Source organism: Azospirillum lipoferum, from assembly GCF_024170005.1.
In the GTDB taxonomy this organism is placed as follows: domain Bacteria; phylum Pseudomonadota; class Alphaproteobacteria; order Azospirillales; family Azospirillaceae; genus Azospirillum; species Azospirillum lipoferum.
Genome location: NZ_JALJXJ010000009.1, coordinates 230687 through 288357, shown reverse-complemented (window position 1 = coordinate 288357; position 57671 = coordinate 230687). Strand labels below are relative to the sequence as shown.

General features: G+C 69.7%; 43 protein-coding genes (2 of these 43 running past the window's edge). 15 read left to right on the top strand and 28 right to left on the bottom strand.

The window, feature by feature from the left end; translation table 11 throughout:
* The 4 genes from J2848_RS21170 to clpB form a co-directional block, all read right to left on the bottom strand.
* Positions 1 to 576 carry the 5' portion of an aminotransferase class IV gene (locus J2848_RS21170; RefSeq protein WP_149233201.1) on the bottom strand. It extends 231 nt beyond the left edge of the window, so the window shows 576 of its 807 coding nt (coding positions 1–576); it begins with the start codon at positions 574 to 576; its stop codon lies beyond the left edge, outside the window.
* On the bottom strand, positions 573 to 1937 hold the full coding sequence (gene pabB / locus J2848_RS21165; protein WP_149233200.1) for an aminodeoxychorismate synthase component I: 1365 nt from the start codon (positions 1935 to 1937) through the stop codon (positions 573 to 575). Before pabB ends, J2848_RS21170 begins: the two co-directional genes overlap by 4 nt.
* Before the next feature lie 23 nt (positions 1938 to 1960).
* Complete coding sequence (locus J2848_RS21160; protein WP_149233199.1) at positions 1961 to 2755, bottom strand: SDR family oxidoreductase; 795 nt, start codon at positions 2753 to 2755, stop codon at positions 1961 to 1963.
* Between the two features lie 126 nt (positions 2756 to 2881).
* On the bottom strand, positions 2882 to 5566 hold the full coding sequence (clpB, locus tag J2848_RS21155) for an ATP-dependent chaperone ClpB (protein WP_149233198.1): 2685 nt from the start codon (positions 5564 to 5566) through the stop codon (positions 2882 to 2884).
* Positions 5567 to 5897: 331 nt separating this feature from the next.
* Here clpB and J2848_RS21150 point away from each other — a divergent pair, with 331 nt between their 5' ends.
* The gene (locus J2848_RS21150) at positions 5898 to 6629 is read left to right on the top strand and encodes a carbonic anhydrase (RefSeq protein ID WP_149233197.1); all 732 of its coding nucleotides are present in this window, start codon (positions 5898 to 5900) and stop codon (positions 6627 to 6629) included.
* Here J2848_RS21150 and J2848_RS21145 read toward each other — a convergent pair.
* Entirely contained in the window at positions 6593 to 7501 is a 909-nt protein-coding gene (locus J2848_RS21145) for a hypothetical protein (RefSeq protein ID WP_211103241.1), read from the bottom strand. The two genes, J2848_RS21150 and J2848_RS21145, sit on opposite strands and share 37 nt — an antisense overlap.
* Positions 7502 to 7727: 226 nt before the next feature.
* On the opposite strand from J2848_RS21145, the gene J2848_RS21140 reads away from it, so the two are divergent.
* The 3 genes from J2848_RS21140 (at position 7728) to J2848_RS21130 (ending at position 12250) form a co-directional block, all read left to right on the top strand.
* Entirely contained in the window at positions 7728 to 8642 is a 915-nt protein-coding gene (locus tag J2848_RS21140; protein ID WP_149233196.1) for a LysR family transcriptional regulator, read from the top strand.
* Between the two features lie 185 nt (positions 8643 to 8827).
* Entirely contained in the window at positions 8828 to 11344 is a 2517-nt protein-coding gene (locus J2848_RS21135) for a cation:proton antiporter (protein WP_149233195.1), read from the top strand.
* A gap of 24 nt (positions 11345 to 11368) precedes the next feature.
* Positions 11369 to 12250 (top strand): DMT family transporter, encoded by an 882-nt coding sequence (locus tag J2848_RS21130; protein ID WP_149233194.1) that lies wholly within the window; start codon positions 11369 to 11371, stop codon positions 12248 to 12250.
* 28 nt (positions 12251 to 12278) lie between these two features.
* Here the strand turns inward: J2848_RS21130 and J2848_RS21125 are convergent, their stop codons facing one another.
* On the bottom strand, positions 12279 to 13190 hold the full coding sequence (locus tag J2848_RS21125; RefSeq protein WP_149233193.1) for an MBL fold metallo-hydrolase: 912 nt from the start codon (positions 13188 to 13190) through the stop codon (positions 12279 to 12281).
* Between the two features lie 29 nt (positions 13191 to 13219).
* Positions 13220 to 13864 carry a DsbA family protein gene (locus J2848_RS21120; protein WP_149233192.1) on the bottom strand — a complete coding sequence of 215 codons (645 nt, stop codon included), beginning with the start codon at positions 13862 to 13864 and terminating at the stop codon, positions 13220 to 13222.
* 137 nt (positions 13865 to 14001) lie between these two features.
* On the opposite strand from J2848_RS21120, the gene J2848_RS21115 reads away from it, so the two are divergent.
* The 3 genes from J2848_RS21115 to J2848_RS21105 all read left to right on the top strand — a co-directional run bounded on the left by J2848_RS21115 (position 14002) and on the right by J2848_RS21105 (position 20321).
* Complete coding sequence (locus J2848_RS21115; protein WP_149233191.1) at positions 14002 to 14910, top strand: LysR family transcriptional regulator; 909 nt, start codon at positions 14002 to 14004, stop codon at positions 14908 to 14910.
* A gap of 124 nt (positions 14911 to 15034) precedes the next feature.
* Positions 15035 to 16672 carry a GMC family oxidoreductase gene (locus J2848_RS21110; RefSeq protein WP_149233190.1) on the top strand — a complete coding sequence of 546 codons (1638 nt, stop codon included), beginning with the start codon at positions 15035 to 15037 and terminating at the stop codon, positions 16670 to 16672.
* A gap of 172 nt (positions 16673 to 16844) precedes the next feature.
* Complete coding sequence (locus tag J2848_RS21105) at positions 16845 to 20321, top strand: indolepyruvate ferredoxin oxidoreductase family protein (protein ID WP_246194050.1); 3477 nt, start codon at positions 16845 to 16847, stop codon at positions 20319 to 20321.
* A 20-nt stretch (positions 20322 to 20341) separates the two neighbouring features.
* Here J2848_RS21105 and J2848_RS21100 read toward each other — a convergent pair whose 3' ends face one another.
* Genes J2848_RS21100 through bcsA form a run of 6 tightly spaced genes read right to left on the bottom strand, consistent with a single transcriptional unit; the run spans position 20342 to position 30558 of the window.
* Positions 20342 to 22018, bottom strand: coding sequence for a tetratricopeptide repeat protein (locus J2848_RS21100; RefSeq protein ID WP_149233188.1), 1677 nt, complete (start codon positions 22016 to 22018; stop codon positions 20342 to 20344).
* 13 nt (positions 22019 to 22031) lie between these two features.
* A complete protein-coding gene (bcsN, locus tag J2848_RS21095) occupies positions 22032 to 22700 on the bottom strand; it encodes a cellulose biosynthesis protein BcsN (RefSeq protein ID WP_246194049.1) in 669 nt (222 codons plus the stop codon).
* A 10-nt stretch (positions 22701 to 22710) separates the two neighbouring features.
* Entirely contained in the window at positions 22711 to 24552 is a 1842-nt protein-coding gene (locus tag J2848_RS21090; protein ID WP_149233186.1) for a hypothetical protein, read from the bottom strand.
* Positions 24549 to 25640, bottom strand: coding sequence for a family 8 glycosyl hydrolase (locus J2848_RS21085; protein ID WP_149233185.1), 1092 nt, complete (start codon positions 25638 to 25640; stop codon positions 24549 to 24551). The genes J2848_RS21090 and J2848_RS21085 overlap by 4 nt, the downstream gene beginning before the upstream one ends.
* The gene (locus tag J2848_RS21080) at positions 25637 to 28273 is read right to left on the bottom strand and encodes a cellulose biosynthesis cyclic di-GMP-binding regulatory protein BcsB (RefSeq protein WP_246194048.1); all 2637 of its coding nucleotides are present in this window, start codon (positions 28271 to 28273) and stop codon (positions 25637 to 25639) included. Before J2848_RS21080 ends, J2848_RS21085 begins: the two co-directional genes overlap by 4 nt.
* Positions 28273 to 30558: a UDP-forming cellulose synthase catalytic subunit gene (gene bcsA / locus J2848_RS21075; RefSeq protein ID WP_149233184.1), complete on the bottom strand. Its 2286-nt coding sequence runs from the start codon at positions 30556 to 30558 to the stop codon at positions 28273 to 28275. Before bcsA ends, J2848_RS21080 begins: the two co-directional genes overlap by 1 nt.
* Before the next feature lie 397 nt (positions 30559 to 30955).
* On the opposite strand from bcsA, the gene J2848_RS21070 reads away from it, so the two are divergent.
* The 3 genes from J2848_RS21070 to J2848_RS21060 are packed head-to-tail and all read left to right on the top strand — an operon-like array spanning position 30956 to position 33053.
* Positions 30956 to 31843: an AEC family transporter gene (locus J2848_RS21070; RefSeq protein ID WP_246194046.1), complete on the top strand. Its 888-nt coding sequence runs from the start codon at positions 30956 to 30958 to the stop codon at positions 31841 to 31843.
* Positions 31844 to 31857: 14 nt separating this feature from the next.
* The gene (locus J2848_RS21065) at positions 31858 to 32349 is read left to right on the top strand and encodes an OsmC family protein (RefSeq protein WP_149233182.1); all 492 of its coding nucleotides are present in this window, start codon (positions 31858 to 31860) and stop codon (positions 32347 to 32349) included.
* The gene (locus tag J2848_RS21060; RefSeq protein WP_246194045.1) at positions 32346 to 33053 is read left to right on the top strand and encodes a nitroreductase; all 708 of its coding nucleotides are present in this window, start codon (positions 32346 to 32348) and stop codon (positions 33051 to 33053) included. Before J2848_RS21065 ends, J2848_RS21060 begins: the two co-directional genes overlap by 4 nt.
* A gap of 10 nt (positions 33054 to 33063) precedes the next feature.
* On the opposite strand, the gene J2848_RS21055 is transcribed toward J2848_RS21060, so the two are convergent.
* The 4 genes from J2848_RS21055 to J2848_RS21040 all read right to left on the bottom strand — a co-directional run bounded on the left by J2848_RS21055 (position 33064) and on the right by J2848_RS21040 (position 40670).
* Positions 33064 to 33462 (bottom strand): response regulator, encoded by a 399-nt coding sequence (locus tag J2848_RS21055; protein ID WP_149233181.1) that lies wholly within the window; start codon positions 33460 to 33462, stop codon positions 33064 to 33066.
* A gap of 37 nt (positions 33463 to 33499) precedes the next feature.
* A complete protein-coding gene (locus J2848_RS21050) occupies positions 33500 to 34822 on the bottom strand; it encodes a sensor histidine kinase (protein WP_149233180.1) in 1323 nt (440 codons plus the stop codon).
* A gap of 140 nt (positions 34823 to 34962) precedes the next feature.
* Positions 34963 to 37623 carry a PAS domain-containing hybrid sensor histidine kinase/response regulator gene (locus J2848_RS21045; RefSeq protein ID WP_149233179.1) on the bottom strand — a complete coding sequence of 887 codons (2661 nt, stop codon included), beginning with the start codon at positions 37621 to 37623 and terminating at the stop codon, positions 34963 to 34965.
* Positions 37620 to 40670, bottom strand: coding sequence for a chemotaxis protein CheB (locus J2848_RS21040; protein ID WP_246194044.1), 3051 nt, complete (start codon positions 40668 to 40670; stop codon positions 37620 to 37622). Before J2848_RS21040 ends, J2848_RS21045 begins: the two co-directional genes overlap by 4 nt.
* Positions 40671 to 41027: 357 nt before the next feature.
* Here J2848_RS21040 and J2848_RS21035 point away from each other — a divergent pair, with 357 nt between their 5' ends.
* Entirely contained in the window at positions 41028 to 43073 is a 2046-nt protein-coding gene (locus tag J2848_RS21035; protein ID WP_149233178.1) for an NAD(+) synthase, read from the top strand.
* 74 nt (positions 43074 to 43147) lie between these two features.
* Here the strand turns inward: J2848_RS21035 and J2848_RS21030 are convergent, their stop codons facing one another.
* From J2848_RS21030 to lptF, 5 genes are all read right to left on the bottom strand, one after another.
* Entirely contained in the window at positions 43148 to 43555 is a 408-nt protein-coding gene (locus J2848_RS21030; RefSeq protein WP_149233177.1) for a type II toxin-antitoxin system VapC family toxin, read from the bottom strand.
* Positions 43556 to 43561: 6 nt separating this feature from the next.
* Positions 43562 to 43798, bottom strand: coding sequence for an AbrB/MazE/SpoVT family DNA-binding domain-containing protein (locus tag J2848_RS21025; RefSeq protein ID WP_149233176.1), 237 nt, complete (start codon positions 43796 to 43798; stop codon positions 43562 to 43564).
* 310 nt (positions 43799 to 44108) lie between these two features.
* Complete coding sequence (locus tag J2848_RS35965; protein ID WP_149233175.1) at positions 44109 to 44654, bottom strand: flagellar biosynthesis regulator FlaF; 546 nt, start codon at positions 44652 to 44654, stop codon at positions 44109 to 44111.
* 87 nt (positions 44655 to 44741) lie between these two features.
* Entirely contained in the window at positions 44742 to 45752 is a 1011-nt protein-coding gene (locus tag J2848_RS21015) for a glycosyltransferase family 9 protein (protein ID WP_149233174.1), read from the bottom strand.
* Positions 45749 to 46900 (bottom strand): LPS export ABC transporter permease LptF, encoded by a 1152-nt coding sequence (lptF, locus tag J2848_RS21010; protein ID WP_149233173.1) that lies wholly within the window; start codon positions 46898 to 46900, stop codon positions 45749 to 45751. Before lptF ends, J2848_RS21015 begins: the two co-directional genes overlap by 4 nt.
* A gap of 177 nt (positions 46901 to 47077) precedes the next feature.
* Between lptF and J2848_RS21005 the strand changes: the two genes are divergently transcribed.
* Positions 47078 to 49243: an O-linked N-acetylglucosamine transferase, SPINDLY family protein gene (locus J2848_RS21005; RefSeq protein ID WP_246194043.1), complete on the top strand. Its 2166-nt coding sequence runs from the start codon at positions 47078 to 47080 to the stop codon at positions 49241 to 49243.
* An 82-nt stretch (positions 49244 to 49325) separates the two neighbouring features.
* Positions 49326 to 50687, top strand: coding sequence for a PQQ-dependent sugar dehydrogenase (locus tag J2848_RS21000; protein ID WP_376992957.1), 1362 nt, complete (start codon positions 49326 to 49328; stop codon positions 50685 to 50687).
* A gap of 54 nt (positions 50688 to 50741) precedes the next feature.
* Here the strand turns inward: J2848_RS21000 and J2848_RS20995 are convergent, their stop codons facing one another.
* Positions 50742 to 51344, bottom strand: coding sequence for a TetR/AcrR family transcriptional regulator (locus tag J2848_RS20995; RefSeq protein ID WP_149233171.1), 603 nt, complete (start codon positions 51342 to 51344; stop codon positions 50742 to 50744).
* A gap of 102 nt (positions 51345 to 51446) precedes the next feature.
* Here J2848_RS20995 and J2848_RS20990 point away from each other — a divergent pair, with 102 nt between their 5' ends.
* Positions 51447 to 51932, top strand: a complete 486-nt coding sequence (locus J2848_RS20990) for a hypothetical protein (RefSeq protein WP_149233170.1) — start codon at positions 51447 to 51449, stop codon at positions 51930 to 51932.
* Between the two features lie 95 nt (positions 51933 to 52027).
* Positions 52028 to 53140, top strand: coding sequence for a cysteine desulfurase family protein (locus J2848_RS20985; RefSeq protein ID WP_149233169.1), 1113 nt, complete (start codon positions 52028 to 52030; stop codon positions 53138 to 53140).
* Positions 53141 to 53144: 4 nt separating this feature from the next.
* Here the strand turns inward: J2848_RS20985 and J2848_RS20980 are convergent, their stop codons facing one another.
* From J2848_RS20980 to pxpB, 5 genes are all read right to left on the bottom strand, one after another.
* Positions 53145 to 53873 carry a porin gene (locus J2848_RS20980; RefSeq protein WP_149233323.1) on the bottom strand — a complete coding sequence of 243 codons (729 nt, stop codon included), beginning with the start codon at positions 53871 to 53873 and terminating at the stop codon, positions 53145 to 53147.
* Positions 53874 to 54109: 236 nt separating this feature from the next.
* A complete protein-coding gene (locus J2848_RS20975) occupies positions 54110 to 54877 on the bottom strand; it encodes a LamB/YcsF family protein (RefSeq protein WP_149233168.1) in 768 nt (255 codons plus the stop codon).
* Positions 54878 to 54919: 42 nt separating this feature from the next.
* Complete coding sequence (locus J2848_RS20970) at positions 54920 to 56494, bottom strand: methyl-accepting chemotaxis protein (RefSeq protein WP_149233167.1); 1575 nt, start codon at positions 56492 to 56494, stop codon at positions 54920 to 54922.
* Positions 56495 to 56538: 44 nt separating this feature from the next.
* Positions 56539 to 57561 carry a 5-oxoprolinase subunit C family protein gene (locus tag J2848_RS20965; RefSeq protein ID WP_149233166.1) on the bottom strand — a complete coding sequence of 341 codons (1023 nt, stop codon included), beginning with the start codon at positions 57559 to 57561 and terminating at the stop codon, positions 56539 to 56541.
* On the bottom strand, positions 57558 to 57671 hold the final stretch of the coding sequence (pxpB, locus tag J2848_RS20960) for a 5-oxoprolinase subunit PxpB (protein WP_149233165.1). Its footprint extends 654 nt past the window's final position; 114 of the gene's 768 nt are visible here — the last part of the coding sequence; its start codon lies beyond the right edge, outside the window; its stop codon occupies positions 57558 to 57560. The genes J2848_RS20965 and pxpB overlap by 4 nt, the downstream gene beginning before the upstream one ends.

The following is a 57671-nucleotide window of genomic DNA, read 5'->3' as shown; positions in this document are numbered from 1 at the left end:
CAGCAGGCGGCCGCCAATCGACAGGAACAGGTTGGCGACGCTCGATTCCGCCAGCCGGCCGGCGGCATTCAGCAGCAGCGCCTCGTCGGCGCCGCGCTCCGCCGCCTCCTGCCGGGCCAGGATGGAATCAAGGTAGTTCAGCGACTTCAGGCGCGACAGCGGCGAATGCTCGTTGCGGCGGGTGCAGCGGGCGATGATGGCGGCGACCGGCGCGGTCATGTGGGCGGCGGGGGCGGCGGTCATCAGCAGGGTCGGCTTGGCATCGGCCGGCGGCAGCACCCCGCGGGCGCCGGTTCCGCGCGACAGGGTCAGGCGCAGGACGCCGTCGGTAACGCCGGTCGCCTCGATCAGTGCCGCCATCGCCCCGGCCAGTTCCGCGGCGCCGTGGGGCAGCGGCAGGTGCAACAGTTCAACCCCAGCGGCCAGCCGGTCGAGATGGCGCGGCAGGTGGCGCAGCTTGCCATCCTTGATGCGGATCGTTTCGAACAGCCCGTCGCCGAGGGTGAAGCCGCGGTCGGCCGGGTCGATCCGTGCCTCAGCCGCCGGCAACAGCCGCCCGTTCAGCCAGATCGTCATTCCATTTCCCCCACCAGTTCTCCGGCCGCGCGCAGCTGGGCGCGGGCCTTGACCAGCATTTCCTCATGCTCGTCTGCCGGATCGGAATCGGCAACGATGCCGCCGCCGGCCTGGGCGACCACCGTGTCCGGCGTCACCGACAGGGTGCGGATGACGATGTTGCTGTCCATGGCGCCGTCGAAACCGATCCAGGCGACCGACCCGCAATAGGCGCCGCGGCGCGCCACCTCCAGCTCGTCGATGATCTGCATGGCGCGGATCTTCGGGGCCCCGGTGATCGACCCGCCGGGGCAGGCGGCGCGCAGCAGATCGACCGGCCCCAGCCCCGGCAGCAGACGCGCGGTGACGACCGAGACGAGGTGATGAACGGTGGCGAAGCTCTCCAGCCCGAACAGCACCGGCACCCTGACGCTGCCGATCTCCGACACCCGCGCCAGATCGTTGCGCAGCAGGTCGGTGATCATCAGGTTTTCCGCCCGGTCCTTGATGCTGGCGGACAGGTCCGCCGCCGCCCGCGCATCTGCCGCCGGATCGGCGTGACGCGGGCGGGTGCCCTTGATCGGCCGCGTCTCGATAGTGCGGTCGGCGCCGAGACGAATGAAGCGCTCCGGCGACGCCCCGGCCAGACGCAGCTTCGGACCGCAATTCAGGAAGGCGGCGAAGGGGGCCGGGCTGAGACGGCGCAGGCGTTCATACAGCGCGTAGGCGTCGATGACCCCACCGGTATCGGCGAGGAAGCGCTGGGTGAAGTTGGCCTGATAGATGTCGCCGGCCCGGATATACTCCAAGACCCGTCCGACCCGGTCGAGATAGTCGGGACGCGACAGTTCCGACCGCCAGCGCAGCGGTGCCGGCCCTGCCGATTGTTCCGGAGGCGGAACGGACAGCCGCGCCGCCATGCGGCGGGCGCGGTCCTCCGCCTCCGGCCGGGCGGCGATGACCCAGGCCCGGCTCTCCTGCCGGTCGAAGGCGGCGACGACATCGTAGAGGCCGAAGGCGAAGTCCGGCTGGCCGCCCGAATTGCCATGGCGGGAGCGTAGCCCCTCCAAAGCTGTTCCGGCTTCGTAACCAACGAAGCCGACCGCCCCTCCGGTGAAGGGAACCGGGCCGGCAGATGGAAGCAAATGGGCCGCCAGCGCTTGTTCCAGCGCGTCGAAGGGGCTGCCGCCCACCTCCCGGCCGTCGACCAGCGTCTGGCCGCCAATCGCTTCGACAGTTTGGAACGGTTCTGCAACGATATAGGAGTAGCGCCCGTTCCGCGGATTGGCCGCCGCGCTGTCGAGCAGCATCGCCCAGGGCTCGGCACTCCAGGGGCGGAACAGGGCGGCGGGATCGCCGCAGGAAATCGGAATCGTCAGCATGGCGGTGGCAGTCGGCCGGCGGCTTACATCAAGATGGTGGCGCCGCCATCGACGACCAAGACGTGACCGTTGACATAGGACGCCGCCGCCGAAGCGAGGAACACCGCCGCCCCGGCGATCTCCTCCGGCCGGCCCCAGCGCCGCATCGGGGTGCGGTTGGCAAAATAGGCCGAGCGCTCCGGATCGCCGGTGATCGCCGCATTCGTTTCGGTTGCGAAAAAGCCGGGCGCGATGGCGTTGCTGGTCAGCCCCTGCGAGCCATATTCGGCGGCCAGCGCCCGCACCATGCCGTTCAGCCCGGCCTTCGCCGCGGCATAGACGCTGTCGTTGGCCCGCGAGATCTGCCCGGCGACGGAAGTGACGGCGATTAGCCGGCCACGCCCGCGCGGCAGCATCAGCCGCGCCGCCTCCCGCGCCAGGATCAGGCCGGAGGCCAGATCGACGTCGAGCAGGCTGGTGATCTCGTTGTCGGTCAGATCGGCCAGCGGCTTGCGGTTGCGCTGCCCGACATTCTGGACCAGCACGTCGAGCCGGCCATGCTCACTGTCGATCCGCGCGAAGGCGTCACGCACCGCCGCCCGGTCCGACACGTCGAAGGCCAGCACCGACGCACTGCCGCCGGCTGCTTCAATCTCGGCCACCCGCGGTTCCAGTGTTGCGGCGTCGCGGCCGTTCAACAGCACATGCGCGCCCGACCCGGCCAGCGCCTGCGCGATCTCCAGCCCCAGGCCGCGCCCCGAGCCGGTGACCAGCGCCACCTGCCCGGCCAGCGAGAAATTCGACAGGTAGGCCAAGTGGGAAGGACTCGTCGCGGCCATGTCTGCCTCCCTGTCCATTGCGGCGTTGCAGCAGACATTTAGCAGAGGCGGTGGGCCAAGGGCAGCCCCGGAAATGGAAAAGGGGGCGCAAAGCCTGCGCCCCCTTCCCCATCACACCTCAAACGCTCAGTGGACCGACGCCTCGCGGCTGGCGGCGGAACTCGCCACCGGCGGCAGGGCGAAGCCGAGCGGCGGACGTTCCGGCGCCTTGAAGCCGTGCGCCCGGTCCTCCTCGACCACCACGCCGTCCAGCGCCAGCCGGCCGTCGACCACCGACAGGCTCATCGTGGTCCTGCCCTCCACCTCCTCGTCGAGCAGCCGCTCGGCGATGGGGTCCTCGACAAGGCCCTGGATGGCCCGCTTCAGCGGACGGGCGCCGAAGGCCGGATCCCAGCCCAGATCGCCCAGCCGTCGCTTGGCCGCCGCATCCGCCGCCAGGGTGACGCCGCGCTCGGCCAGCCGCTCGTTGACGCGGGACAACTGGATGTCGACGATCCGCGACATCTGGTCCCGGCCCAGCCGGCGGAAGATCAGGACATCGTCCAGCCGATTGAGGAACTCCGGCCGGAAGGCCTTGCGCACCGCGTCCATCACCTCCACCGTCACGCCGGCCATGTCCTCGTCATCGCCCAAGGCGCTCAGCGCCTCGGCCCCCAGGTTGGAGGTCATGATGAGGATGGCGTGGCGGAAGTCGGCGGTCCGGCCCTGCCCATCGGTCAGCCGCCCGTCGTCGAGCGCCTGCAACAGGACGTTCAGCACGTCGGGATGCGCCTTCTCCACCTCGTCCAGCAGCACGACCTGATAGGGCCGGCGCCGGATGCGTTCCGCCAGCGAGCCGCCGTCGTCATAGCCGACATAGCCCGGCGGCGAGCCGATCATGCGGCTGACCGCGTGCTTCTCCATATACTCCGACATGTCGAGGCGGGTGATCGCCGTCTCGTCGTCGAACAGGAAGGACGCCAGCGCCTTGGCCAGCTCGGTCTTGCCGACGCCGGTCGGACCGAGGAACAGGAAGGAGCCGGTCGGGCGGCTGGGGTCCTTCAGGCCGGCGCGGGCACGCCGCACCGCCTTGGACACCGCGCGCACCGCCTCCTTCTGGCCGACGACGCGCTCGGCCAGCTTGTCCTCCATGCCCTTCAGCCGCTGGCGTTCGCCCTCCAGCATCCGTTCGACCGGAATGCCGGTCCAGCGGGTGACGACGGCGCCGATGTCCTTGGCCGTCACCTCGTCACGCTCGGCGCTGGCGCGCGATTCGGCGTCGGCCAAACGCTTTTCCAGGTCGGGCACCACGCCATAGGCCAGCTCGCCGGCCTTGGCCCAGTCGCCGTCGCGCTGGGCGCGCTCCAGCCTGGTGCGGGCCTGGTCCAGCTCCTCCTTCAGGCGGCGGCCCTCGGTCCGGCGGGACTGCGAGGCGCGCCATTCCTCCTCCATCGAGGACTGGCGGGCTTCCGCCTCGGCCAACTCGCCCTCCAGGACGTGCAGGCGCTCCTGCGAGGCGGCGTCCGGCTCGGCCTTCAGCGCCTCGCGCTCGATCTTGAGCTGGGCGACGCGGCGGTCGACGGCGTCGAGCGCCTCCGGCTTGCTGTCGATCGCCATGCGCAGGCGGCTCGCCGCCTCGTCGACGAGGTCGATCGCCTTGTCCGGCAGCCGGCGGTCGCCGATGTAGCGCGCCGACAGGCTCACCGCCGCGACCACCGCCGCGTCGGCGATGCGCACGCCGTGGTGCACCTCATACTTGCCCTTGATGCCGCGCAGGATCGACACCGCGTCGTCGGCGGACGGCTCATCCACCGTCACCGGCTGGAAGCGGCGGGCGAGTGCGGCGTCCTTTTCGATGTACTTGCGGTACTCGTCCGGCGTGGTGGCGCCGACGCAGCGCAGTTCGCCGCGCGCCAGGGCGGGCTTCAGCATGTTGGCGGCGTCCATCGCCCCGTCGGTGCGGCCGGCGCCGATCAGCGTGTGCAGCTCGTCGATGAACAGGATGATGCGGCCGTTGGCCTCCTGCACCTCGCTCAGGACCGACTTCAGCCGCTCCTCGAACTCGCCGCGGAACTTGGCGCCAGCCAAGAGCGCGGTGAGGTCGAGCGCCAGGACGCGCCGGTCCTTCAGCCCTTCCGGCACGTCGCCGGAGGCCAGCCGCTGGGCCAGACCCTCGACCACGGCGGTCTTGCCGACGCCGGGGTCGCCGATCAGCACGGGGTTGTTCTTGGTGCGGCGGGCCAGAACCTGGATGGTGCGGCGGATCTCGTCGTCACGGCCGATGACCGGGTCGAGCCGGCCCTGCCGCGCCTCTTCCGTCAGGTCGCGGGTGTAGCGGGCCAGCGCCTCGCCGGCCGTCGTCTCGGTCTCCGCGTCGGCGGGATGGTCCTTGCGCTGGGCATCGGCGGCGGCGGCCAGCGCGTCGGCATCGACGCCGGCGCGGCGGAACAGCGCACGCAGCGGGCCGCTCTGGCGGGCGAGGCTCTCCAGCAGCCGTTCGGCGGTGACGAAGCGGTCGCCACCGGTGCGCGCCGAGGCGACGGCACCCTGCAGCACGGCGGCCAGGGCCGGCGACATGTAGAGCGGCTGCGGGCCTTCGCCGGCGCCGGCCTGGACCGGGGCGCGCGAGAGCTGTTCCTCGGTCGCGGATTTCAGCAGATCGGGGTCGCCGCCGGTGTCGCGCACCAGACGCGCCGCCACGCCGCTGCCCTCGTCGATCAGGGCCTTCAGCAGATGTTCGGGGAGAAGTTGTTGGTGCCGCTCGGCAAGGGCGGCGATCTGCGCGGCCTGAATGACGCTACGCGCGCGATCGGTGAATTGACCGAAGTCCATCCGGCACTCCGTTTCCATGGTCTCCCGCCCAGCCATCCGGCGCGGGACGGCGCGTCCGCGATCCGCAAAATGCGCGATCGCCCGGCGCCTGATGGGTAAATGGTTAACGGAATTGCGGCGATCAAGAGGGGGTACGGTCCAAACCCGCGGCTCGCCAAACCGGCGCAAGCCGGGCTGTGACAAGCGCCCCCCTTGCCCGATGCCTGCAATTTTTGGACGACCGCAGGGTCAGGAGCCATGCCAACACTGGCGGGCGTGGACGGGCCGCCGGGATCAACCGGCGCCGCCGATCGTCCGCAACGACCGGTGATCCCAAAGCGGAGGGTTAGGTATGTGTCTGTTGTGCGAAACGGCGGGCCTTGGGCTGTCGCGCCGGCATCTGCTCAAGACCGGTGCGGCGCTCGCCGGTACGGCCGGCGCCCTGGCATTGACGCCTACCACTGTTATGGCCAAGGAGGCGGCGGTGCCGCCATCCCCGCTGTCGCCTGACAAGGCCTTGCGGAAACTGGCCGCCGGCAACGCGCGCTATGCGGCGAACACCGCGCGCAACCGGGATTATTCGGTCGGCCGGGCGGCGCGGGCGGCGGCGCAGTTCCCCTTCGCCAGCATCGTCAGCTGCGCCGACTCACGGGTTTCCCCCGAAATCCTGTTCGATCAGGGGCCGGGAGAGCTGTTCGTCGTCCGCGTGGCCGGCAATTTCGTCAATGACGACGGACTCGCCAGCCTGGAGTATGGCGTCAAGGCGCTGAACATCCCGCTGATCCTGGTGCTCGGCCACACCGGCTGCGGCGCCATCGGCGCCACCATCAAGGCGATCCAGGACGGGACGCAGCTTCCCGGTCATCTGCCGGGACTGGTGAACGCGCTGAAGCCCGGAGTCGAAGCCGCAATCGCCCGCAAGCCCGCCGACCTGATGGCGGACGCGACGGTGGAGAATGTCCGGCACAATGTCCGGCGCCTCGCCGGGGCCGAACCGCTCATCGCCCCGCTGGCGGCCGATGGCTGGGTGAAGATCGTCGGCGGCCTCTACGACATCGCCACCGGCAAGGTGGCGCTGGTCTGAGCCGTCCCTATCGGAAGCGCGCCGGGCGGATGGGGAAGCGGCGGCGGAGACATGCCGTCTTCTGCCCGCTCCGCCCGGCGCGCCGCCGCCGCGATACCGTCGAGCTGGTGGCAGACCCAGCGTTCCACCAGTTCGGTGAAGTGCGGCGTCGGCAGCAGTCTGCGGCGGCGTTCGTCCTGGCGCACCAGCCCGCGCAGTTCCATCTCATTGATCAGGTTGCGGATGTGGGACCGCGACACCCCCAGCAGCCCGGCAAGCCCGCTGGCCGAAGCCTCCACCCAACCGCCCGCCGCATCGTCCGCCGCGCCTTGCGTCAGACTGCGCTCCACCAGCGTCAGGGCCAGATAGAGGCCGCTGTCATGCTCGTCGAGCCATGCCAGTTCGGGAAAAAGCAGCAGCGCCCGGTTGCGCGGATCAAGCAGGGCTTCGCATTCGCACAGCATCCGGTCGTAGAAATCGCGGTCGCAGCGCAGCCTCTCCCCCGCATCCTCGCCGCCGGCCAGCCGGCGATGGCAGGCGAGATGCAGGACCAGCCAGTCGCACAGGCCATCCAGGATGATCGGGCCGGGGACCAGATAGCGGATGCGCCCATCGCGCGGATCACGTTCGGTCTGGACGATGCCGAACCCGCGCAGCAAGGCGACGAAGGCGGCGGTCTGCCTGGTGCCGGGCAGGCGCTCCTGAAGACGGGTCAGCGTCGGCCGCTCCTCCGGCCTCCGGGCGGTTGCGTGCATCAACACGATCCAGGCGACGATCTCGGTCGGCGCCCGCTGGCCGAACAGCTTGATCATCAGCCGCTGTCCACGCAGCGGAGCGACCAGCCCGCCGCAGAACTCCGCGAGCACCGCGGGAAACTCCGGATGGCGCCGCATCCATTCCGGCCCCTCCCCCGGCATATGGATCGGCTCCAAAACCACAGGTCCCAAAATCACAGGCTGACCTCCGCGTTTGGGTTCCGGCTCACCGCTCTCCGCCAATCAGTCTAAACTATTTCGTGCACGATCAAATGGGCGGCAACTCGCCCACACCCATATTGACACACGATCCCTGTCACCCTCTTCATACCGTCACGATATGGACAATATGGGTTCCGGCGGGATGGACATACGGCAGCTTCGCTATTTCCTGGGCATCGTCGAGCATGGCTCGATCTCGCGCGCGGCGGACGCCCTGCGGGTGGCGCAGCCGGCGCTCAGCCTGCATCTGAAGCGGCTGGAGGAGGATTTCGGCTGCCAGCTCGTCCTACGCACGGCGCGCGGCGTGGTACCGACCGAAAGCGGGCGGCGGCTGGCGCAGCGGGCGGCGGCACTGATCGACCAGATGGACGGGCTGCGCGACGAGGTCCGCGCGGTGGAGGCGGTGCCGGCCGGTCCTGCCACCGTCGGCATCCCGACCTCGCTGGGGCCGGTGCTGACCGTGCCGCTGGCGCTGGCGGTGCGCCGCACCCACCCGCAAATCCGGCTGCGGGTGGTGGAGGGGCTGTCTGGCCACATGCTGGAATGGGTGCTGTCCGGGCAGCTCGACCTCGCCCTGGTGTTCGGCACCAAGGAGATGGGCGGGCTGGAGACCGAGCTGGTGGCGCGGGAAAAGCTGCATCTGGTCGGGCCGGCGGACGACCCGCTGCTGCACGGCCGGACCGCCATCCCCTTCGCCGAGGCGCTGGCCCTGCCGCTGATCCTGCCCGGCCGCCCGCATGGCGTGCGCGAGGAGGTGGAGCATGCCGCCCTGCTGGCGCGGGCGAGCGTCACCGTGGCGCTGGAGATCGATGCGCTGGAGCAGATCAAGGCGCTGGTGGCGGAAGGCTGCGGCTATACCGTCCTGTCCGACCGCGTGGCGCGCCATGGCGTGGCGGCGGAGCGGCTGACCGGCCTGCCCATCGTCGATCCGCAGATCGACCGGACCATCCTGCTGGCCCATGCCGCCGGCCGGCCGCTGTCGGCCGCCGCCCGCGCCACCCATGCCCTCCTGTCGGAGATCCTGGCCGGCCTGACGCGAGACGGCGGCTGGCGTTGAGGGGCGGAAAGCGGGCAGCCGGAATAAGTGGGTCCGGAATACGGCGAGCGGAATAGCTTTCCTGCTCGCGGCCGGCGCATCGCTGCGGACCATTTTTTGCCGCAGCACTGCGTGGTTCCCGGTCTTGCTCCCGCCACAGTGCGGCGATACCGTGCAGCCCACGCCGCAGCCGTCCCCGTGGAAACATGCACGACATCGTCATTCAAGTCCTCGGTGTTGCCGGGCTTCTCGCCCTCGTCAGTTTCCTGCCGCCGCTGGCCGCCCGCTTCCAGATGCCCTACACGGTGCTGCTGGCCGGGGTCGGCGTGGCGCTGGGTGCGGTGATCCAGACCTTCGCCGGCACGCCGGGCACGGGGCCGTTCCACGATTTCCTGACCTCGCTGGCGGAGCTGGACGTCTCGTCCGACGTGCTGCTGCACATCTTCCTGCCGATCCTGCTGTTCGAAACCGCGCTGGCGGTCGACGTGCGGCGGCTGTTCGACGATCTGGGGCCGATCCTGCTGATGGCGGTGGTGGCGGTGTTCGTCTGCACCTTCGCCGTCGGCTATGCGGTCAATCTGTTCACGCCGATGCCGCTGGTCGCCTGCCTGCTGCTGGGCGCCATCGTCGCCTCCACCGACCCGGCGGCGGTGATCGGCATCTTCCGCGACCTGGGCGCACCACGGCGGCTGACCACGCTGGTCGAAGGCGAAAGCCTGCTGAACGACGCCGCGGCCATCGCACTGTTCACGCTGCTGCTCGACATGCTGACGCGCACCTCCCACGGCGGGGCGGGAGCGGCGGCGCTGGACTTCCTGCGCGACTTCTCCGGCGGCGTCGTCACCGGCTATGTCTGCGGCCGCATCGTCTGCATGCTGGTGGAGCCGGTGCGCAACCAGCCGATGGCGGAGATCACGCTGACGGTGGCGCTGGCCTATCTGTCCTACGTGCTGGCCGACCATTATGTCGGCGCGTCGGGCGTGGTGGCGGTGGTGACCTCGGCGCTGGTCATCGGATCGGTCGGGCGCACCCGCATCTCCCCCGCCACCTGGGGCGCCATGGAGCATGTCTGGCAGCAGCTGGGCTTCTGGGCAAACTCGATGATCTTCCTGCTGACCGCCATCCTGGTGCCGCGGCTGATGGCCGATGCCGGCTGGGCGGAGGTCGGGCTGGTGCTGGTCGTGGTGCTGGCGGCCTTCGCCGCGCGGGCGGTGGTGCTGTTCGGCCTGCTGCCGGTGCTGTCCTGGGCCGGGCTGGCGCAGAAGGTCAGCAACTCCTACAAGGCGGTGATGCTGTGGGGCGGCATGCGCGGGGCGGTGTCGCTGACGCTGGCCCTGGCGGTGACCGAGAATTTCCGCGTTCCCGAGCGGCTGCAAAGCTTCATCGCGGTGATCGTCACCGGCTTCGTCTTCGTCACGCTGTTCGTCAACGGCACCACGCTGCGCTGGCTGATCCGCCTGCTGAAGCTGGACGAGCTGACGCCGGTCGAGCGCGCCATGCGCAACCGCGCGCTGGCGCTGTCCACCGACAGCATCCGCGACCGCGTCGCCGCCGTCGCCCAGACCTATGAGGTCGACGGCGCCGTCAAGGACGTGATGGTCGCCCGCTACGAGGAGCGGCTGAAGCGGATCGACCGCGACAGCCAGGAGGAGGCCAAGCTGAGCGACGAGGACCGCGTCACCATCGGCCTCGTCATCCTGGTGAATCGCGAGGAAGAACTCTATTACGCCCATTTCTCCGAAGGGGTGGTGTCGCGCGCGGTGATGGAGATGCTGGCCGGCCGCAGCGGGCGCCTGCTCGACGCGGTCAAGAGCCAGGGCCGCAACGGCTACCGCGCCTTCGAGGAACCCTTCATCGCCTTCTCCCCCTGGATGCGGACGGCCAGCTGGCTCCAGCGCCGCTTCGGCGTCCACCGGCCGCTGGCCCGGCGCCTGTCGATGCGGTTCGAGGTGCTGGTGGCGGTGCGCACCGTGCTGCGCGAGCTGCTGGCCTTCACCCGCGACCGGCTGGCCCGCGTGCTGGGCCAGGAGGTGGCGTTCGAGCTGGAAGGCATGCTGGTCGGCCGGCTGGGCATCGTCGAACAGGCGCTGTCGGCCCTGAAGCTGCAATACCCGGATTATGCGGTGGTGCTGCAAAGCCGCTATGTCGGCCGCGCCGCCCTGCGGCTGGAGCATGCCGAATACCGCGCCATGCACGCCGAATCGATCATCAGCCAGGAGGTCCTGACCGACCTGGAGCGCGACCTGGAACAGCGCCGCCGGGCACTGGAACGGCTGCCGAAGCTCGACGTGCGGTTCGATGTGGCGGAGCTGGTGCGCCGGGTGCCGCTGTTCGCCGGCCTGCCGTCGGAGCGGGTGGCGACCATCGCCACGCTGCTGCGCGCCCAGCTGGCGCTGCCGGGCGAGACCATCGTGCGCAGGGGCGACCGCGGCGACGCCATGTTCTTCATCGCATCGGGTGCGGTGGAGGTGCTGGTGCCGATGCTGGCGGAGCCGGTGAAGCTGGGCACCGGCGACTTCTTCGGCGAGATGGCGCTCCTGTCCCGCCAGCGGCGCAATGCAGACGTGCGGGCGTTGGGCTATTGCCAATTGCTGGTGTTGGATGAGAAGGATTTCCGCCGGCTGGTGCAGAAGGACGCGGATTTGCAGTCCCACATCCAGGCGGTCGCCGAAGCGCGCCGCCAGCCGACCCCGTCGTCTCAGGCCGTTCCGGCGGTGAACTGACCGGACGGAAAAGGGACTTAAGGGATGAGCGGGACCGCGACGGGCGGCCAGACCTGGCTGCGCCTGATGCCGGGCCTTTTCGTGCTGCTGTGGAGCACCGGCTTCATCGGCGCGAAATACGGCCTGCCTTATGTGGAGCCGCTGACCTTCCTGCTGCTCCGGCTGGGGCTGGTCGCCGTGGTGCTGGCGCTGGTGGCGCTGGTCAGCCGGGCGCCCTGGCCGAAGGACTGGGCGACCGCCGGGCGGATCGCGCTCGCCGGGCTGCTGGTGCACGGCGTCTATCTGGGCGGCATCTTCATCGCCATGGCGAAGGGCCTGCCGGCCGGGGTGACCGCGCTGGTGGTCGGCATCCAGCCGCTGCTGACCGCCGCCCTGTCCGGCCCGCTGCTGGGCGAACGGGTGACCGGCCGGCAATGGGCCGGGCTGCTGCTCGGCCTTGCCGGCGTCGGTCTGGTGGTGCGGGAGAAGCTGGCCATCGACGCGGCGCATCTGGTGCCGCTCGGCTATGCCCTGGTGGCGCTGGTCGGCATCACGCTGGGCACGCTGTACCAGAAGCGCCACGGCGGCGGCATGGACCTGCGCAGCGGCACCGCCATCCAGTATGGCGCCACCGCGCTGGCCCTGGCGGTCGCCGCCCCGCTGACCGAGACCATGCGGATCCAGTGGACGGGCGAGTTCGTCTTCGCCCTGCTGTGGCTCTGCTTCGTGCTGTCGGTCGGCGCCATCTTCCTGCTGTTCGCCCTGATCCGCCGCGGGGCGGCGGCCAAGGTCGCCAGCCTGTTCTACCTGACGCCACCGGTGACAGCGCTGATCGCCTGGATCCTGTTCGGCGAGAAGCTGGGCATCGTCGCCCTGGCCGGCATGGCGGTGGCGGTCTGCGGCGTGGCGCTGGTCAACAGGAAGTGAAGATCGAACGGCGGGAGACGGTGGGGCGTCAGCCCCACTTCATCTCGCCGGTCGCCACCTTGGCGCCGATGTCGAGCGCGATGCCCATTCCGGCATCGGGATAGCGCCGCTTCATGGCGGCGATCAGTTCGGCGCTGCTCTTCGCCTTGGCAAGCTCCTCCTCGAAGGCCAGGAGATAGGCCCTGGTGTGGGCGATGGCCGCCGCATCGGGCGCCGCACCCGGTGCCGCATGACCGGCGACCACCACCGCCGGATTGCGGACGGCCATGGCGTCCAGCGCCTTGACCCAGGCGGCGCGCGCCTCGGCCGTCGGGGTATCGGCGGTCCAGACATGCAGGCCGGAGAACACCAGCACCCCGCCGAAGATCGCCTGCAACGACGGCGCCCACAGGTGACGGCGGTTCGGCAGCCCCTGGGCGTCGACGATCTCGATGGCCTGGCCGTCCAGGGTCAGGGCGGCGCCGTCGAACGGCTGCGGCATCACCACGTCGGCCAGGGTCTGCGGGCCGTTCTCCTTCAGCTTCGGCCCCCAGACCGCCAGCTTCTTTTCGACATTGCCCCTGATCGCCGCGACGGTGGCGGAGGCGGCGATGACGCGGGCATCGGGGAAGGCCGCCTTCACCGGACCCAGGCCGAAATAATAATCGGGATCGCTCTGGCTGACATAGATGATCGTCAGCCTCTTGCCGGTCGCCTTGATCGCCTCCGCCAGCGCCTTGCCGTCGGAGAGGGTGAAGCCGCCGTCGATCAGGATCGCCTCACGGCTGCCGGACAGCAGGACCGGCGCCCGGAAGAAGCCGGTTTCCCCAGCCGGAAACGCCTGCCAGCCCAGCGGCGCCGCGGTGGCCGCCAGCGCACCGGCCGGGGCCAGAAGAGTTGCGGCCCCCGCCAGCGTCGAGGCGTGCAAAGCGGTGGCAAGGATGTCCCTGCGCGTCATCATCATCGATGTCCTTCTTTCTGGTTTCGCGGTCAGGCGACGCGCAGAACCGCCGCCAGCCTGCCGGGTTTGGCGAAGAGGATTTCGGAGTCGAGCTTGCGCCGGTGCGACCCGTCGTCATACAGCAGGGTCGGCACGCCGTTGGCGCGGTAGGCAGCCATCAGCTGCCGGCCGCGCTCCACCCGCGCGGCGTCGGCGACGGTCAGTTCCTCCGTCCCCTCGGCAAGAAGCGACGCCGCGGCGCCGAGGTCCAGGCCGGCCAGCACATCGGCCAGCGTCGCCATCGCCGTGATGTCGCGCCCGTCGGCGTAGCGCGCGGCCTGGATGGCGGCCAGCGCCGTGAATTCCCGGGCGGGGGCGGTCAGCGCCACCGCGGTCAGCGCCAGCGTCGCCGGACCGCTGTCGAGCCTCTGGCGCCGGTCGGCCAGAACATCGGTGCGATAGCGCTCGCTGAAGACCTGCCCAGTCAGGGCGCAGATACGCTGATCGGCCGCCCAGGCATGGGCGGCGAAGCCCTCGTCCAGCGGCCGGGCGCCGGCCCCGGAGAACAGGCCGGTGGGCAGCAGCTCCAGCGCCAGATCCCCGATCTCCCGCAGCGACGCGATCGCCGGCGAGGCGCCATAGCACCAGCCGCAGAGCGGGTCGAACAGATAGGTGACGGTCCTGGTCCGGCTCATGGTCGCATCCGTGGCTGGCGATGACGTGATGGTGCGACCTTAACCGGTACCGATTGTGCTGTGTAGCCGGCATAAAACCGACATATCGTATGCTGTAGGCAAACAATAGGGACGTCCCTCACCATGAGCGATCCCCAATGAGCGATCCGAGGCATCTGAACCGCATCGCCTATTTCGCCGCGGTGGTGGAAACCGGTTCCTTCACCGCGGCGGCGGCGCGGCTGGGGATCACCAAGGCGGTGGTCAGCCAGCAGGTGGCGAAGCTGGAGGAGGAGGTCGGCGCCAGCCTGCTGGTCCGCACCACCCGCAAGGTCCGGCCGACCGAGGCCGGCATGGCCTTTCACCGCCGCTGCGTCGTGATCCTGCGCGAGGCCGAGGATGCCTTCGGCGAACTTGCGGAAAATGCGGCGGCGCCGTCCGGCCTGCTGCGGCTGACCGCACCCTTCGATTACGGGGTGGCGGTCGTCGTCCCCACCATTTCCGCCTTCGTCGCCGCCCATCCCGCCTGCAAGGCCGACATGGCCCTGTCCGACCAGTCGCTCGACCTCGTCGGCGGCACCTTCGACCTTGCCATCCGCGTCGGCTGGCTGGCCGACACCAGCCTCCAGGCCCGCCAGTTCGGCAGCTTCCGCCAGCTACTGGTCGGCACCCCGGCGCTGGCCCGGCGGATCGGCGAACAGGCTGGGCCGGAGGACATCGCCGCCCTGCCCTTCATCGCCAACACGGCGCTGCGCAACCCGCTGACCTGGCAGTTCACCGCAAAGACCGGCGGGGCGCACATGGTGACGCCCCGGGCGGCCATCGCGCTGGACGCCACCTTCGCCGTGCGCGAGGCGGTTCGCCAGGGGGCGGGGCTGTCGGTCCTGCCGGATTACTGCGTGGCCGACGATCTGGCATCCGGCCGCCTCGTCCATCTCCTGCCGGGCTGGACCCTGCCGTCGGGCGGCATCCATGCCGTCTTCCCCGCCGCCCGCTTCCGCCCGACCAAGGTCCGCGCCTTCGTCGATTTGCTGACCGAGCGCGAACGGCAGCGAGCGTCATCTTGAGGATGGAGGGTGGCCGAATTCCGCACCGGACGGTACCCCCGCGGCAAGATTTCGCTGGATCGTCCGCCCGGTCAGCAATTTAATACGTCTGACAAATCGATAAATCCTTTGGGGCAGGGACGCGATGGCGGACGTTTTGGACTTCGGCAGCTTCGACTACATCATCGCGGGCGGCGGCACCGCCGGCTGCGTGCTGGCCAACCGGCTGTCGGCCGATCCGGACGTCTCGGTCCTGCTGCTGGAGGCCGGCGGCAAGGACAGCTGGGTCTGGCTCCACATTCCCGCCGGCTATCTGTTCTGTATCGGCAACCCGCGCACCGACTGGTGCTTCAAGACGGAGGCCGAGCCGGGGCTGAATGGGCGCAGCATCCATTACGCCCGCGGCAAGGTGCTGGGCGGCTGCTCGTCGATCAACGGCATGATCGCCATGCGTGGGCAGGCCCGCGATTACGACGAATGGGCTTCCATCACCGGCGACAGCCGCTGGAGCTGGAAGGAGGTCTTGCCGGTCTTCAAGGGCAGCGAGGATTACTGGCGCGGCGCCGACGACATGCACGGCGTCGGCGGCGAATGGCGGGTGGAGCGGCAGCGGTTGCGCTGGGACCTGCTCGACCGCTTCGCCGAGGCGGCGCAGCAGGTCGGCATTCCCCGCAACGACGACTTCAACCGCGGCGACAATCTCGGCGTCGGCAGCTTCGAGGTGAACCAGAAGAGCGGCATCCGCTGGAGTGCGGCCAAGGCCTTCCTGCGCCCGGCGCTCGACCGCCCCAACCTGAAGCTCGTCATCGATGCCGCCATCGACCGGGTGGAGATCGCCGATGGCCGCGCCACCGGCATCCGCTTCACCGTGAAGGGGGAACCGGCACGGGCGACCTCCAGGATCGAGACGGTGCTGGCCGCCGGGTCCATCGGCAGCCCGGCGATCCTCCAGCGATCCGGCATCGGCCCGGCGGAGCATCTGAAGACACTCGGCATTCCGGTGGTGCTCGACGCGCCGGACGTCGGCGCCAATCTGCAGGACCATCTGCAACTGCGGATGATCTACAAGGTCGATGGCATCGTCACGCTGAACAAGCGGGCCGGGAACCTGTTCGGCAAGGCGATGATGGGGCTGGAATACGCCCTGTTCCGCAAGGGGCCGCTGACCATGGCGCCCAGCCAGCTCGGCGTCTTCGCCAAATCATCGCCGGAGGTCGCGACCGCCGACCTGGAATACCATGTGCAGCCGCTGTCGCTGGAGAAGTTCGGCGACCCGCTGCACGCCTTCCCGGCCTTCACCGCCAGCGTCTGCGACCTGCGCCCGGCATCGCGCGGCTGGACCCGCATCACCACCGCCGATCACCGCGCCAATCCGGCCATCGCCCCCTGCTACCTGTCCGATCCGGCCGACCGGACGAAGGCGGCGAAGGCGCTGGCGCTGACCCGCCGCATCGTCTCGCAGCCGGCACTCGCCCCCTACCACCCGCAGGAATACAAGCCCGGCCCCAGTTTCCAGACCGAGGAGGAATTGGCGCGGGCCGCCGGCGACATCGGCACCACCATCTTCCATCCCGTCGGCACCTGCCGGATGGGCGGCAAGGATGATCCCACCGCCGTCACCGATGCGGAGATGCGGGTGAAGGGCGTGCGCGGCCTGCGGGTGATCGACGCCTCGGTGATGCCGACGCTGACCTCCGGCAACACCAACACGCCGACGGTGATGATCGCCGAGCGCGGTGCCGCCCTGATGCGGGCCGACCGCCGCGCCGCCCTGAAAGGGTAATCCGTCCGGAAGACGCCAGATCCTGCGCAAAAATTTCGCTGCACGCCTCAACAATCCGCAACAGGATTTTCCGAACACCCCAGATCCCCGGCCAACCCGCAAAATCATTTGCCTGCGAAAGGCGCAGACTTGTTCCCAGAAAAGAAATCCGAGGGGACGAGAGATGGACGGCATGCCGAAAGGCCTGCGGGCGGAACAGGTGGAGATCGACCGGAGCTATCGCCTGGACGACCGCTACGGCCGGGCCGAGGGGCAGGTCTATCTGTCCGGCACCCAGGCGCTGGTCAGGCTGCTGCTGCTCCAGGCGGAAAGCGACCGGCGGGCGGGCCTCAACACCGCCGGCTTCGTCAGCGGCTATCGCGGATCGCCGCTGGGCGGGCTGGATCAGGCGCTGTGGCAGGCGCACAAGCATCTGGACGCCCACGCCATCACCTTCGTCCCCGGCGTGAACGAGGATCTGGGCGCCACCGCCGTCATGGGCACCCAGCAGGTCGAATCCTCCGGCGAGGTCACCGTCGATGGCGTGTTCGGGATGTGGTACGGCAAGGGGCCGGGGGTGGACCGCTCCGGCGACGTGCTGAAGCATGCCAACGCCTATGGCAGCTCGCCGCGCGGCGGGGTGCTGGCGGTGGCCGGCGACGACCATGGCTGCGTGTCCTCCAGCATGCCGCACCAGAGCGACCTCGCGATGATCGCGTGGTCGATGCCGGTGCTGAACCCGTCGGGCGTGCGCGAGTATCTGGATTTCGGCCTCTACGGCTATGCCCTGTCGCGCTTTTCCGGCGCCTGGGTGGGGTTCAAGGCGATCTCGGAGTCGGTGGAAAGCTCCGCCACCGTCCGGCTGCCGTCGCTCGACCGCGGCTTCCTGCCGGTGGAGTTCGATCCGCCGCCGGGCGGCTTGCATTACCGCTGGCCCGACCTGCCCAGCCTCGCCATCGAGGAGCGTCTCGCCGCCAAGGTCGCGGCGGTGAAGGCCTTCGCCCGCGTCAACCGCATCGACCGCAGCGTGCTTGGAAAGGGTGGATGGCTGCGCGTCGTCACCACCGGCAAGGCGCATCTCGACCTGATGGAGGCTTTGCGGATCCTGGGCATCGGCCCCGTCGAGGCCGCTGAAATCGGCCTGTCGGTCCACAAGATCGGCCTGTCCTGGCCGCTGGAGCCCGACTTCGCCCTGACCGCGGCCCGTGGCGCCGAAGAGATCCTGGTAGTGGAGGAAAAGGCGCCGGTCGTCGAAGGCCAGCTGAAGGATCTGCTGTTCCACCTGCCGGCCGGCGAGCGGCCGCGCGCCGTGGTCGGCAAGACCGACGAGTTCGGCGCCCCTCTCCTGCCCGCCACCGGGGAGCTGCGCCCCTGGATCGTCGCCAAGGCGCTGGTGGAACGGATCCGCCATCGCTTCCCGGACCGCGATCTTTCAGGCCGGCTCGCCGATCTGCTGCCGGGTGAGGCGCCCGCCGCCCCTGCCCTGCCCCGCACCCCCTATTTCTGCTCCGGCTGTCCGCACAACAGCTCGACCAAGGTGCCGGAGGGCAGCAAGGCGATGGCCGGCATCGGCTGCCATTTCATGGCGTCGTGGATGGACCGCGACACGGTGGGCCTCAGCCAGATGGGCGGCGAGGGCGTCAGCTGGATCGGGCAGGCGCCGTTCAGCAAGCGCCCGCACATCTTCCAGAATCTGGGCGAGGGCACCTATTTCCATTCCGGCCTGCTGGCGATCCGGCAGGCGGTGGCCGCCAAGATCAACATCACCTACAAGATCCTGTTCAACGACGCCGTCGCCATGACCGGCGGCCAGCCGGTGGACGGTCCGATCTCTGTCGACGCCATCACCCGCCAGCTGGCGGCGGAGGGCATCACCCGCATCGCCGTGGTCAGCGACGCACCGGAAAAGTACGACAGCCGGTCCGGTCTTGCCCCCTTCACCACCGTGCACCACCGCGAGGAACTGGACGCCGTCCAGCGCGAGATGCGCGACATCCCCGGCGTCACCGCCATCATCTACGAGCAGACCTGTGCGGCCGAAAAGCGCCGCCGGCGCAAGCGCGGCACCATGGCCGATCCGGCGCGGCGCATGGTCATCAACGATCTGGTCTGCGAAGGCTGCGGCGATTGCGGCAGGAAGTCGAACTGCCTGTCGGTGCAGCCGAAGCAGACCGAATTCGGCATGAAGCGGCAGATCGACCAGTCCAGCTGCAACAAGGACTTTTCCTGCGCCGACGGTTTCTGCCCCAGCTTCGTCTCGGTGGTCGGCGGCAGCTTGCGCAAGCCGAACCCCGACAGGGTCGCCGCCCGCTTCGCCGACGATCTGGCGGCGCTGCCTCTGCCGCATTACTCCGCCGCCGAAGATCCGGCCGAGATCCTTATTGTCGGCGTCGGCGGCACCGGCGTCGTCACCATCGGGGCGGTGCTGGCGATGGCGGCGCATCTGGAGGGCAAGGCCTCCTCCGTGCTGGACTTCATGGGCTTCGCGCAGAAGGGGGGTGCCGTCTACAGCTACCTCCGCGTGGCAGGCGACGCGGCGCGGCTCAATCAGGCGCGGATCGACCCGAAACAGGCGCAGCTGGTGCTGGCCTGCGACACCGTGGTTGCGGCGTCGCCGGACGCGCTGAAGACGGTGCGGCTGGGCCGGACGCGGGTGGTGGCGAACGCCCATGTCGCCCCGACCGGCGCCTTCACCCGCGACGGCAGCAAGCTGCCCGATCCCGGATCGCTGCTGCGCAGCCTGCGCCGCGCCGCCGGACCCGACCGGGTGGAGGTGGTGGACGCCAACCGGGTGGTCACCGCCCTGTTCGGCGACAGCATCCTCGCCAATGTCTTCCTGATGGGCGTCGCCTTCCAGAAAGGCCTGCTGCCGGTGGGGCTGGAGGCGCTGACCCGCGCCATCGAGCTGAACGGCACCGGCGTCGCCGCCAACCTGCGCGCCTTCGCCTTCGGCCGCCTCGCCGCACACCGGCCGGATCTGCTGGCGACCCTGGGTGCGGAGGAGACACCGCCGGCCGCCGACCTCGCCACCATCGTCGAACGGCGCGCCGGGTTCCTGGTCGAGTACCAGGACCGCGCCTATGCCGACCGCTACCGCGCCCTGGTGGAGCGGGCGCGGCAGGCGGAGGCCCGCGTCGCCCCCGGTTCGACCGCGCTGGCCGAAGCGGTGGCGCGCAGCGCCTTCAAGCTGATGGCCTACAAGGACGAGTATGAGGTCGCCCGCCTGCACAGCGACCCCAGCTTCCGCAAAAGCCTGGAGGACCGCTTCGACGGCGACTGGAAGCCGGTCTTCCACCTCGCCCCGCCGCTGCTGGCGCGCGAGACCAACGGCTATGGCGAGCCGCGCAAGATGGCGCTCGGCGCCTGGATCCTGCCGGTGTTCCGCGGTCTGGCGGCGATGAAACGGCTGCGCGGGACGGCGCTCGACCCCTTCGGCTATACGGCAGAGCGCCGGATGGAACGCGCCCTGATCGCCCGGTTTGAGGCCACTGTGGCGGAGATCGCCGAGCGGCTGTCGGCCGACCGGCTCGCCACCGCGGTGGAGCTGGCCGCCTTGCCGCAGGAGATCCGTGGCTTCGGTCCAGTGAAGCACCGGGCGATGGAAGCGGTCGAGCCGCGCTGGCGGGCGCTGGAACAGCGGTTGCGCGAGCGGCCGGCCCAAGCGGCGTAGGGGGACGGCGTAAGGCCGCCTTACTTTTCCAGGAAGTGCAGGAAGGGGAAGGCTTCGAAGTCGAAGCGGATCAGGGCCGGCGCCCCGCCGCTGCGGACCAGATGGTCGTAGGTGCAGTAGGGGGCCGCCTGATCCAGCCCCCAGAAGGCCCGGCCCTCGTCGAAATGCCGGCCGATATAGGCGACGACGAGGTCGAGATAGCGCCGGGCGGCCGGCGTCCGGTTGAAGGCGAGGAAGCCGGCGAGGAAATCGCGGGTCGGCCCGCGGCTCCGCCGGTCCTGCATCACCGCCACGTCCCAATCCCGCCACTCCGCCATGGCAAGGCCGGGATCGGCCAGCAGCAGCGCATCGACATCGACCTGGATCACCGGCCCCGCCCCCTGGCGCAGAAGCTGCTGCGTCACGGCAAAACGGGCGGAGGCGAAATAGGTCAGCCGCACCGGCTCCGACAGAGCGCTCAGATCGACGGTCTCGAAGGAGACGGACAGCGGCAGCTCGCCGTCGCCCGCCAGCCGCATCAGTTCCGCCGCGACATCATCCGGCGGGTTGACGACATGGACATGCGGGGCGCAGGACGCGGCCGTTCTGCTCCGGGTTTCGAGGAAGCCGGCACCGAACCGCCGCCAATATTCCCCATCGCAGCCGACCAGCAGGATCGGCCGGTCATCGGTCTTCGGGGCAACCGGCATATGGCGGACGGCGCGGGCGAAGCATCCCGGCGGCGCAGCGGACAGCCGGTCGAAGAAGGCCGGCTCGCTGCGCACCATCGACCACAGCAGCATCTCGAAATCGGCGGCGATGTCCTGCGCGGTCCAATGGCGGGCGTATTTGCGGAAATAGCGGCGGGCCAGGTCGAGCCGTCGCCGCCGGTAGAGGGCATAGCAGACCACCGACAGCGCGACGCTGTCGCGCGGCTCCGCCATCAGCCGGCGGCGCCCGGCGGCAGCGACCCGCTCCAGCGTTCCGTCGTCCATCACCCCGGTCTGAACCGCGACGATCGCCGTGCCATAGAGGTTCTTGCCGGCATCGCCATGCCCGCCTTCGGCGGCACGGCCGAAGGCGGCCAGGGCCTCGCCCAGCGCCACCCGGTCGACCAGCCGCCCGGCGTTGGCGAGCCCGGCGGCCATCAGCCGGCTCGCCGCCAGCCGGCACAGGCCCAGCCGGTACAGACAATCGGGCCGGCCGGGGTGGAGCGCGTCCAGACGCCGGTACTGCTCCTCGGCCTCCGCCATCCGATCCTGGGCGTAGAGACAGTCGCCGAGCCGCATCAGGTAGCCGTCATTGTCCGGCGCCAGCCGCAGGGCGCGGCGCAGCGCCTCGGCCGCCCCGCCGCCGTCGCCGAGGTCGGTCAGGGCGCCGGCGAGGTTGCCGAACGGCTTGACCCAGGCGGGATCGAGCGCCATCGCCGCCCGATGCTGGCCGACCGCCGGTCCGGTCTGCTTCGCCGCCCGCAAGGCCGATCCCAGATTGTCACGATAGGCGGCGCAGAGGGGATCCCGCCGGATCGCCTCGCCGATCAGCCGCACCGCTTCGGCGGATTGGCCGGACTGGTGGTGCAGGACGCCCAGCAGGTGCCACGCATCGGCCACCTCGGGCGCCGCCTGGATGATCTTCCGGTAGATGTCCGCCGCCTCGGCCAGCCGGTTGCCCTGATGCAGGCCGACGGCGATGCGCAAGGCTTCGGATACGGTGGTCATGGCAGGCGCGCTCCTAGAGTCCCCCCAGATCCTGCGCCTCCAGGATCGTCTCGGGCAGGGTCAGGGTCATGCCGTCGAAGGGCGCCAGAAGGGCGCGGATGTTGGAGCCGACGCCGCAGACCCGGTATTCCACCCGCACCGCCTCGATCCGTTCCGGCAGCATCCGCTTGTGGTCGTTGATCAGCTGCCAGGCCAGGACGCAGGTGTTCTGCTCGTCCTGGGCGGTGGCGTAGTCGTAATCGCCGTAGCGGTTGCGGCGGGCGGCGTCGGCGACCTTGACCTTCATGTCCGGGAATTCGCGCCGGGTCGTCACCGTCAGCGTCTCCATCGTGTAGAGCGGCACGGGGAAGACGCGCGGCGGCTGGACCAGGGCGCCGAACAGGCTGTCGGGCAGGGTCTGCACGTCGATCGTCAGGCGGTTCTCGCCCGGCAGGGTCGTCGGGTTGCCGAGTGCCACGTTGTAGGTCTTGTAGACCGCGCCGGTGTCGCGCATGCGGGCGGCGACGATGGGGAAGTCGCGGCTTTCCCCCAGCGTCACCGGCAGCGCCGCCGGCTGGATGCGGCGCCAGGGGGTGGGCGACTGGGTCAGGTTGTCGCGCACCCAGCCGGCGCAGCCGGAGGTCAGCAGCGTGGCCGCCGCCAGCACGGCCCACAGCGCGGCGCGCCTCGCAGTTTCGGGCATCGGGGCTCCCTTACCAGTCATGGTAGATCGTCTTCCAGGCAGTGCTGACGCCTTCGCGCGAGTCCTCGGTGCTCAGCCGGTCGTCGATCGACTTGAACTGGGCATAGGCCTCGTCATAGCGCATCAGGTTGTAGAGCGCCCAGCCGCGGAGGATGCCGAGGTTGCGCGGCTCCGGCTCGATCTCCCTGCGGGCGTCGAGCAGGCGCAGCACGTCGTGGTAGCGCTTGTCCTCCAGCGCCCGGCCGGCCTCCGTCGCCATCAGCGAGGCGCGGATTTCCGCCTTCTGCGTCGGGGTCAGGTTGGCGCGCGGCAGGTCGCGGGTCAGGCCGGTGACGTCGCCGGTCGTCAGCCGGGCGATCGCCTGCCCATAGACGTTCTCCTGCTCGCGCGTCGGCGTCTGCGGCGGTCCCGATGCGGCCGGATTGCGGTCGCTTCCCTTTCCGGTGGCCGACGCTCCCCCCTTGGCCGGTTTTGGAGCCGGTTCGCGGGCGGCCAGGGCCTGGGCCTCGACGAAGGCGGCCTCGGCCTCCGACGGGCGTTTCAGCTCCAGCAGGCACCAGCCGCGCTGCTGCAACAGGGCGGCCGTCGGCCCGCTCCGCTCGATGCTGCTGCGGATGATGGCGATGCAGCCGGCGAAGTCGTGGCGGGCCAGCGCGCGGTCCAGCTCGCTCGGCCCCTGCGGCGCGCTGCGTCCACCACCGGGGGTGGAGGGGCCGCGCGGCGGGTCGACCGCCTTCAGCACCTGATCGATACGGCTCGACTTGCCCTTCCAGGGCTCGGCGGCGGCGCGGGCCTGCGCCTTCTCGCCCAACCCGTTATAGGCCAGCACCAGCCCTTCCGCCGCCTTGTCGGACGGCGCCCAGCCGTTGGCCTGGGAGAACCAGCTCTGCGCCTCCGCATAGTTCTTCTGCTTCTGGAAATACCAGCCGAGCGCGATGGCGCCGTCGGCATCCTGCTTGTCGCGGACGATGCCCTGGACGCGCGAGAGGTCGGCCGCCGACAGCGCGCCGGGCTTGGCGTTCCCGAGACGCTCCAGCAGGCGGCCGGTCTCCAGCTCCGCCTCGGCGGTGCGGACGCTGGAGTAATCCTCGCCCGTCGCCGGGTTGCTGGTAGCGCCGAGCGCGCTCAGTTCGCGCAGTTGCTCGGGCTTGAGATAGCGGGACGCCTTGAAGATGGTGTCGCGCCGCTCCTTGGCCTTGGGGCAGGTGGTGACGATGGTCTTGTAGGTGTCGAAGGCACGGTCGGCCTGCTTCAGCTCGGCATAGGCCTCCGCCAGCCGCCAGGCATTGTCCAGCCGGTTGCAGGCCACCGCCTCCGGCTGGGCGGCGGCGGCATCGACCACCTCCTGCCAGCGCTTGGTGTCGCTGGCCGAGCGGATGCGCCCAGCGCTCTCGGCGAGGTCGAGTTCCTGGAGAAGCTTGTCCGACGGCTGCCAGGACGGCGACTTGCGCCGCTGCTCGGCGATGGCGGCCCGCGCCTCCGCCACCTTGCCGGCCGACAGCAGGGTCCAGAACGGGCTTTCGTCGACGCCCGCCGTGGTCGGCTGCGGCGCGAACAGATCCTTCGGCGGTTCCCAGCTGGGATCGAGCGCGCGCAGGCGGGCGATCTCCGCCTCCAGCCGTTCGCCGTCGCCGATGCGGGCATAGTAGCGCAGCGCCGTCTCGTCCACCTTGCCGGCGGCCGGCGCGGAGCCGCTGCCGGGGGCGGGCGCCACCTCCACCTTCACGCCGGGAGCCAGCGCGCGGGCGCCGCCGTTCGACTGGGCCCAGGCGCTGGACCAGACGCCGGCCCCGCCGCCGGCCACGGCGATGCCGGCAAGGAGAAGGGCCGGAAGAAGGACAGGACGGGTCACGGAGCGATCCCCAGGCTTTGCGCCGCCAGCGCGGAAAGATGGGCCAAGGTGGTTGAGTAGTAGTCTTCGTCCGGCGCCAGCGGCGGCACCGTTACGGCCTCGCCGCCGGCTCCGGCAAGCTGGCAGGCCAGCCGGTAGACCGCCAGCATGCCGACCGACGCCGCCACCTGGGTGGTGGTGCCGCCCGGCAGCGAGACGGTGGCGGGCACCGCCTTGCCGCCATACTTCGCCGCCAGCGTGGAGAAGGGGCGGAAGTAATAGGGGTCGCGGTAGCCGTCCAGCGCCAGATAGAGCGGCACCCGCACGGCGTCGTAGCCATACTGCTTCTTGAAGCCCTCGGCGATGCCCACCGTCCCGGAGGCGTCCAGCGTCATCCAGTCCGGCGGCAGCTGGAACCCGCCGAAGCGCGCCTTCGACAGCAGGACCAGCCCGGAATCCGACAGCTTGCCCCAGCGCTCGCCGCCCGGCAGGGCGGCGAAGGCGCGGATGGCCGGGAAAATCCAGTAGCTGGGGTTGAGGACCAGCGTGTCGCCCTTGCGGAAGCCGTCGCGTCCCGGCAGCACCACCGTCAGCCCCCCCTGCTCCACCAGCAGCCCGGAGGCCAGCGCCTTGACGATGGCGATGGCGGCGGTGCGGTAGGCCTCCGCCTGCCAGGTCTCGGCGGCGCGCAGCAGCGCCCAGGCGATCAGCATGTCGCCGTCCGACGCGTTGTTGCGGTCGGCGACCCCGCCGTCGGGCGTCCAGCGCCACGCCACCAGCCCGTCGCCGCGCACCATCAGCACGCGCTGGGTCCAGCCCCACAGCCGGTCGAAGGCGGCGCGGTCACCCCCCGCCACCGCCAGCAGCATGCCGTAGCCCTGCCCTTCGGAATGGCTGATGCCCTTGTTGCCGGTGTCGACGATGCGGCCTTCCGGCAGCAGGAAGCGCTCCGCATAGCGGCGCCACGCGTTCCCGTCGTAGGGGGCCGCGCGCACAGTCCCAGGCAATGCCGCAGTCAACCCGAAGGCAGTCAACCCGAAGGCGGCCAGCCCGAGGGAGGCTGCTCCGGTCAGCATGTCGCGCCGCGATGTTCCGGCAGGTGACGTCATGACCCGCTCCGTTCCCGATGACCGCCCTTCAGCAGCAGGCGCATGCTGACCGTCAGCACCACCGCCGTCCCCAGCAGCAGGGCGAACAGAAGCTCGATCCGCTGCGACAGGTTGCGGGCCAGAATCAGGATCAGGTTGCCGATGTCAAAGGGATTGAGAATGATCTGGTAGGGACGCGACGTTTCCAGCGTGGTGATGGCCGGTGCCGCACTGCTCCACAGCGCCCCGCCGCCGCGCAGTTTGTCCCACTGCCCGGCCTCGCCCAGGCTGCGCATCGCGCGGTCGATGGCGCGCGGATCGGCTGCGGTCAGCAGCGTCCAGGTCAGCGGATCGGCCCCCGGCGCACGGTATTGCAGCAGGGCCGCCTCCGGCAGGGTCTCGGCATTCTCGGTCAGCGCGACGACGTCGACCGGCGCCTCCTCCACCGTCCAGTGGTTGATGTAGCGCGCGGCCGCGCCCATCACCCGCCGCGCCCAGTCGGGCACCCAGCCGCGGCCGGTGGCGGCCGGGTCCTTGGCATCGCCGGCCATCCGCTGCCAGCGGTTCGCCGCACCGCCATCGGCCGCCAGCGCCGCCCCCGCGATGCCCATCGGCTGTCCCATTCCCTGGCCCATCCCCTGCGGCACGGTCCCCGGCCGCGCCGGCCCCGAACGGACGGCGTTGCCCGACCAGCCCAGCCGCAGCCGCTCGGCCAGGGCGCGGCGGTCGGATGCCGCCATCGGCTCGCCGCGGGCCTTGGCCTGGGCGATCAGGGCGCCTGCCTCCAGCAGACCGGCCAGACGGTCGGCCGGCAGCGGGGCAGCGGTGAAGACCGCCTGCGGCAGCGCCGCCACCGGGCCGACGATCAGAGCATTGTCGTTCGGCGCGCCGTCCCAGCCGGTATAGGGCACCACCGCCATCAGGTCGCCCGCCCGTTGCGCCAGCTTGGCGGTCAGGCTCCAGGCGGCGCCGAACCAGGCGGGATCGCGTCCGACGACGACGAGGTCGAAGGGCGGCGCCTGCTCTCCCCCGGCGGTGCCGCCATAGGGAAAGGCGGTGTTGGCGAAGCCGCCCAGGTTCGGCAGCGTGACCAGACGGGCGAAGCCGGGGATCTCGATGCTGGACGTATCCAGCAGGGTGAAGGTCGGGCGCCGCACGGCGAAGACGCAGTCGGTGCCGCCGGCCGGCGGCAGTTCCGCCTCCACCTCGATCACGTTGGGGCCGGGGCGGAACAGCGCCATCGGCAGCGGCATCTCGCCATTCTCGATGATGCCGCTGGACCGCTTGTCGACCTCCATCGCGGCGGCCGACTTGCCGTTCACCTGGACATTCAGTATGGCGCCGGGGCCGAGATTGCCCTCGAACGCGGCGTTGACGTGGAACAGGATGGAGCGGTCGCTGACCGGGGCGAACCCGGCCGGCAGGGTCAGGCCAAAGCGGCCGGTATAGCGGTAGCCGCTGTGCTGCACCGTCTGGAAGCCCAGTTCCGACAGGTGGTAGCGTCCCTCCGCCTGCACCAGCGGGGCCGGCGGGGCAGCCGGGATCGCCGCGTCGGTGACGATGGTGGCGCTCTGGGTCGGCAGCGGCCGGGTCACGTCGGACAGCCGCATCACCGCCTGATCCACCTCCTGCTGCGTCCGTCCCGACGCGACGGCGACGAAGCCGCCGCCACCGGGGTTGGCGCCGCCGCTTCCCTCCGGACCGCCTTTGCCGGCGGGAAGCGGATAGACGGCCAGGAACGGGCCGGTGATGGCGGCGGCGCGCGCGTCGCCCAGCAGGGGGGCGATGCGGTCGCGGGTGCCGATCAGGATGTTCTTGCCGCCCGGCAGGGGCAGGCTTTCCAGCGTCGCTCCTGAACCGCCCGGAGGAGGAGGATTGCCCTGGGAATTAACCTGCAAATTGCCGGGAGCGTTGCCGGCGGTCTTCACCGGTACAGCCACCACCCGCGGCGTCTGGTCGCCCAGCAGCAGGCCGTAGGACTGCGCCACCATGGAACCCCAGCCGAGATGGTCGGCGTCGATCTCGCCACCGGGCTGGATGATCGCCAGCGGTTCCCGCGCCCGGTCGGCGGAGGCCAGAAGCTGGCGCATCATCGCCAGATCCGGTTCCGGCACGCCGCCGTCCGACAGCAGCGTCAGCGACGACGCGGCAAGGTTCACCCGCGCCCACAGATCGTAGGTGCCGCGCACCGTGCAGATGGCGCGGTGCTGGGCGCTGGTCTGGAAGACGATCTGGTTCTCGCCGGGACGGATCAGGCTGCTCGGCAGGGTGATGGAGGCGTTGACCGGCCCGCGGAAGGCGGCCAGCGGCAGGTCGGCCACCGGAGAGCCGTTGATGAAGACCGACATCGCGCCCTTCTCCGGCAGGATGTCGATGCCGTTCTCGTAGGTCAGCGCCAGCACGGCACTGGTCAGCCCGATCACCGGCGGCAGCACGGCGCGCAGCACCACCGTCTCGGTCTCGCCATGCAGGGTGACCTCCGGCTGGCCGTCGCGCAGGTTCGACAGCGGAATCACCCGGCGGTCGGCGGCCAGCGCCGGCACCGCACCGCCGATCCATTGGGACAGCAGCGCCAGCAGGGCCAGCACCGCCCACAACAGCCGGCCCGCGCCGGTATGGTTGCCCATGCCCGCCATCGCCGTTCCCGTCGCCATCAGGGGGCCTGGAAGGTCAGGATGCGGCGCAGCGCACCGGGCAGGGCGAGCAGCACATGGCCCAGCCGCGGCACCACCCGCGTGGCGAAGAACAGCAGCCCGCCGAAGAAGGTCGGGGCGGCCACCCGCTTGCGGTCGAGGAAGATGTCCCAGCCGACGCTGTTGCCGAAGACGAAGCGCGCCATCTCCACGATGTCCTGGCGGTCGCGCGGGGCGAATCCGGCGCCGACCGCCAGTTCGCCGTTGCGCATCTCGATGCGGAAGATGCGGACGCCGGTGGTGGTCGCGGCCTCCGTTTCCGTCGCGCCGATGGTCAGCACCGGGGTCTGGTCGGGCCGGCTCAGCAGGTCGCGCCATGCCGGATCGACCAGCAGCCCGACGCCGCCGGCCGACACGTCGGCGACCAGCAGGTCGATGCTGGTCCCGTCGTCGAACTTCAGCACCGCCGGGCGGTCGACGGAAAAGCGCTCCTGCCGGCGGACGCGCTTGCGCTCATAGACGACGGCGAGGCCGCCCAGCGCCAGCAGGAAGCTCAGCGAACACCAGACCGCCACCGGGACGATGGCGGCGCGGTGTTCCGGGAAGATGGAATAGCGCCACGCACAGGCCGCCAGCCCGGCGGCCAGCAGCAGGGTGGTGACGATGAAGGGCGTGGCCAGCGGGGAGAAGCCATCCTCTTCCACCGACTGGCCCTTGGCGGTCACCTTGAACACCGGGTCGCGCGGCCGCATCAGCGTCGCCAGCGCGGCGCGCGCGACGTGGAAGGACTGCAGATACTCGTACAGCTCCGAGAACAGCGGCCAGCGCATCCGCCCGTGCAGGAACTGCGACAGGAAGGCGGCGGCGAAGACATGCGGAATGACGAAGCAGGCGAAGTCCGGCAGGTTGATGCGGTAGATCTCCAGCCCGAACAGGGCGTAGCACAGCGGCGACAGCAGGAAGATCGGCCGCCAGAACCAGAAGAACCAGTACAGCATGGTGCTGGTGTAGCAAAGCCGCTGGGCGATGGTCAGGCCGCGCTTGAACAGCGGGTTCTTCAGCAGGAACAGCTGGATCATGCCCTGGGTCCAGCGCGACCGCTGGGCGATGAAGCTGTCGAAGGTCTCGGGCTGCAACCCGGCGATCAGCGGGCGCGGCAGGTAGACGCTGCGCCAGCCGCGCGCATGCAGCTCCAGCGCCGTCTCGCAATCCTCCGTCACCGTGTCGCCGCTGAAGCCGCCGACCTCCTCCAGCGCAGCGCGGCGCAGGATGGCGGCCGATCCGCAGAAGAAGGAGCCGTTCCATCGGTCCAGCCCGGGCTGGATCGAATAATAGAACATCTCGTTCTCGCTCGGCATCCGCTCGAAGGTGCCGAGGTTGTATTCGACCGGGTCGGGATTGACGAAGAAATGCGGGGTCTGGACCAGGAACAGGCCGGGGTCCTGCTGGAAGAAGCCGACCGTCGCCTTCATGATGCCCACCGTCGGCACATGGTCGGCATCCAGGATCAGCACCAGATCGCCGGACGTCTTCTGGAAGGCGTGGTTGATGTTGCCGGCCTTGGCATGCTCGTTGCGCGGCCGGGTCATGTAGGTGACCTGAAGCCGCTCGCACAGCGCGGTCAGCGTCTCGCGCCGGGCCGAAGCCGCGGCGGCCTGTTCGGGGTTGCTGTGGGCCAGCTTCTGGTCGGTGCCGCCGTCGTCCAGCAGATAGACGCGCAGCTTGTCGCGCGGATAGTCGATGCAGACCGCGGCGGCCAGCGTCGTCTCCAGCAGTTCCGGCTCCTCGTTGTAGGAGGGGATGTAGACGTCGACGCTGGGCCAGAAGGCGGGGTCGCCCGTCGGCTCCGACGGTTCGCGGGCCAGCGGGTCGATGATGACGAACAGCGAGGTCAGGAACAGGACGAAGGACAGCGCCTCGGCCGCGAACAGGGTCACGCCGGGGATGAAGTTCACCAGGTCGTCCACCGGCGGCATCGTGCCGGTCAGCCGCCAGAAGAAATAGCGGAAGGTGACGAAGGCCAGCAGCAGGACGGTCAGCGTGCGGGCATGCCAGAAGCGCTGGGCGAAGCGTCCCAGCACGAAGGCCGCCGCCACCACGCCGGCCGAGATGGCGGCGCTTGCAAATCTTCCAACGGGCAACGCCGCCAGCGCAAGAAACAAACCCGCCGACAGCAACAATAGAATCCAGAGCAGAACCGAACGCAGTGAGAAGCGACGACTGTTCAGGTTCGGCTGTCGTTTGGATTGCTGCGCCTTATTGTTCAGAGGTCGAACAACGGTCTTGGCGCTTGGCGAGGTCGTCATGCGGTTCCGCAGAATGGGGCCATCACACCCTAGTTGGGTGATCCCTTATGGCTCAAGCTCCGTTACAAATCGTTACCGACTTGTGATGAAGCTTGCTCAAATGCCATATTTCATTGGACCTGTGTCGTCGGGATTACGGTCCGTCCGGCTCCGCCGCCCCCTGTGCAGCCTCACCTGTGCATCCGGATGTGTGCGACTCGGGAGCAGCCGCGGACGGCCTTTGCCGATGAAGGCGGGGACGCGGCCGCAATCCGATCCCTACGCGCGGCTGCCCTGCGCCGCAGCTTGGGCTTGGGGGATGACGGCGGGCGGGAATGCCGCCATGGTTGCCGACAATCCGCCGACCCATCGGTTGCAGCACAGGGTTCCGCCAGCCTCCATGCCCGCCTCAATGCCCATGTCAGCCCTTCTCTCCGACGCCTTCGCCGTGCTGGCCCCGGTTTTCGTGGTGGCCGCGCTGGGCTATGGCTGGACCCGGGGGAAGCTGCCTTACGACAGCGCCTTCATCACCACCTTCGCGATCAACGTGTCGTCCCCCTGCCTGGTCTTCTCCGCCCTGACCCGGCTGCACCTGTCGGCCAACGTGATGGGGGAGATCGCGCTGGCCGCCACCCTGTGCATGGCGCTGACGGCACTGGCCTCCATCCCCGTGCTGCTGGCGTCGGGGCTGTCGCTGCGGGTCTATGTGCCGGCGATGGCCTTTCCCAACGCCGGCAACCTGGGCCTGCCGGTCTGCCTGTTCGCCTTCGGCGAGAACGGCCTCAGCCTTGCCGTGCTGTTCTATGCGGTGATGTCGGTCGGCCAGTTCACGCTGGGTCCGGCGCTGGCCGCCGGACGGTTCGACCTGGGGCAGATGGCGCGCACCCCGACGATCTACGCGGTGGCGCTGGCCGTGGCGATCCAGCTGGCCGGGCTGCCGCTGCCGGTGTGGATCGGCAACACCACCACGCTGCTGGGCAACTGCGCCGTGCCGCTGATGCTGTTCTCGCTGGGGGTGGCGCTGTCGAAGCTGCGCCTCTCCGGAGCGGTGCGGGCGCTGTCGATGTCGGCCTTCCGGCTGGCGGTCGGCTTCGCCATGGGGCTGCTGGTCGCCTGGGCGATGGGGCTGACCGGCGCGGCGCGCGGCGTGGTTCTGGTGCAAAGCTCCATGCCGGTGGCGGTCTTCAACTATCTCTGGGCGCTGCGCTACGGCAACTCCCCGGAGGATGTCGCCGGCATGGTCCTCGGGTCCACCGCCATGGCCTTCGTCGGCCTGCCGGCGCTATTGATGTTCGTGATGCAGTAGAAGGGAGGGGTCTCATGGCGCACAGGCAACACCGCTATGCCGTCCGGATCGACTGGACCGGCAATCTCGGCACCGGCACCTCGGCCTACCGGGCCTACAGCCGCGACCACACGCTGAGCGCCGGGACCAAGCCGGCGATCCCCGCCACCTCCGACGCGGCCTTCCGCGGCGATCCGGCGCGCTGGAACCCTGAGGAGATGCTGGTCGGCGCCCTGTCGTCCTGCCACCAGCTCTGGTACCTGCATCTCTGTTCGGCCGCCGGGATCGTCGTCACCGGCTACAGCGACGATGCCGACGGGGTGATGGAGGAGGAGACCGACGGCGGCGGCCAGTTCACCGCCGTCGTCCTGCGGCCGCGGGTGACATTGGCGCCCGGATCGGACGCCGGGCGGGCGCTTGCCCTGCATCACGAGGCGGCGGAAAAATGCTTCATCGCCCGCTCCGTCAATTTCCCGGTCCGGCACGAACCGGAGGTGGAAGTGGAGGGAGGGGGTGGCGGCCAATGACCGCCGAGCCCACGCCGATGACCGACACCCCCGCCCTGTCCGTGCTGGACGCCATCGCCGGCCGGCGCAGCATCCGCGCCTTTTTGCCCACGCCGGTGGAGCGGGAGACGGTCCTGCGCATCCTCGACCTCGCCGCCCGCGCGCCGAGCGGCACCAACATCCAGCCCTGGAAGGTTCATGCCATCGCCGGGGAGGCGCGGGCCGCCCTGTCGGCGGAGCTGCTGGCCGCCCATGAGGCGGGAGAGCCGGAGGTGCCGGAATATCCCTATTACCCGGAGAACTGGCGGGAGCCCTATCTCGGCCGGCGGCGGGCGGTCGGCTGGGCGCTCTACGGCTCGCTCGGCATCGGCAAGGGCGACCGCGAACGGATGGCGCGCCAGCATGGCCGCAACTGGCTGTTCTTCGGCGCGCCGGTCGGACTGTTCTTCGCCATCGACCGCGACATGGGCAAGGGCGCCTGGCTCGATCTGGGCATGTTCATGCAGAACGTCATGATCGTCGCCCGCGGCTTTGGGCTGGAGACCTGCCCGCAGGCGGCCTTCTGCTACCGCCACGCCATCACCGCACGGCATCTGGGCCTGCCCGATACGGAAATCATCGCCAGCGGCATGGCGCTGGGCTTCGCCGACTGGTCGGCACCGGAGAACAACTTCCCGACCGACCGCGAACCGGCCGAAGGCTTCACTCGCTTCACCGGCTTCTGAACAAGGCGGCCTACAGGGTGACGAACCCGTTCGGCGCCACCGCGGCCGGGGCGCAGGGCGACAGCCGCCCGGCGACGAAGGCGGCGGTCTGGACCAGGACACGCGGCGAGAAGGGCTTGGCGATATAGCCCAGCCCGACCCCGCCGGCCTGGGCCTTGCTGGGCGGGTTCCCGGTGGCGAAGACGCAAGCAATCCCCATCGCCTTCAAGGCGCGGGCGACGTCGAGCCCGTTCGACCCGTTGGCCAGCTTGATGTCGACGAAGGCCATGTCGGGCTTCTCCTCCCCGGCCAGGGCCAGCGCGGTGGGGAGATCCTCGGCAATCCCCGTCACCTCGTGGCCGGCCGACTGAAGGGTCAGCGACACCCCTTCGGCGATCAGAAATTCATCCTCTATGATCAATATCTTCATTGTTTTTCTTGTAAATTTCGCAGGATGGCCGGAGACGTCACGCCTGGGTTGGCGCTCCCGGCTTCATGGGGAAAGTTAAAAGGAAGCGCGTCCCCGGTGTCAAACGTTCGATCTCCAGATGCCCCCTTAATTGCCGCGTAAGATTGCGGACCGTGTTCAGGCCGAAGCCGCCGCCTCCGCCGCTCGCGACCTCTTCCGGCAGGCCGATGCCGTCGTCGGCGACGTCGATGCGGACCTCGTTCCCCGCCACCTCCATGTCCAGCTTGACCGTGCCGTGCCGCCCATCGGGGAAGGCGTGCTTGTAGCTGTTGGTCAGCAGTTCGTTGACGATCAGCGCCACCGGCACCGCGGTGTCGACCGAGGCCGGCAACGGCGACTGGACCGCCATGGTCATCGCCGGCTCGCCGCTGCCAGTGGGCGGGATCGCGTTCTCGGCGATGCTGCGGATCAGGTCCGACAGCTCCACCGTGTCGTACACCGCGCCCTCGCCATAGAGGCGGCGATGAACCTCGGCGATCGCCAGCACGCGGCTGCTGCTGTCCAGCAGTTCCTCCCGCACCTCCTGGCTGCGATGCCTCATCGCCTGGGTCCGCAGCAGGTTGGCGACGATCTGCAGGGAGTTCTTGACCCGGTGGTTGACCTCGTCGAGCAGGATCCTGTTCTCCTGCAACGCCGCGGACAGCGCCTCCCCTTCCGCGCGCTCGGCCTGGTAATCCCGCTCCAGCCGCCGGACGGTGGAGTAGCCGAGCCAGCCGATGACCGTGACGAAGATGATCCCGTAGGCGATCATCAGCAATTCGAGGATGGTGGCGTGCCGGCTGCGCCGGGCGAGCAGCATGTCCTCTTCCGCCCGCATGGTGGCGGTCAGGCGCCGGATTTCGGCCATCGTGCTGGCGCCCTTCCCCTCGCGGATGGTCGCAAGTGCCTGCTCCAGCCCTGCTTCGGTGGCCTGCCGCAGAACCTCGGCGATCTGGTGCAGCCGGTCGGCGGTCAGGGAGCGCAGGGCCTTCAACATATCCTGCTGAACCGGGTTGTCGGCGGTCAGCGACCCGATGCTGTCCAGCAGCAGCCGGCTGCGATCCCTCCCCTCCTCATAGGCGGCGAGATGAGCGGGGTCCGCCAACAGCAGGTATCCGCGCTGGCCGGATTCGGTGTCGTACAGGGTGGATTGCAAGGATTCGACGGTGGAGATGACTTCGTGGGTATGGTCGACCCAGTCGATGGCGCGCCGATATTCGAGGAAGACGATGACGAGCAGCAGGAAGCCGATGAACAGGCCGCCGAGCAGCAACGCCGATAATCCGGCGGCACGGGCGCGCACGGTGCGGCGCGCAAGGCTGGCATCGGTGTTCATGGGCATGGACCGTCCCCGCTTCGCGCCGTCACTCACCTCTCGGAACAGCCCGCACAGTCTGGATCTTCCCGCATCGGCGGCATTGACGTGAGTCAAAACAAGTTAAGTTGATGAACAATCAATATGGCTCTCCCACCCGATTTTCCTCACCCGCCTGACAAATTCAGCGCCGAAGCCAGCGTGTCCTGCAGGCGGCTGGGCTGGATCGGCTTGTGCAGCAGCGCGCATTGGGCGCCCGCCGCCTCGCGCAGCCGGTCGGCCGAAGTATCGCCGGTCAGCAGCACGCCGGGAACGTCGCGCGACAGGCGGCGGCGGACCATGTCCATCACCATCAGCCCGGTGGTTCCTTCCGGCAGGCGGTAATCGGCCAGGATCAGGTCGGGCTCCTGCCCGCTGTCGATCAGGCTGCCCAGGAGCTCCTCCGCCTCGGCCCCGCTGCCGGCCTCCACCACGCGATAGTTCCAGTCCTCCAGCATCAGCACCAGCGCCATGCGGATGACGGCGTCGTCCTCCACCAGCATGACCAGCCGCCCACCATCGCCGGCGGTCCCGTCGCCCGCCGTGCCGCCGCTGTCCGCTTGTTCGACGGTGTCGGATTTCGCCTCGGTCAACGGCAGGCAGACGGTGAAACGGCTGCCACGGCCGAGCGAGGAGGTCACGTCGATGGTGCCGCCCAGCATGGTGACCAGCCGCCTGGCGATGCTCAGCCCCAGCCCCAGCCCTTCCCGCCGGTCGCGGGCGGCGTTGCCGACCTGGAAGAAGTCCTGGAAGATGCGGTCGATGTGCTGATCGGCGATGCCGATCCCGCTGTCCCACACCTCGATCTGCAAGCGGTCGCCGCGCCGCCGCGCGCCGAGCAGCACCCGCCCGCCGGGGGCGAAGCGCAAGGCGTTGGCCAGCAGGTTGCGCAGCACCCGTTCCAGCAGGCGCGGATCGGTCCGCGTCGTAAGATGCGGCGCCACCAGACGCAGGTTCTGCCCGGCCTTCTCGGCCAGGGGGGCGAATTCCCCGTGCAGCCGGCCCAGCAGGGCGGTGATGTCGACCGTCTCCGGATTGGGGGCGACGAGCCCGGCTTCCAGCTTGGAGATGTCGAGCATCCCGTCCAGCATGCCGCCCAGGCCGCCGAGCGAGGACTGGATCTGCTCCGCCATCCGCCGCGCGCCGTCGGAAAGCTCTTCCTTCATCAGCAGGTCGGACAGCAGCAACAGCGCCTGCACCGGCTGGCGCAGGTCGTGGCTCGCCGCCGCCAGGAAGCGTTCGCGGGCGTCCAGCGCCACGTTCAGGTCGCGCTCCAGCGCCTTCACCGCGGTGATGTCGGCGACGCTGGAGACCACCGCCTCCACCCGGCCGGCCGGATCGGCGACCGGGCGGCTCGACACCCGCAGCCAGCGGGTGGGGGCGGTCGCCTCCTCCCCCTCGACCACGCCGATGATGCGTTCGGCCACCGGCTTGCCGCTGCGCACCGCCTCGGCCGCCGGGGGAAGCCCATGCAGGCGGTTGCCGTTGGCGTCGATGAAGCGGCGGCCGGCGGTGGTCGGCACCATGATGTCGGGGGCGGTGGCCGGCGCCAACTGCCCGTCCGCCCGGCCTTCTCCCTTGCCCTCTCCATCAAAAGCGGGGGCGGTGGGGTCGAGCAGCGCGCGGGCCGGTCCGCCCAGCAGCCGTTCCGCCATGGCGTTCGCCAGCAGGCTGCGGCCGTCGACGGCGGTCATCGCCAGCGCATCGTGCAGCGACTGGACCAGCACCCGGTGCCGCCGCTCGCTGAGGTTCAGCGCCGCCTCCGCCGTCCGCCGCGCGGTGACGTCGCGGAAGGCGACGACCGCCCCCTGGATGCGCTCCTCCATCGGGGCGAAGCGCATGCCGGACGACAGCATGGGGGAGATGGTGACCTCGACCAGCAGCGTCCCGCCATCCTCCCGGCGCAGCTTCTCGCAGGCGATGCTGCGCGGCCGGCCGTCGGTCAGCGACAGGGCCAGCGCACGGGCCGCCCCGCCGGCAGCCGGCGAGGCCGCTTCGACGTCCGGCAGTCCGCCCGGCAGCCCCTCCGCCTCCCCGGCCGGGCCGGCCAGCAGGTCCGAGGGCGGACGGCCGATCAGGTCCAGGTCGAGATGGCCGGTCATCGCCGTCGCCGCGGCGTTGACGAAGCGGATGCGGCCGTCGGCGTCGACCCCGAGGATGCCGTCGCCGACCGATTGCAGGATATGGTGATAGTCGGCCCGCGCCCGCTCGGCATCGTCGCGGGCCTGCTGCACCTCGCGCAGCCAGGCGTTGCGTTCGGTCAGGTCGGTGATGGTCAGCAGCACGTCGCCGCGGTCGCTGTCGTCCAGCGTCACCCGGCGGGCGTCGGTCAGCCCGTCGATGACCGTGCCCTGCGGGCCGAGGAAGCGGAATTCCTGCCGGGCCCACTCGCCATGGTCGCGCAGCCGGCCGAGCGCGGTGAACAGGCGGCCATGATCGACGCCGTCGACCAGCAGGGTCAGCGGACGGCCCTTCAGCCGCAGCATCGGCAGGCCGAACTGCCGCTCGGCCGCGGCGTTCGCCTCGCCGACGATGCCGGTAGCGTTCACCGCCAGACAGGCCAGCGGCACCGACTGGAAAAGCTGGAGATATTGCAGGCGGGATGCTTCCAGCGCCTGCTGGGCGCCGCGCAGCTCCTCGTTCTGAATCTCCAGCTCGGCCTGATGGACATACAGCTCGTGCAGCAGTTCCTTCATCGAGGTGGCGGTGATGTCCGACACCTCGAAATGCCCGTCGCTGAGGATGGTTTCGGCACGGCGCCGCAGGCGGCCGGAGGAGTCCTCGCTCATTCCTCTCCTCCATCGCCCTTGCCATCGCCCGTGCCATCACCTTCACCGGTTCCGTCCAGCTGCAACTCCATCAGCTTGCGGTTGGTAATGTTGATGTGGCTGACGACGATGCCGCCGTCATGGTCCTTCAGGCGGGTGGCGTGCATCAGGAACCAGCGCTGCTCGTCGGGCGAATGGCAGGGATATTCGATGGAGAAACCGTCGGCTTTGCCGTCCAGGATGCGGCGCAGCCCGTCATGCACCGCACGGGCGATGCCGTCCGTCGAAGCCGCGTCCGGCGCCAGGCAGACCTCAAGGTAGTTGGTGCCGACGCCGCAGCGTTCGATCGCCGGGGCGCCGTTGCGCTGGGCGAAGCCGCGCCAGGCGGCGTTCACCATGACGATCCGGCCCTCGCGGTCGGTGACGGCGATATGTTCCGGCAGGCTGTCCAGCACCTTTTGCAGCCGCTCCTGCGCCTGCTTGGTGTCCGTCACGTCGACGAAGGTCACCACCACACCGGCAGTCTGACTCTTGTCGGTCAGATAGGGCAGGATGCGGGTCAGCACCCAGCGGCCGTCATGGACGCGGACATGGCGCTCCACCGGTTCCTGCCCGTCGAACACCTTGCGGATGTCGCCGAGGAAATCGGGATAGTCGATGTTGGTCGACAGATGCGCGATGGACCGGCCGATGTCGCGCGGGATGATGTTGATGAATCCGGCCGCCGCGGGCGTGAAGCGGCGGATGACGAAATCGCCGTCCAGGAACACCGTGCCGATCTCGGTCGAGCGCAGCAGGTTGTCCAGGTCGTTGGTGATCTCGGTCAGCTCCTCCACCTTCGCCTGATATTCGGCGTTGACGGAGTAAAGCTCCTCATTGACCGACTGCAGCTCCTCGTTGGTGCTCTGCAATTCCTCGTTGGAGGCCAGCAGTTCCTCGTTGGTCGCCTGCAGCTCTTCGTTGGCTGTCTCCAGCTCCTCGATGGTCGCCTGGAGGTTCTCGCCGCGCGACAGCAGCTCCTGCTCCAGCCCGCGGATGCGCTCGGCGGCGTCGGCATTCAGGTCGAAGTCGGAGTCCGGCACCGCCAGCGGCAGCATGTTGGCGCGGTCCAGCACCACCAGGGCGAAGCGGCGGCCGGTCTTGCGCGCGACATAGGGCTGGACCCGCAGGCTGAGCGCCGCCACCCCCTCGCGGTCCTTCACCGGGATGTTGGACAGCGCGAACTCCTCGCCCGACCGGAAGGCGCGGTTCAGCGCGGTGCCGGTCACCATGGCGACCGAGGACGGCAGCAGCTTCAGCACGTTCAGCGTCGCCTCGCCCGCCGGCACCTTCAGCAGGGAGGAGGCGTCGCCGAACACGTGCATGATGGTCATCTGTTCGTTGACCAGCAGGCAGGGCGGCACATAGGCCTTCATCAGGGCGCCGATCGCCTCGTCGATGACCGCCCCTTCCTCCATCGCCTGGGTGCCGCCATCCTCGCCATGGCGGGCCGGCGGTGCCGCCACCGTCGGCACCAGCAGCCGCGACAGCCGGAAGGACCCGGCGCGCAGGCTCTGGAACAGCTTGTTGCGGCTGTCGACGGTGTGGAAATCGGACTGGAGGTCGCCCAGCGTCTCGCTGGTGCCGAGGAACAGGAAGCCGCTCTGGCGCAACGCGTACTGGAACAGGCTGAGAACCTTCCGCTGCAACGGCTGGTCCATGTAGATCAGCAGGTTGCGGCAGCTCAGCAGGTCGATCTTGGTGAAGGGCGGGTCGCGCATGATGTTGTGGGCGGCGAACACCACCATGCGGCGGATGTCGCGCGCCACCACATAGCCGTCGCCCCGCGCGGTGAAGAAGCGCCCGAGCCGTTCCTGCGACACGTCCTCCGCGATCGAGCGGGGATATTCGCCGAGGCTCGCGACCTCGATGCTGTCCTGGTCGATATCGGTGGCGAAGATCTTGACGTCGATGCTGCGGCCGAGCCGTTCCTGCGCCTCGGCGAACAGGATGGCGAGGGAATAGGCCTCCTCCCCGCTGGCGCAGCCGCAGACCCAGACGCGGATCATGTCGGTCGGGCTGCGGTTGGCGAGCAGGCTGGGGATCACCCGGTCGGCCAGGACGCGGAAGGCCGCCTCGTCCCGGAAGAAGCGGGTGACGCCGATCAGCATCTCCTTGTAGAGGTTCACCGTCTCGGCGCTGTTCCGCCGCAGCAGGGCGGCATACTCCTCCATCGAGTCCAGCCCGGCGCCCTGCATCCGCCGCTCGATCCGCCGCAGCAGCGTCGCCAGCTTGTAATGCGAGAAATCGACGCCGGTGACGGAGCGGATGACGGCGATGATCTGGGCCAGCGGATCGTCGCCATCCTCGCGCCGCTGCCGGCCCGCCTGACCGGACATCCGCATCGGCCGGGCGCGGGCCAGCACCTTGCGCGCATGCTCGATCAGCCGGGCCGGCAACTCCTCCGGCGGCAGGGTGGCGTCGATCTGGCCCGTAGCCAGCGCGCTGCGCGGCATGCCGTCGAACTGCGCGGTTTCCGGCTGCTGGACCGCGGTGAAGCCGCCGGCCGACTTGATCGCCATCAGCCCGCGCGTCCCGTCCGACCCGGTGCCGGACAGGATCAGCCCGATGGCGAAGGGACCCTGGTCGCGGGCCAGTGCCGTGAGGAAGATGTCGATCGGCAGGCTCATGCCGCTGCCGGCATCCTTGGCGGTCAGCCGCAGCCGGCCATCCTCGATGCTCAGATGCTTGCCCGGCGGCAGCAGATAGACGGTGTTGCGCTGGACCGGCACCCCTTCGGTCGCCTGCACCACCTCCATGGCCGTGTGCTTCGCCAGCAGATCGACCATCAGGCTCTTGTGCACCGGCGACAGGTGCTGGACCACGACATAGGCGAGGTCGCTGTCACCCGGCACCGCGTCGAAGAATCGCTGCAACGCCTCCAGCCCGCCGGCCGAGGCGCCGATCCCGACGATGCAGCAGGCCTGTTCCGGTGCCGCCGCCTCTTCAACCGGCACGGCCGCAATGTCCGCATCGGGCGATGCGCCGTTGCTCTGGGTCGGCTGCGTGACCGGTGCGTCGGTTGTCACGATGATAAACGAGTCCTTCTGGCGTCGGCCTGCCGGTTCCCGATGCAAGCGAGCCCCTGGCTATATCCAACGCACTTGATTTGGTCAACTTGACTATCGCAGAGGATCATCCTGCAATGTCCTCATTTTAACTGGAATGCCTGCATCTCCGCATCGATTTGACTTTGGTTTTATAACGAATGTATCGCGTCTTAAGCATTTTCCGCCAAGCGGCCTCATCGGCCCATCCAAAAGGCCGGAAAGCCGGCTGTCATCGGGACGGGAGACCTGACGCACGCGAAATTCCTGCTATGTTTGCTTCCCCCGGGCGCCACATCCTGGAGCGCCCTAGGGCATGCAAGGCAGCGGGAACGGGTCATGAGCTTCACCTCGATCTATCGCCACGGCTTCGCGCGGGTGGCCGCCTGCACCACGCGCAGCACTCCGGCCGATCCGGCGGCCAATGCCGCTGCGGTGCTGGAGGCGGCGCGGGCCTGCCACGACAAGTCGGTGGCGGTGGCGCTGTTCCCCGAGCTGGCGCTGTCCGGCTACGCCATCGACGACCTGCTGATGCAGGACCCGCTGATCGATGCGGTGGAACAGGCGATCCTCGATCTGGTCCAGGCCTCGGCCGGGCTGATGCCGTTGCTGCTGGTCGGCGCGCCGCTGCTCCATGACGGGCGGCTCTACAACACGGCGGTGGCGATCCACCGGGGTGAGCTGCTGGGCGTGGTGCCGAAGCAGCATCTGCCGAACTACCGCGAATTCTACGAGCGGCGCCAGTTCGCGTCTGGCACCGGCACCGAAGGCGGGACCATCCGCATTGGCGACCTGACCGCCCCCTTCGGCCCCGACCTGCTGTTCTCCGCCGAAGACCAGCCCGGTCTGGTCGTGCATGCCGAGATCTGCGAGGATCTGTGGGTTCCGGCCCCGCCCAGCACCATGGCGGCGCTCGCCGGCGCCACCATTCTCGCCAACCTGTCGGCCAGCAACATCACCATCGGCAAGTCCGACACCCGCCGCCTGCTGGCGAAATCGCAGTCGGCGCGCTGCCTTGCCGCCTATCTCTATTCGTCGGCCGGGACGGGGGAGTCGACCACCGACCTCGCCTGGGACGGCCAGACCTCGATCTTCGAGAATGGCGAGAAGCTGGCGGAGACCGACCGCTTCCCCGACGGCGCCCAGATGGCGGTGGCCGACGTCGACCTCGACCTGCTGCGCCAGGAACGGCTGCGCCAGGGCACCTTCGACGACAACCGCCGCCTGTTCGGCGAGGCGACGGGTGGATTCCGCACCGTCGCCTTCCGCCTCGACGCGCCGGAGGAGGATGTCGGGCTGCTGCGCGTGGTGCCGCGCCTGCCCTTCGTCCCGGCCGCCGCCGAACGGCTGGAGCAGGACTGCTACGAGGCTTACAATATCCAGGTGGCCGGGCTGGTGCAGCGGCTGCGAGCCACCGGGATCAGAACGGTGGTGATCGGCGTGTCGGGCGGGCTGGACAGCACCCATGCCCTGATCGTCGCCGCCCGCGCCATGGACCGGCTCGGCCTGCCGCGCTCGGGCATCCTCGGCTACACCATGCCCGGCTTCGGCACCAGCGAGGGCACCAAGTCCAACGCCTGGCGGCTGATGACGGCACTGGGAGTGACAGCCAAGGAACTCGACATCCGGCCGGCCGCCAACCAGATGCTTCGGGATATGGACCACCCCTACGCCCATGGCGAGGCGGTCTATGACATCACCTTCGAGAATGTGCAGGCCGGCCTGCGCACCGACTACCTGTTCCGGCTCGCCAACCACCACAACGGCATCGTTCTCGGCACCGGCGACCTGTCGGAACTGGCGCTGGGCTGGTGCACCTATGGCGTCGGCGACCAGATGTCCCATTACAACGTCAATGCCGGCGTGCCGAAGACGCTGATCCAGCACCTGATCCGCTGGGTCGGCCGCACCGGCCAGTTCCAGCAGGAGGTGTCGGAGACGCTGGACGCCATCCTGAAGACGGAGATCTCGCCGGAACTGGTCCCCGCCGGCTCCGACAAGGCGCTGCAAAGCTCCGAATCCGTGGTCGGGCCGTATGACTTGCAGGATTTCAACCTGTTCTACGTTCTGCGCTACGGCTTCCGCCCGTCGAAGATCGCCTTCCTGGCCCGCCATGCCTGGGCCGACGTTGCCAAAGGCGACTGGCCGGAGGGCTATCCGCTGGAGAAGCGCCGCGCCTACAGCCCGGCCGAGATCCGCGACTGGCTGCGCGTCTTCCTGCGCCGCTTCTTCGGCTTCAGCCAGTTCAAGCGCTCCGCCATGCCGAACGGCCCGAAGGTGACCGCCGGCGGCTCGCTGTCGCCCCGCGGCGACTGGCGGGCACCGTCGGACGGCAACGCCCGCATCTGGCTGGAGGAACTGGAGCGCGAAGTGCCAACGGAGTGAGGAGGGTCGAGGGACGGGGCGGCCAGCGGTGAACTCAGCTCTCAGGCTGGTTTTTCGATCGAACCCTATCGACTCTACTGCGCTTCCGGCGCCACCAGGGCAACTGACGGGAAATATGAACGGTAGCGTTTGGCATCGCGGGTCAGCAGCGGCAGTCCGAGTACGGCGGCATGGGCACCGATGAAGAAATCCGGAAGCACACCCGAACGGGCGCCGCCCGCGGTCCGATAGCGGCGAAACGCCTTGCCGGCCAGGAACAGGGCTTCGCGCGGGATCTCGTCCATGACGACCCCGGCGTCGTCGAGCAGGTCGTCAAGATCTTCGATCCGTTTGAAGCCCACGGACAATTCGGCATAGACGACGTCGTTGATGATCAGCGGTCCCTTGACTGCGGCACCGTCCAATTGCCGGATGGACCAATCCGCCCATACCGGATCGTTCGTGACGAGATCGAGAAGTACGTTGGTATCGACCAGGGTCATTGGCGCTCAGTCCTCGCCACGCGTCAACGCCATGATCTGATCCGTGCTCAGGCCCGCGGTGGCGCGGCCCCGCAGCCGCTCGAACCGGCTCCTTGTCGGCACCGTTCGGTCCGCCCGTCTCAGAACGACGCGCCCGTCCTCAGCGATTTCGAATTCCACGGCACTGCCTGGACCGAGCCCCAATCGGTCGCGGATCGGCTTCGGAATGGTGACTTGTCCCTTGGTGGTGAGCGTCGTGGCCATGACCGCCTCCGGTAATACCTGCGCAATTCCAAGTATTACTTAATCCGGCCAGCGGTGCCTTGCAAGGGACTGCAAAGCAGGCCCCAAAGGCCCATTCGCCCGGGTCACACCGCCAAGCTTCCGAACGCCGCATCGTCCCCGCTCGCCGAGCAGCGCCCCCACCCGTTCCAGCCAGTCGCCGTCCAGCCCGACCGGCAAGGCCCCGGCGCCCGGATGCCGGAAAATCCGCAAAGTCCAGCCGAACGTCGGAATCAAAAAGGCCGGCGCCCCATCGGAGCGCCGGCCTTTTCCTTGTCGATCCCGATACCGATCAGATCGAAATGCGCAGGGACTCGCGGTTGACCGGGGCGGCGTCCGGGCTGGTCATCGGGCGCGGCGGCACGGCCGGGCGCATCCCGGCCGGCGGCTGGCCCGGCGCCGGGGCAGCCGCCTGGGGAGCCTGCGGAGCGGCCGTCTGCGGCGTGCCCGGATGCGGCTGGGTCGCCTGCTGGGCGGCGATGAACTCGCCCTGGGCGGTCAGGCCGCTGGCGACGTTGCGGTTGATGTTGACCAGCGTGTCGATCTTGTCGAAATCCAGGTCGATCAGACGGTTGGTCGTCTCGCGGTCGACCAGCAGCGACAGGGCCGCAATGTTCGTCCGGACCTCCGGCGGATGGCCGCAATCCTCTTCGGTGATCGCCGCCTGGAAGATCGTCCACAGGCGCTGGTTCAGTTGAAGAGCCTCGCGGAAGGCCTTTTCGTCCTTGGCATGGGCGGCCGCGATCATACGACGCGCCGCTTCCGCCAGGGCCCAAGCCTCGACGTCGCGCGGATTGTCCGAGGTCGGCTTGTTGGCATAGGTGGGAGTCGGCTTCATTCCAAACCCTCGGGGGAAAACCCATCCGTCGGGGCACACCTGCCCCTTTGCTTCGTCCCGGAAGTGTCGGTTATCCGACCGGCTTTGTCAACGCGACGGGGGTAGTTCGGCAGTTGCGGAAGACCCTGACGCAAACTGGTCACAAGTCCTATGCGCTTCGGATAGGAGATCCATGGCCACCTCCGCCACCTGGCCCTCGTCGATGCCGTCCATCAGACCGCGGTCATTGGGATCGGCGGCGACGCGGGCCAGCAGGTCCGGCTGGGGAACGCGGCTGGTCACCACCCGCCCGCGCGGCCCCCAGGGGCCGTAGATGGCGGGATAGCCGGGGCCGAACAACCCCACCGTCGGCACGCCCGCCGCCGCCGCGATGTGCATCAGCCCGCTGTCGTTGCCGACATAGAGCGCCGCCCGCTCCAGGCAGGCGGCGGCGGCCATCGGGTCGGTGCGACCGGTCAGGTCGATGGCGCGCGGCCCCAGCGCGTCCAGCACCGGCCGCGCCCGCTCCCGCTCCGGCCCGGCGGCCAGCACCGCCACCCGGGCGCCGGCCAGCGGTCCGCCCTCCCCGGTCAGGCGCAGGGCGAGCCGGGCGAAACGCTCCGCCGGCCATTCCTTGCCCAGCCAGTTGGCCGTCGGCCCGATGGCGAGGAACGGCCCGGTCCCGGCGGGGATCAGGGCGTCGGCCTGCCGTTTCGCCTCCCGGTCGATCCACAGGCGCGGGGCCGGCGGCGGCGACAGGCCCAGCACCGCGGCATTCTCCTCCACCTTGTGCATCGGGCGGGCGGCCTTGGCGTGGAAGGCGCGGCGCCGGGCCGGCACCAGCCGCCCGACCGCCGAATTGCGCAGATCGACCACCAGATCCCAGCGCGTCCCGACGCAGTCCAGCCACAGCCGCAGCCAGTGCCGGGCGTAGGAGCGCTTCGCCAGCGGGATCAGCCGCTCCAGCCCCGGCACGGCGCGGAACAACGGCGCCGGCAGCGGCCCGCAGGCGATGGTCAGCCGCGCACCGGGATAGGCCTCCGTCAGGTGGCCGAGCAGTCCGGTCGACAGCACCGCGTCGCCCAGCCGGTTGGAGGTGATGAAGAGGATGCGGCTCATGACACCGACCCGGCAGGGCCGGCACCGGGGCCAACATCGGGCGCGCCCTGCCGCCGTCCCGGCCGCAGGCTCAGGCCGCGCGACATCACCCACAGCGCCGGCAGCAGCGCCAGCAGCGGCATGGCGTACATCAGCGGCACGAAGACGGTGGCCTTGCCGGCAAGGCTGGTCAGCCCCAGCGCGCCCGCCTGCAGCCCCATCACCAGCAGCACGGCGATGGTGACGCGGGAGGACTGGCCTCGCCGGTTGAACTCGCCCGACAGCAGGGCCGACAGCGCCACCAGCGCATAGGTCAGGGCCAGCAGCGGCGAGGAGAAACGGTGGTGCAGTTCCGCGATCAGGCCGCGGCGCATGCGGTCGTCCTGGGCCGGGACGTTGCCGTCCATCAGCTCCGCCGTCGTGCGTTCGCGGGCGTCGGGCCAGCGCTCCGCCGCCTGGGGCGCCACCGCCTTCAGGTCCACCGCATAGCGCTCGAAGAACAGCTGCGACAGCCGGTTGGTCTTGCGGTCCAGCTCCTGCCGGTTGCCGTCATAGACGACGAAGCGCGTGCCGTCCGGCCCGGTCTGCATCACCGCGCGGTCGCCCATGATCGTCACCGGCTTGTCCGGCTGGCGGCCGTCATGGATCAGCACCTTGTGCAGGTTGCCGTCGGCGTCGCGGTCGCGCAGGAAGACGCTGAAGCGGTCGCCGACCTCGTTGAACACGCCTTCGCGCAGGAACAGCTGCGAATAGTCGCTGCGCACGGTGTATTCCATCCGCACCAGCTCGCGGTGGGCGGCCGGGGTGATCCAGATGTTCAGGGTGAAGACGACGGCCATCACCCCCGCCGCCATCACCAGAGCCGGCGTCGACAGCGAGAAGGGACCGACGCCGGCCGCGCGCATCACCACCAGCTCGCTGTCGGTCGCCATCTTGTTGTAGGTGAACAGGATGGCCCCGACCAGCGCCAGCGGCAGCACGATGCCGAGGAAGGTCGGCACGGTCAGCAGCAGCAGCCACAGGAACATGCCCATCGGCGCGCCGGCGCTGACCACGATCTCGATCAGGCGCAGCGACTGGCTGAGCCAGATCGTCAGCGTCAGGCCGGCCGTCGAATAGAGCGTGGCGATCAGCAGGTTGCGGAACAGGTACCGTTGCAGTCGGTTCATGGGCTTCGGTTCGTAGGCTTCTGTTCGCGGGCGGCGGCCGAGGGCTGTATACGGCCGGCAAGCTGACCGCCCCGGCCCGCCGGGTCAAGTCTTGAAAACTGCCGGCCTCCACAGGGGGGACATATCGAGCCGGGAAAGCGCTGGCGCCCGCCTCCGCCAACCGGTATGACGGTCGTCATGGCGACGATCCAGGAAGCGATGGCTGCCGCGGTGGCGCATCATCAGGCCGGCCGGCTCGGCGAGGCGGCGGCGCTCTACCACGCCGTGCTCGATGCCCTGCCCGGCCATGCCGACGCCGCCCATCTGCTGGGCGTGGTCCATCTGCAATCCGGCCAGCCGGACCGCGCCGTCACCCTGATCCGCGGCGCCATCCAGCACAACCACCGGGTCGCCGACTATCACGACAATCTCGGCACCGCGCTGAAAGCGCTAGGGAAGCTGGAGGATGCCGTCGCCGCCCACCGGCAGGCGGTGCGGCTGCGGCCGGATTTCGCCCAGGCGCTCTACAATCTCGGCAACGCGCTGGAGGCGCTCGGCCGGCTGGAAGAGGCGGCGACCGCCTTCCGGCAGGCGGCGGCGCGCCGCCCCGGCTATGCCCGCGCCCGCTTCAACCTGGGCAATGTGCTGAGTGCACTGGGACGCCGGGTGGAGGCGGACGATGCCTACCGCGCCGCCCTGGCCGACGATCCGACCTTCGTCGAGGCGCATGCCAACCGCGGCGCCCTGCTGCTGGCCCTGGACCGCCCGCGGGAGGCTGCGGCGGATCTGGCCCGCGCGCTGGCCTTGCGCCCCGACCACGCCCCCGCCCTGTCCAACCTCGCCGCCGCCCGGCTGGCGCTGGGCGACCGCGACGGCGCGGAGCTTGCGGCCCGCCATGCCGTGGCCTCGCGGCCGGATCTCGCCGACTGCCTGCTGCGGCTGGGCGAGGTGCGCCAGCGCGCCGACCGGCTCGGCGCCGCCGCCGACGCCTACGGGGCGGCGCTGGCCTGGAACCCGGCGCTGGCGGAGGCGCACGCCAACCTCGCCCTGGTGCGGCAGGGCCAGGGGCTGCTCGACGCGGCGGAGACCGGGAACCGGCGGGCGCTGGCGCTCGATCCGACGCTGGCCGACGTGCGCTCCAACCTCGCCTATCTGCTGCTGTTCCGGCCGGGGGTGACGGCGGCGGCAGTGCTGGAGGCGCATCGCGACTGGGACCGCGTCCATGGCGCACCGCACCGCGGGCGCTGGGTCAAGCCGGGAAAGGCCGGCGCGCGGAAGGGACCGCTGACCGTCGCCATCCTGTCCGGCGATTTCCGCCGTCATCCCGCCGGCCTGTTCGCCGTCCGCACGGTGGAGGCGCTGCCCGGCCGGGACATCCGCCTGCTGCTCTACGCCAACCAGACCGAATCCGACGACGTGACCGACCGCTTCCGCAAGGCGGCGGCGCAGTGGATCCCGGTCGCCGGCCTGACGGACGCGGAGGTGGCCTCCCGGATCCGCCACGACCGGCCGGACATCCTGATCGACCTCGCCGGGCACAACGCCCGCGGCCGGCCCGGCGTCTTCGCGCGCAAGCCGGCACCGGTGCAGGTGGCATGGTCCGGCTATATGGCGACCACCGGGCTTGCCGCCATGGATGCGCTGGTCGCCGACCGCCACCATGTGCCGGACGGAATGGAACGCTTTTATTGCGAACGGGTTCTGCGCATGCCCGACGCCTTCATCGCCTACGACCCGCCGGGCGGCGAGGACGAGTTACCGCTGACGCCGCCGCCCTCGCTGTCGGGCAAGCCGGTCACCTTCGGCAGTTTCAACATCCTGACCAAGCTGAATGACGGTCTGCTGGCGGCCTGGGCGGCGATCCTGGAGCGGGTACCGGACTCGCGCCTGCTGATGAAGACCAAGGCGCTGTCCTGCCCCGATACCGCCGCCCTGTGGCGCGGCCGGCTGGCCGCCGCCGGCATCGATCCGGATCGGGTGACGATGGTCGGTGCGACCAGCAGCCTGGACCACATGCGCTGGTGCGCCTCGGTCGACGTGGCGCTCGATCCCTTCCCCTTCTCCGGCAGCACGACGACGCTGGAAACGCTGTGGATGGGGGTGCCGGTCGTCACCCTGCCGGGCGAGACCTTCTCCAGCCGCCATTCTCTGGCCTTCCTGACCGTGGCGAGGGTGGAGGGCTGCATCGCCGCCGACCCGGCCGATTATGTCGATCGCGCCGTCGCCTGGACCGCCGACCCGCAGCGGCTGGCGGATCTGCGCCGGACCCTGCGGACCCGCATGGCCGCCGGGCCGCTGTGCGATGGCGAGAGGCTGGCCGCAGCCCTGACGTCCGAACTGCGGACGCTGATGCCCGCCCGCTGAATCCCGCAACGGAACCAACCCGAATGCGCCGGCGTTGAGCGTGGGTACTCCCTCCACGCCTACAGACGCGGGATTTCGGCGCATGAACAGCACCACACGGCTCGCCCTCATGCTTTCGGCGACGGTCGCCGTCCTGTCGCTCGCCGGCTGCGGCGATCAGGCGTCACTGCCGGTGTCGGCCGGCACCGGCCCCAACCCGACCCTGCCGGCGCCGAAATCCTCGCTGATCCCGACGGTCAACATCGCCGACGCCATCGGCTGGCCGCAGGGCGCGCAGCCCACCGCCGCCCAGGGCCTGAGCGTCACCGCCTTCGCCACCGGCCTGGACCATCCGCGCTGGATGCTGGCGCTGCCGAACGGCGACATCCTGGTGGCGGAGACCAACGCCCCGCCGAAGCCGGAAGACGGCAAGGGCATCAAGGGCTGGGTCATGGGGCTGGTGATGGGCAAGGCCGGCGCCAAGACGCCGAGCGCCAACCGCATCACCCTGCTGCGCGACAGCGACGGCGACGGCAAGGCCGATGTCCGCGAACCGTTTCTCGAGGGGCTGAACTCCCCCTTCGGCATGGCGCTGGTCGGCAACGACCTCTACATCGCCAACAGCGACGCGGTGGTGAAGGTGCCCTACCAGCAGGGCGACACCCGGATCACCGCCAAGCCGGTGAAGGTCGTCGACCTGCCGGGCGGGCCGATCAACCACCATTGGACCAAGAACATCATCGCCAGCCGCGACGGCGCCAAGCTCTATACCACCGTCGGCTCCAACAGCAATGTCGGCGAGAACGGGATGGAGGCGGAGCAGGGCCGCGCCGCCATCTGGGAAATCGACCTGAAGACCGGCGCCCACCGCATCTTCGCGTCGGGCCTGCGCAATCCGAACGGCATGGATTGGGAACCCACCACCGGCGCCCTTTGGACCGCCGTCAACGAGCGTGACGAGATCGGCAGCGACCTCGTCCCCGACTACATGACCTCGGTGAAGGACGGCGGCTTCTATGGCTGGCCCTACAGCTATTACGGCCAGCATGTCGACCAGCGGGTGGAGCCGCAGCGCCCCGACCTCGTCGCCAAGGCGATTCCGCCCGACTATGCGCTGGGCCCGCACACCGCGTCGCTCGGTCTGGCCTTCGCACGCCAGGGAGACCTGCCGCAGAGCTTGCAGGAGGGCGCCTTCATCGGCCAGCACGGCTCGTGGAACCGCGAGCCGGCCAGCGGCTACAAGGTGATCTTCGTGCCCTTCCGCAACGGCAAGCCGGCGGGCGAACCGATCGACGTGCTGACCGGCTTCCTCGACAAGGACGGCAAGGCCCAGGGCCGCCCGGTCGGCGTGATCCTGGACAGCAAGGGCGCCCTGCTGGTCGCCGACGATGTCGGCAACGCCATCTGGCGCGTCAGCGGCGGCACCGCCCAGTCGGCCGAGCGGCCGGACCAGCCGGCGCAGTGACGGTCCGGCGGCAGGGGGAGCCCCCCGCCCCTGCCAAGACGGGAAGCCGGTGCTTCACTGGTCGAGAGGCTTGCCTTTCCGCGTGCGAAGATCGTTGAGCAGCGTCCTGATCGCCCAGGCGGTCGCGCGCGCGATCTGTTCGCCGTTCAAATCCCAGTGGTCGCGCATCTCAAGCCAGGGCGTGGTGTGCAGCACCTGAAGCATCGCCGTGGCCAAGGTGCGGTCGGGCTCGGGCAAATCCTTCACCGCGTCGGCCGTGGCCGCCCGGTAGCTCTCCTGCCGCTCAAGCTTCTGCGATTTGCGCATGGCGCGTCCCTGCGGGGTCGACCGCACCAGGGTCACGATCGGCGCGATACGATCGAACCCCTCATAGATCGCGGCCGTGTCGAGCAGGTCCTTCTCGCTCGACGGGAAGGTCACGCGATTGCCGGCGAGTTCGCGCACCCGGGTGCTGGCGCCCGAGAACAGGGCCTCGCGATCCGCGAAATGCCGGTAGACCGTGCGGCGGCTGATGCCGGTCACTTCCGCAACGACGTCATGGCTGATGTCCGTGCGCCCATCCGCCATCATCTGAATGACGGCATCGGCAATCTTCGTCCGCGCATCGTTTTTCTTCTGTTCCCGAAGGGTGGAGGCGGGCTGGAGATCTGCGGTCATGGGAAGGCCCTCTAAAAATGGCACAAGCTGTGCCAAAATTATATTGACACAATCCGTGCCACTTTGTAGATCAAGCCATCGCAGAAAAAAAGGGGGGCATCCATGCTGTTCCACGTTTCAATCGCCGCTCACGACCCGCAGCATGTCGCCGGGGTCATCGCAGAGCTCTGGGGTGGCGAGGCTCTGTTCTTCCCGCCTGTCTCGGACAACGGGTGGATCGTGCTTGCCGGCGACGACCGCCGCACCGCGCTGGAGGTCTATCCGATCGATACCGTGCTGCGCGAAGCCACGGGAGATGCGGACGCGTACGGAGAGGCGACGGGGCAGGTGAATTTCACCGCCACCCATGCGGCGATCGGCACGTCGCTTTCGCAGGAGGCCGTGCTGGAGATCGCGGCGCGGGAGGGTTGGCCGGCCAAGTACCGCAATCGCGGCGGCATGTTCGGCGTCGTCGAGATCTGGATCGAAGGGCGCCAGATGATGGAAGTCATGACGCCCGAGATGCAGAACGAGTACAGGGCATCGATGACGGCCGACAACTGGCGCGCGATGCTCAACGCCTTCGCGGCCCCGGCGTCTCCTGCCTGAAACAGCACCCGCATTTCGATTGCGACCGCTCGGAATGACGGAGAGGGCGCAGCTCCCCCTCCCCTTCCACCATCAATGGCGCGATACTGCGCAGCATGATCTACCTCGACCATCTGGCCTCGACGCCGCTCGACCCGCTGGTGCTGGAGGCGATGCTGCCCTGGATGCGGCCGGAAGCCGTCGGCAACCCGCATGCCGCCCATCCGGCCGGCTGGCGCGCCGCCGACGCCATCGAAGAGGCGCGGGGCGAAGTCGCCACCCTGGTCGGCGCGCAGCCGGGCGAGGTCGTCTTCACCTCCGGCGCCACCGAGGCGAACGCGCTGGCCCTGCTGGGCGGCGTGCCGGCGGGCGGCGGCTGTGTCGTCTCGGCGGTGGAGCATGCCAGCATCCTGGGCTACCTGCCGGAGTTGCGGCGGCGCGGCCATCCGGTGGTCATTCTGCCGGCGGACGGCACCGGCCGCGTCGATCCCGCCGCACTGGACAGCGCCCTGGCCGACCTGCCGAAGCCGTCCCTGGTGTCGGTGATGGCCGCCAACAACGAGGTCGGAACGGTGCAGCCGTTGGCCGAACTGGCCGCGGTCGCCGCCCGTCATGGCGCGACGATGCACAGCGACGCCGTGCAGGCCCTGGGCACACGGGTCCTCGACATGGCGGCGCTCGGCCTGCATGGGCTCAGCCTGTCGGGCCACAAGCTGTATGGGCCGATGGGCATCGGCGCCCTGATCGTCCGGCCGCCCTTCCGGCCGGTGCCGGCCTCGGCCGGCGGCGGGCAGCAGCGGGGATTGCGGCCGGGAACGCTGCCGACGCCGCTCTGCGTCGGGCTTGGCGCCGCCTGCCGGCTGGCGCGCGAGCGGCGGGAGGAGGATGCCCGGCGCAGTGCCGCGCTGCGTGACCGGTTGTGGCAGCGCTTGCAGGAGCGGCTGCCCGGCATCCGCCGCAATGGCGCAGCGGACGGGCTGGCCGGCTGCCTGAACGTCACCATTCCCGGGATCGACGCCGCCGACCTCCTGCTGGATCTGCCGGAGCTTGCCGTCGCCACCGGATCCGCCTGCCACAGCGGTGCGGGGGAGCCGTCGCATGTTCTGCTGGCACTCGGGCTGTCGGCGGCGGACGCCCATGCCAGCCTGCGCTTCGGTCTGGGCCGTGGCACCACGGCGGCGGAGGTGGACGAGGCGGCCGACCGGCTGGCGTCAGTGCTGACAGCCTGATTGCTCAGAACACCAGCCGGGCACCGACCTTCACCACCGTGCCCATGGACTCCGCACCGGTGTCGACGTTGGTGTCGGCCACCACCTGCCAGCGCGGCGTGATGTGATAGGCCAGATCGGCAAGGTAATGGTCGCTGGCCGCGCCATTCTCCGGCAGCGTCCGCCTTGCCCGGAAGGACAGGGTCATGTCGCCGCGGCCATAGGCCAGCGCCGCGTTCAGGCTGCGGACCGACAGGCCATCGGCCTCCTGCTGTTGGCGCAGGTCGCCGTCGAGCGTCACGCTCTGCCACGCGAACTGGGTTCCGACGATCCAGGACTGGCGCGGCAGGCGGCGGCTGTCGCTGCGGACCCGCGCCCGGCTGGTGCCGGCGGAAAAGCGGGTGCTGATGCCGCCCATCAGGATGGTCTTGCGCACCGCCGCCTCCACCAGATGCATCGCCTCGCGCGGGTCGGGCATGTCCCCCGCCCCGCGCGGCATCGGCGTGTAGCTGGCGCCCAGTTCGAAGCCGCGCAGCGGCGGGGTGTAGTAGGTCAGCTTCGCCGTCCGGCTGCCGGCGCCGGTGGAGGCCGGCAAGGCCGCCGCTCCCACCAGACGGTTGCGGGCGCTGTCGGCCTGCCCGATCTCCAGCTCACCCCACGAGACATCGACAGCCAAGAAATGCCTCTGATCCGCAAAACTACCCTTTTGGTATAGGATATCAGCAGACGCAGAGCTTGCCCATAAAATCGCCATTGCCGCCAGAACAGGCATGGAAATTCGGTGTTTCATTGGGCAAACCCTGTGCTGTTTGGCCGGGATCGACTATCCGTTTTGTCGAGACGGCCCCTGTGTATCCTTTCCGGTTTGAGAGATGTTCGTCTAAAATTCTGACAAAACTGTGACCCGCCTTTTGCATGTTGCGATGCAGAAATACGGGCTTATTCTCGTAATGAGAGAGTGTCAGGACGAAGGCAAAGATCTGCCTGGGATCAATCGTGTCCCACCGCCCGAACCGCCACTCCTGCCGCCTCCAGCGCACGCCTCACCGTAGCCGCCATGGCGACTGCCGTCGGCGTATCGCCATGCACGCAGATGGTGTCCGCCACGATCGGCAGCCGCGTGCCGTGGCGGCTTTCCACCGCCCCGTCCAGCACCATCCGCACCACCCGTGCCGCCGCCAGATCCGGGTCGTGGATCACCGATCCCGCCACCGACCGCGGCGTCAGGGTGCCGTCATCCTCATAGGTGCGGTCGGCGAAGGCCTCGCGCGCCACGCGCAGGCCGACATCCTGCCCGGCGCGCTCCATGGCGCTCAGCGGCGGAACGACGAACAGCAGAGCGGGGTCGACCGCCTTGACGGCGCGGGCGATGGCGCCGGCCAGATCCGGCTCCACCGCCGCCATGTTGTAGAGGGCGCCGTGCGGCTTCACATGGGTCACCCGCTGCCCCGACAGCGCCGCACAGGCCTGGAGCGCCCCGACCTGATAGGCGACCAGCCGTTCGACCTCCGTGGCGCTGATGCCGCGGATCACCCGGCGGCCGAAGCCGGAGCGGTCCTCGAATCCCGGATGGGCGCCGATGCGCACGCCCCTCTCCCCCGCCAGCCGGGCGGTGTCGGCCATGATGGTGGGGTCGCCGGCATGGAAGCCGCAGGCGATGTTGGCGGAGGTGACGATGTCCAGCATCGCCCGGTCGTCGCCCATGGTCCAGGCGCCGTACCCCTCGCCCATGTCGCAGTTCAGATCGATGCTTGGCATGGCATTTCTCTCAGGTCATTCACGGAAAAAGGCAGGGCGCTCTCACGCCGCTTCCGACTGTCGCAGGGAACGGATGAAGCCGGCAACCTCGCTGCGCATCGCCCCCATCTGCTCGCTCAGCGTGCCGGCGGCGCTGTCCAGCTGGCTGGAGGCATCGCCGGTCTGCCCGGCCACCTCGGACGTCGCGTTCACGTCACCCAGCAGGGCGCGCACCCCCTGGGCGGCCTCGCTGACGCCGCGGCCGATCTCCGCCGTCGCGGCGTTCTGCTCCTCCACCGCCGCGGCGATCGAGGCACTGATCTGGCTGAGGCTCTCCACCACGCGGGCGATCTCGACGATCTCGTCGGCGGCGGAGCCGGTGGAGCCCTGGATGGCGCGGATCTGCGTCTCGATGTCCTCGGTCGCCCTGGCGGTCTGGGTCGCCAGCGCCTTCACCTCGCCGGCCACCACGGCGAAGCCCTTTCCGGCCTCTCCGGCGCGGGCAGCCTCGATGGTGGCATTCAGCGCCAGCAGATTGGTCTGCTTGGCGATGGCATGGATCAGCGTCACCACCGCCGACACCCGGTCGGAGGCCTGGACCAGTCCCGCCACCTGTTCGGTCGCCTTTGTGGCGCGGCGCGACGCCTCGTCGGCGATCGATTGCGACTGCTGGGCCTGGGCCGAGATCTCGCGGATGGAGGCGACCAGTTCGTCCACCGCGGCGGCCATGCCGTCGACCGAGGCGTTCACCGCCGCGGCGTTGCCGGCGGCCTGCCGGCTGACCTGCCCGTTGTGCTCCGCCACCCCGGCAAGGCTGCGTGTCGCCGCCCCCATGCCGTCGGTGGTGCGCAGCACCTCGCCCAAAGCGCTGCCGACGCGGCGTTCGAAATCGTCGGCGACCGCGGCGATGGCGGCATGGCGCTCCGCCTCCGCCTGCCGGCGCAGTTCGATCTGTTCGGCCTCCAGCCGCTGCTTGGCGGCCCCCTGTTCCTTGAAGACCTGCACCGCTTCGGCCATCCGGCCGATCTCGTCCCGGCGGTCGAGCGACGGCACCTCGACCGCGCGCTCGCCGGCCGCCAGCCGGGTCATCACCCCAGTCAGGCGGACGATCGGCCGGGTGGCGCCGCGCACCATCACGAACAGCACGCCGCACAGCGCCACCAACGCCGCCAGCCCACCGCCGGCCAGCAGCCAGGCCCGTTCCGCCGCCTGCCGCTCCGCCCGGCGGGGCGACAGGTGGATCTCCACCGTACCGAGCTTGTCCGTACGAGTGCCGGCCTTGCGCTGGATGTCGGCGCGGCGGACCAGCACCGACGGGTCGCCATCCGACACGTCGCCGCTCTTGGCGAAGACCTGTCCCTTGGGATCGAGCACCCGGCTGCCGAGATAGTCGGGATCGTTGGCGAGCGCCGCCAGCTGCGCCGCGGCGGATTCGGCATCGACATTCCACAGCGGCTCGGCCAGCCCGCCGGCGATGACGCGGACGGTGACCGCCGCCCTGTCCTCCAACGCGGTGCGGGCATCCTCGCGGTTGACGGTGACGACGGCGGCTATGCCGGTCGCGCTGATGATGGTGACCATCAGGGCGATCGGGACGACGACACGCATGGCAAGGGTACGGCCCACACGCTGCAGCATCAGGTCCACTCCATTGTGGGTGTTGGGGCGTCGGATATGAGGGGTCAGTCCCAGCCGGTGACCGCCCCGCCGATCAGGTTGAAGCCGAGCAGCCGGCCGCTGTCGTACAGCGCGAAACCGCCGGCCGATTGCAGCAGCGCCGGCAGGCCGTCCACCAGTTCGCGATGGCGGGCCTGAATGCGGCCGGCCTCCGCCGCATCGACGGCGGTGAAGCGCAGCCGCTCGCCGGGCCGCATCTGCGCCAGCGCCGCGACGTCCGGCCCGACGACGCAGGCGATCTTGGGATAGCCGCCGGTGGTCTGGCGGTCGGCCAGCAGAACGATGGGCCGCCCGGTGCCGGGAACCTGCACGGCCCCCAGCGGAATGCCGTCGGAGGTGATGTTGAAGCCGCGGGCATGTTCGATCGCCGGCCCATCCAGCCGGCAGCCCATGCGGTCGGCCTCATGGCTGACTGTATAGTCCTCCTCCAGGAAGGCTTCGATCCCGGCGGGGGTGAAGTAATCCTGCTGCGGCCCCAGCATGACGCGCAGCCGGTCGCCGCGCGTCGGCAGAAGGGAGGGGTCGAGGCAGCGCTCGCCCCTGTCCGCCGCCTGGTCGAGGGCCAGTGGCAGCCGGTCGCCGGCCTTCAGCGCACCGCCGTCGATCCCACCCATACGGCTGCGTATGTGGGTGGCGACGCTGCCCAGCACCGGCTGAAGGGCGAAACCACCCTCCACCGCCCAATAGCCGCGCATGCCCCCGCGCAAGGCACCGATCCGCAGGGTCTGTCCATCGGTCAGGCGCAGGCTGGTCCAGCCCGGCACCGGCTCGCCATCCACCGCCAGCTCGGCATCGGCGGCAACGGCGATGCGCACCGGCCCGCCTTCGACCGTCACGCTGTCGCCGGCCAGGGTGAACTCCACCGCCCCCTCCCCCGGCCGGTTGCCGACCAGGGCATTGGCGGCGGCATGCAACAGCGGGTCGGCCGCCCCGGCGACCGAGACGCCATAACGCTGATAGCCGACCCGCCCGCGGTCCTGGATAGTGGAGCTGGGACCGGCGGCGACAATACGCAGATGGGTGGTCATGCGGCGGCTCCCTGCATCAGGGCGACGGACGGGGTGATCGTCTCGCAGTCGGGCAGGTAACCACTGATGCCCTCCAGCCGGTCATATTCGGCAGCGCTGATCGCGGTGAA

Coding starts and splice junctions, on each gene's coding strand:
- pabB (WP_149233200.1), bottom strand. CDS start 1,937: ATGCTGACGATTCCGATTTCCTGCGGCGATCCCGCCGCCCTGTTCCGC.
- J2848_RS21160 (WP_149233199.1), bottom strand. CDS start 2,755: ATGGCCGCGACGAGTCCTTCCCACTTGGCCTACCTGTCGAATTTCTCG.
- clpB (WP_149233198.1), bottom strand. CDS start 5,566: ATGGACTTCGGTCAATTCACCGATCGCGCGCGTAGCGTCATTCAGGCC.
- J2848_RS21150 (WP_149233197.1), top strand. CDS start 5,898: ATGTGTCTGTTGTGCGAAACGGCGGGCCTTGGGCTGTCGCGCCGGCAT.
- J2848_RS21145 (WP_211103241.1), bottom strand. CDS start 7,501: ATGCGGCGCCATCCGGAGTTTCCCGCGGTGCTCGCGGAGTTCTGCGGC.
- J2848_RS21140 (WP_149233196.1), top strand. CDS start 7,728: ATGGACATACGGCAGCTTCGCTATTTCCTGGGCATCGTCGAGCATGGC.
- J2848_RS21135 (WP_149233195.1), top strand. CDS start 8,828: ATGCACGACATCGTCATTCAAGTCCTCGGTGTTGCCGGGCTTCTCGCC.
- J2848_RS21130 (WP_149233194.1), top strand. CDS start 11,369: ATGAGCGGGACCGCGACGGGCGGCCAGACCTGGCTGCGCCTGATGCCG.
- J2848_RS21125 (WP_149233193.1), bottom strand. CDS start 13,190: ATGATGACGCGCAGGGACATCCTTGCCACCGCTTTGCACGCCTCGACG.
- J2848_RS21120 (WP_149233192.1), bottom strand. CDS start 13,864: ATGAGCCGGACCAGGACCGTCACCTATCTGTTCGACCCGCTCTGCGGC.
- J2848_RS21115 (WP_149233191.1), top strand. CDS start 14,002: ATGAGCGATCCGAGGCATCTGAACCGCATCGCCTATTTCGCCGCGGTG.
- J2848_RS21110 (WP_149233190.1), top strand. CDS start 15,035: ATGGCGGACGTTTTGGACTTCGGCAGCTTCGACTACATCATCGCGGGC.
- J2848_RS21105 (WP_246194050.1), top strand. CDS start 16,845: ATGCCGAAAGGCCTGCGGGCGGAACAGGTGGAGATCGACCGGAGCTAT.
- J2848_RS21100 (WP_149233188.1), bottom strand. CDS start 22,018: ATGACCACCGTATCCGAAGCCTTGCGCATCGCCGTCGGCCTGCATCAG.
- bcsN (WP_246194049.1), bottom strand. CDS start 22,700: ATGCCCGAAACTGCGAGGCGCGCCGCGCTGTGGGCCGTGCTGGCGGCG.
- J2848_RS21085 (WP_149233185.1), bottom strand. CDS start 25,640: ATGACGTCACCTGCCGGAACATCGCGGCGCGACATGCTGACCGGAGCA.
- J2848_RS21080 (WP_246194048.1), bottom strand. CDS start 28,273: ATGGCGACGGGAACGGCGATGGCGGGCATGGGCAACCATACCGGCGCG.
- bcsA (WP_149233184.1), bottom strand. CDS start 30,558: ATGACGACCTCGCCAAGCGCCAAGACCGTTGTTCGACCTCTGAACAAT.
- J2848_RS21070 (WP_246194046.1), top strand. CDS start 30,956: ATGTCAGCCCTTCTCTCCGACGCCTTCGCCGTGCTGGCCCCGGTTTTC.
- J2848_RS21065 (WP_149233182.1), top strand. CDS start 31,858: ATGGCGCACAGGCAACACCGCTATGCCGTCCGGATCGACTGGACCGGC.
- J2848_RS21060 (WP_246194045.1), top strand. CDS start 32,346: ATGACCGCCGAGCCCACGCCGATGACCGACACCCCCGCCCTGTCCGTG.
- J2848_RS21055 (WP_149233181.1), bottom strand. CDS start 33,462: ATGAAGATATTGATCATAGAGGATGAATTTCTGATCGCCGAAGGGGTG.
- J2848_RS21050 (WP_149233180.1), bottom strand. CDS start 34,822: ATGCCCATGAACACCGATGCCAGCCTTGCGCGCCGCACCGTGCGCGCC.
- J2848_RS21045 (WP_149233179.1), bottom strand. CDS start 37,623: ATGAGCGAGGACTCCTCCGGCCGCCTGCGGCGCCGTGCCGAAACCATC.
- J2848_RS21035 (WP_149233178.1), top strand. CDS start 41,028: ATGAGCTTCACCTCGATCTATCGCCACGGCTTCGCGCGGGTGGCCGCC.
- J2848_RS21030 (WP_149233177.1), bottom strand. CDS start 43,555: ATGACCCTGGTCGATACCAACGTACTTCTCGATCTCGTCACGAACGAT.
- J2848_RS21025 (WP_149233176.1), bottom strand. CDS start 43,798: ATGGCCACGACGCTCACCACCAAGGGACAAGTCACCATTCCGAAGCCG.
- J2848_RS35965 (WP_149233175.1), bottom strand. CDS start 44,654: ATGAAGCCGACTCCCACCTATGCCAACAAGCCGACCTCGGACAATCCG.
- J2848_RS21015 (WP_149233174.1), bottom strand. CDS start 45,752: ATGAGCCGCATCCTCTTCATCACCTCCAACCGGCTGGGCGACGCGGTG.
- lptF (WP_149233173.1), bottom strand. CDS start 46,900: ATGAACCGACTGCAACGGTACCTGTTCCGCAACCTGCTGATCGCCACG.
- J2848_RS21005 (WP_246194043.1), top strand. CDS start 47,078: ATGGCGACGATCCAGGAAGCGATGGCTGCCGCGGTGGCGCATCATCAG.
- J2848_RS21000 (WP_376992957.1), top strand. CDS start 49,326: ATGAACAGCACCACACGGCTCGCCCTCATGCTTTCGGCGACGGTCGCC.
- J2848_RS20995 (WP_149233171.1), bottom strand. CDS start 51,344: ATGACCGCAGATCTCCAGCCCGCCTCCACCCTTCGGGAACAGAAGAAA.
- J2848_RS20990 (WP_149233170.1), top strand. CDS start 51,447: ATGCTGTTCCACGTTTCAATCGCCGCTCACGACCCGCAGCATGTCGCC.
- J2848_RS20985 (WP_149233169.1), top strand. CDS start 52,028: ATGATCTACCTCGACCATCTGGCCTCGACGCCGCTCGACCCGCTGGTG.
- J2848_RS20980 (WP_149233323.1), bottom strand. CDS start 53,873: ATGGCGATTTTATGGGCAAGCTCTGCGTCTGCTGATATCCTATACCAA.
- J2848_RS20975 (WP_149233168.1), bottom strand. CDS start 54,877: ATGCCAAGCATCGATCTGAACTGCGACATGGGCGAGGGGTACGGCGCC.
- J2848_RS20970 (WP_149233167.1), bottom strand. CDS start 56,494: ATGCTGCAGCGTGTGGGCCGTACCCTTGCCATGCGTGTCGTCGTCCCG.
- J2848_RS20965 (WP_149233166.1), bottom strand. CDS start 57,561: ATGACCACCCATCTGCGTATTGTCGCCGCCGGTCCCAGCTCCACTATC.